At 70.9% G+C, this 55322-nt stretch carries 56 protein-coding genes (1 of these 56 only partly in view); 34 read left to right on the plus strand and 22 right to left on the minus strand.

The genetic code is table 11. The annotated features are described in order from the left end of the window. From ACWF7A_RS29650 to ACWF7A_RS29670, 5 genes are all read left to right on the plus strand, one after another. Positions 1-255: the final stretch of a sensor histidine kinase gene (locus ACWF7A_RS29650; RefSeq protein WP_452253779.1), read on the plus strand. 801 nt of this gene lie to the left of the window's left edge; only the last 255 of its 1056 coding nucleotides appear in the window; its start codon lies off the left edge, out of view; its stop codon occupies positions 253-255. 167 nt (positions 256-422) lie between these two features. Next, positions 423-1475, plus strand: coding sequence for a hypothetical protein (locus tag ACWF7A_RS29655; protein ID WP_452253780.1), 1053 nt, complete (start codon positions 423-425; stop codon positions 1473-1475). Beyond that, positions 1460-2104 carry a response regulator gene (locus ACWF7A_RS29660; RefSeq protein ID WP_452253781.1) on the plus strand — a complete coding sequence of 215 codons (645 nt, stop codon included), beginning with the start codon at positions 1460-1462 and terminating at the stop codon, positions 2102-2104. Before ACWF7A_RS29655 ends, ACWF7A_RS29660 begins: the two co-directional genes overlap by 16 nt. A gap of 92 nt (positions 2105-2196) precedes the next feature. After that, the gene (locus tag ACWF7A_RS29665; RefSeq protein ID WP_452253782.1) at positions 2197-2829 is read left to right on the plus strand and encodes a hypothetical protein; all 633 of its coding nucleotides are present in this window, start codon (positions 2197-2199) and stop codon (positions 2827-2829) included. Between the two features lie 73 nt (positions 2830-2902). Further along, on the plus strand, positions 2903-3253 hold the full coding sequence (locus ACWF7A_RS29670; protein ID WP_452253783.1) for an EthD domain-containing protein: 351 nt from the start codon (positions 2903-2905) through the stop codon (positions 3251-3253). Here the strand turns inward: ACWF7A_RS29670 and ACWF7A_RS29675 are convergent. Next, positions 3225-3884 (minus strand): response regulator, encoded by a 660-nt coding sequence (locus ACWF7A_RS29675; protein ID WP_452253784.1) that lies wholly within the window; start codon positions 3882-3884, stop codon positions 3225-3227. The genes ACWF7A_RS29670 and ACWF7A_RS29675 overlap by 29 nt on opposite strands. Then, positions 3881-5014: a sensor histidine kinase gene (locus ACWF7A_RS29680; protein WP_452253785.1), complete on the minus strand. Its 1134-nt coding sequence runs from the start codon at positions 5012-5014 to the stop codon at positions 3881-3883. The genes ACWF7A_RS29675 and ACWF7A_RS29680 overlap by 4 nt, the downstream gene beginning before the upstream one ends. Positions 5015-5149: 135 nt before the next feature. Here ACWF7A_RS29680 and ACWF7A_RS29685 point away from each other — a divergent pair, with 135 nt between their 5' ends. From ACWF7A_RS29685 to ACWF7A_RS29715, 7 genes are all read left to right on the plus strand, one after another. Continuing rightward, complete coding sequence (locus tag ACWF7A_RS29685) at positions 5150-6484, plus strand: hypothetical protein (protein WP_452253786.1); 1335 nt, start codon at positions 5150-5152, stop codon at positions 6482-6484. Next, complete coding sequence (locus ACWF7A_RS29690; protein WP_452253787.1) at positions 6481-6867, plus strand: FixH family protein; 387 nt, start codon at positions 6481-6483, stop codon at positions 6865-6867. The genes ACWF7A_RS29685 and ACWF7A_RS29690 overlap by 4 nt, the downstream gene beginning before the upstream one ends. A gap of 98 nt (positions 6868-6965) precedes the next feature. Beyond that, complete coding sequence (locus ACWF7A_RS29695) at positions 6966-8069, plus strand: hypothetical protein (protein ID WP_452253788.1); 1104 nt, start codon at positions 6966-6968, stop codon at positions 8067-8069. Then, positions 8062-8580 carry a hypothetical protein gene (locus ACWF7A_RS29700; RefSeq protein WP_452253789.1) on the plus strand — a complete coding sequence of 173 codons (519 nt, stop codon included), beginning with the start codon at positions 8062-8064 and terminating at the stop codon, positions 8578-8580. Before ACWF7A_RS29695 ends, ACWF7A_RS29700 begins: the two co-directional genes overlap by 8 nt. A gap of 267 nt (positions 8581-8847) precedes the next feature. Then, positions 8848-9813 (plus strand): hypothetical protein, encoded by a 966-nt coding sequence (locus ACWF7A_RS29705; protein WP_452253790.1) that lies wholly within the window; start codon positions 8848-8850, stop codon positions 9811-9813. Positions 9814-9822: 9 nt separating this feature from the next. After that, the gene (locus ACWF7A_RS29710) at positions 9823-10182 is read left to right on the plus strand and encodes a sunset domain-containing protein (protein WP_452253791.1); all 360 of its coding nucleotides are present in this window, start codon (positions 9823-9825) and stop codon (positions 10180-10182) included. Positions 10183-10204: 22 nt separating this feature from the next. Beyond that, positions 10205-10648 carry a hypothetical protein gene (locus tag ACWF7A_RS29715; RefSeq protein ID WP_452253792.1) on the plus strand — a complete coding sequence of 148 codons (444 nt, stop codon included), beginning with the start codon at positions 10205-10207 and terminating at the stop codon, positions 10646-10648. A 49-nt stretch (positions 10649-10697) separates the two neighbouring features. On the opposite strand, the gene ACWF7A_RS29720 is transcribed toward ACWF7A_RS29715, so the two are convergent. Continuing rightward, positions 10698-11561, minus strand: coding sequence for an alpha/beta fold hydrolase (locus ACWF7A_RS29720; protein WP_452253793.1), 864 nt, complete (start codon positions 11559-11561; stop codon positions 10698-10700). A 53-nt stretch (positions 11562-11614) separates the two neighbouring features. Here ACWF7A_RS29720 and ACWF7A_RS29725 point away from each other — a divergent pair, with 53 nt between their 5' ends. Beyond that, a complete protein-coding gene (locus ACWF7A_RS29725) occupies positions 11615-14419 on the plus strand; it encodes a BTAD domain-containing putative transcriptional regulator (RefSeq protein WP_452253794.1) in 2805 nt (934 codons plus the stop codon). On the opposite strand, the gene ACWF7A_RS29730 is transcribed toward ACWF7A_RS29725, so the two are convergent. Further along, on the minus strand, positions 14408-15178 hold the full coding sequence (locus ACWF7A_RS29730; RefSeq protein ID WP_452253795.1) for an SDR family NAD(P)-dependent oxidoreductase: 771 nt from the start codon (positions 15176-15178) through the stop codon (positions 14408-14410). The two genes, ACWF7A_RS29725 and ACWF7A_RS29730, sit on opposite strands and share 12 nt — an antisense overlap. 96 nt (positions 15179-15274) lie before the next feature. Between ACWF7A_RS29730 and ACWF7A_RS29735 the strand changes: the two genes are divergently transcribed. Then, complete coding sequence (locus tag ACWF7A_RS29735) at positions 15275-15907, plus strand: TetR/AcrR family transcriptional regulator (RefSeq protein ID WP_452253796.1); 633 nt, start codon at positions 15275-15277, stop codon at positions 15905-15907. On the opposite strand, the gene ACWF7A_RS29740 is transcribed toward ACWF7A_RS29735, so the two are convergent. From ACWF7A_RS29740 to ACWF7A_RS29760, 5 genes are read right to left on the minus strand one after another with little or no spacing between them, the layout of a single operon-like run. Beyond that, positions 15876-17267 (minus strand): acyl-CoA synthetase, encoded by a 1392-nt coding sequence (locus ACWF7A_RS29740; protein ID WP_452253797.1) that lies wholly within the window; start codon positions 17265-17267, stop codon positions 15876-15878. The two genes, ACWF7A_RS29735 and ACWF7A_RS29740, sit on opposite strands and share 32 nt — an antisense overlap. Next, the gene (locus ACWF7A_RS29745) at positions 17251-18567 is read right to left on the minus strand and encodes an MFS transporter (RefSeq protein WP_452253798.1); all 1317 of its coding nucleotides are present in this window, start codon (positions 18565-18567) and stop codon (positions 17251-17253) included. The genes ACWF7A_RS29740 and ACWF7A_RS29745 overlap by 17 nt, the downstream gene beginning before the upstream one ends. A 9-nt stretch (positions 18568-18576) precedes the next feature. Then, the gene (locus tag ACWF7A_RS29750) at positions 18577-19035 is read right to left on the minus strand and encodes a MaoC family dehydratase (RefSeq protein ID WP_452253799.1); all 459 of its coding nucleotides are present in this window, start codon (positions 19033-19035) and stop codon (positions 18577-18579) included. Continuing rightward, positions 19032-19907 carry an amidohydrolase family protein gene (locus ACWF7A_RS29755; protein WP_452253928.1) on the minus strand — a complete coding sequence of 292 codons (876 nt, stop codon included), beginning with the start codon at positions 19905-19907 and terminating at the stop codon, positions 19032-19034. Before ACWF7A_RS29755 ends, ACWF7A_RS29750 begins: the two co-directional genes overlap by 4 nt. Positions 19908-19918: 11 nt before the next feature. Further along, positions 19919-20797 (minus strand): SDR family NAD(P)-dependent oxidoreductase, encoded by an 879-nt coding sequence (locus ACWF7A_RS29760; RefSeq protein ID WP_452253800.1) that lies wholly within the window; start codon positions 20795-20797, stop codon positions 19919-19921. A gap of 89 nt (positions 20798-20886) precedes the next feature. On the opposite strand from ACWF7A_RS29760, the gene ACWF7A_RS29765 reads away from it, so the two are divergent. From ACWF7A_RS29765 to ACWF7A_RS29785, 5 genes are all read left to right on the plus strand, one after another. Continuing rightward, complete coding sequence (locus ACWF7A_RS29765) at positions 20887-21675, plus strand: PaaX family transcriptional regulator (protein WP_452253801.1); 789 nt, start codon at positions 20887-20889, stop codon at positions 21673-21675. 81 nt (positions 21676-21756) lie between these two features. After that, entirely contained in the window at positions 21757-22371 is a 615-nt protein-coding gene (locus ACWF7A_RS29770; protein ID WP_452253802.1) for an ester cyclase, read from the plus strand. A gap of 102 nt (positions 22372-22473) precedes the next feature. Next, positions 22474-22875, plus strand: a complete 402-nt coding sequence (locus ACWF7A_RS29775) for a hypothetical protein (RefSeq protein ID WP_452253803.1) — start codon at positions 22474-22476, stop codon at positions 22873-22875. After that, entirely contained in the window at positions 22872-23675 is an 804-nt protein-coding gene (locus ACWF7A_RS29780; RefSeq protein ID WP_452253804.1) for a hypothetical protein, read from the plus strand. Before ACWF7A_RS29775 ends, ACWF7A_RS29780 begins: the two co-directional genes overlap by 4 nt. After that, entirely contained in the window at positions 23672-24469 is a 798-nt protein-coding gene (locus ACWF7A_RS29785; protein WP_452253805.1) for a heavy metal-binding domain-containing protein, read from the plus strand. The genes ACWF7A_RS29780 and ACWF7A_RS29785 overlap by 4 nt, the downstream gene beginning before the upstream one ends. Before the next feature lie 160 nt (positions 24470-24629). Here ACWF7A_RS29785 and ACWF7A_RS29790 read toward each other — a convergent pair whose 3' ends face one another. Then, a complete protein-coding gene (locus ACWF7A_RS29790; protein ID WP_452253929.1) occupies positions 24630-25025 on the minus strand; it encodes a RidA family protein in 396 nt (131 codons plus the stop codon). A 96-nt stretch (positions 25026-25121) separates the two neighbouring features. Here ACWF7A_RS29790 and ACWF7A_RS29795 point away from each other — a divergent pair, with 96 nt between their 5' ends. Beyond that, on the plus strand, positions 25122-26099 hold the full coding sequence (locus ACWF7A_RS29795; protein WP_452253806.1) for a helix-turn-helix transcriptional regulator: 978 nt from the start codon (positions 25122-25124) through the stop codon (positions 26097-26099). 27 nt (positions 26100-26126) lie between these two features. Beyond that, entirely contained in the window at positions 26127-27371 is a 1245-nt protein-coding gene (locus tag ACWF7A_RS29800; protein ID WP_452253807.1) for an MFS transporter, read from the plus strand. Here the strand turns inward: ACWF7A_RS29800 and ACWF7A_RS29805 are convergent. The 3 genes from ACWF7A_RS29805 to ACWF7A_RS29815 all read right to left on the minus strand — a co-directional run bounded on the left by ACWF7A_RS29805 (position 27347) and on the right by ACWF7A_RS29815 (position 29485). Continuing rightward, positions 27347-28630 carry an SLC13 family permease gene (locus ACWF7A_RS29805; RefSeq protein WP_452253808.1) on the minus strand — a complete coding sequence of 428 codons (1284 nt, stop codon included), beginning with the start codon at positions 28628-28630 and terminating at the stop codon, positions 27347-27349. The two genes, ACWF7A_RS29800 and ACWF7A_RS29805, sit on opposite strands and share 25 nt — an antisense overlap. Positions 28631-28711: 81 nt before the next feature. Then, a complete protein-coding gene (locus ACWF7A_RS29810) occupies positions 28712-29218 on the minus strand; it encodes a CBS domain-containing protein (protein WP_452253809.1) in 507 nt (168 codons plus the stop codon). Between the two features lie 102 nt (positions 29219-29320). Further along, positions 29321-29485 carry a hypothetical protein gene (locus ACWF7A_RS29815; protein WP_452253810.1) on the minus strand — a complete coding sequence of 55 codons (165 nt, stop codon included), beginning with the start codon at positions 29483-29485 and terminating at the stop codon, positions 29321-29323. Positions 29486-29685: 200 nt separating this feature from the next. Between ACWF7A_RS29815 and ACWF7A_RS29820 the strand changes: the two genes are divergently transcribed. Beyond that, positions 29686-31551, plus strand: coding sequence for an acyltransferase family protein (locus ACWF7A_RS29820; RefSeq protein WP_452253811.1), 1866 nt, complete (start codon positions 29686-29688; stop codon positions 31549-31551). 26 nt (positions 31552-31577) lie between these two features. Here ACWF7A_RS29820 and ACWF7A_RS29825 read toward each other — a convergent pair whose 3' ends face one another. Then, the gene (locus ACWF7A_RS29825; protein ID WP_452253812.1) at positions 31578-32147 is read right to left on the minus strand and encodes a TetR/AcrR family transcriptional regulator C-terminal domain-containing protein; all 570 of its coding nucleotides are present in this window, start codon (positions 32145-32147) and stop codon (positions 31578-31580) included. 54 nt (positions 32148-32201) lie between these two features. Between ACWF7A_RS29825 and ACWF7A_RS29830 the strand changes: the two genes are divergently transcribed. Next, complete coding sequence (locus tag ACWF7A_RS29830) at positions 32202-33446, plus strand: FAD-dependent monooxygenase (protein WP_452253813.1); 1245 nt, start codon at positions 32202-32204, stop codon at positions 33444-33446. Here the strand turns inward: ACWF7A_RS29830 and ACWF7A_RS29835 are convergent. Next, on the minus strand, positions 33439-35235 hold the full coding sequence (locus tag ACWF7A_RS29835; RefSeq protein WP_452253814.1) for an NAD(P)-binding domain-containing protein: 1797 nt from the start codon (positions 35233-35235) through the stop codon (positions 33439-33441). The genes ACWF7A_RS29830 and ACWF7A_RS29835 overlap by 8 nt on opposite strands. 95 nt (positions 35236-35330) lie before the next feature. Between ACWF7A_RS29835 and ACWF7A_RS29840 the strand changes: the two genes are divergently transcribed. Continuing rightward, positions 35331-36500: a transcriptional regulator gene (locus ACWF7A_RS29840; protein WP_452253815.1), complete on the plus strand. Its 1170-nt coding sequence runs from the start codon at positions 35331-35333 to the stop codon at positions 36498-36500. Between the two features lie 59 nt (positions 36501-36559). On the opposite strand, the gene bdeA is transcribed toward ACWF7A_RS29840, so the two are convergent. Next, positions 36560-37411: a bis(hydroxyethyl) terephthalate hydrolase gene (bdeA, locus tag ACWF7A_RS29845; protein ID WP_452253816.1), complete on the minus strand. Its 852-nt coding sequence runs from the start codon at positions 37409-37411 to the stop codon at positions 36560-36562. A 186-nt stretch (positions 37412-37597) separates the two neighbouring features. Between bdeA and ACWF7A_RS29850 the strand changes: the two genes are divergently transcribed. The 4 genes from ACWF7A_RS29850 (at position 37598) to ACWF7A_RS29865 (ending at position 42798) form a co-directional block, all read left to right on the plus strand. Then, on the plus strand, positions 37598-39967 hold the full coding sequence (locus ACWF7A_RS29850; protein WP_452253817.1) for a LuxR C-terminal-related transcriptional regulator: 2370 nt from the start codon (positions 37598-37600) through the stop codon (positions 39965-39967). Between the two features lie 29 nt (positions 39968-39996). Next, positions 39997-40410, plus strand: a complete 414-nt coding sequence (locus tag ACWF7A_RS29855) for an acyl-CoA thioesterase (protein ID WP_452253818.1) — start codon at positions 39997-39999, stop codon at positions 40408-40410. Continuing rightward, positions 40407-41507, plus strand: coding sequence for a zinc-binding dehydrogenase (locus ACWF7A_RS29860; protein ID WP_452253819.1), 1101 nt, complete (start codon positions 40407-40409; stop codon positions 41505-41507). Before ACWF7A_RS29855 ends, ACWF7A_RS29860 begins: the two co-directional genes overlap by 4 nt. Positions 41508-41664: 157 nt before the next feature. Further along, complete coding sequence (locus tag ACWF7A_RS29865; RefSeq protein WP_452253820.1) at positions 41665-42798, plus strand: S1 family peptidase; 1134 nt, start codon at positions 41665-41667, stop codon at positions 42796-42798. 48 nt (positions 42799-42846) lie between these two features. Here ACWF7A_RS29865 and ACWF7A_RS29870 read toward each other — a convergent pair whose 3' ends face one another. Together ACWF7A_RS29870 and ACWF7A_RS29875 are read right to left on the minus strand one after the other, a co-directional pair. Further along, positions 42847-44175, minus strand: coding sequence for an alpha-amylase (locus ACWF7A_RS29870; protein WP_452253821.1), 1329 nt, complete (start codon positions 44173-44175; stop codon positions 42847-42849). Between the two features lie 125 nt (positions 44176-44300). Next, entirely contained in the window at positions 44301-45716 is a 1416-nt protein-coding gene (locus ACWF7A_RS29875; protein ID WP_452253822.1) for an MFS transporter, read from the minus strand. 53 nt (positions 45717-45769) lie between these two features. On the opposite strand from ACWF7A_RS29875, the gene ACWF7A_RS29880 reads away from it, so the two are divergent. Further along, positions 45770-46453: a TetR/AcrR family transcriptional regulator gene (locus ACWF7A_RS29880; protein ID WP_452253823.1), complete on the plus strand. Its 684-nt coding sequence runs from the start codon at positions 45770-45772 to the stop codon at positions 46451-46453. Here the strand turns inward: ACWF7A_RS29880 and ACWF7A_RS29885 are convergent. After that, the gene (locus ACWF7A_RS29885) at positions 46440-47024 is read right to left on the minus strand and encodes a class I SAM-dependent methyltransferase (protein ID WP_452253824.1); all 585 of its coding nucleotides are present in this window, start codon (positions 47022-47024) and stop codon (positions 46440-46442) included. The genes ACWF7A_RS29880 and ACWF7A_RS29885 overlap by 14 nt on opposite strands. A gap of 234 nt (positions 47025-47258) precedes the next feature. On the opposite strand from ACWF7A_RS29885, the gene cmtR reads away from it, so the two are divergent. Together cmtR and ACWF7A_RS29895 are read left to right on the plus strand one after the other, a co-directional pair. Next, a complete protein-coding gene (gene cmtR / locus ACWF7A_RS29890) occupies positions 47259-47576 on the plus strand; it encodes a Cd(II)/Pb(II)-sensing metalloregulatory transcriptional regulator CmtR (RefSeq protein WP_452253825.1) in 318 nt (105 codons plus the stop codon). Beyond that, complete coding sequence (locus ACWF7A_RS29895; protein WP_452253826.1) at positions 47569-48192, plus strand: cation diffusion facilitator family transporter; 624 nt, start codon at positions 47569-47571, stop codon at positions 48190-48192. Before cmtR ends, ACWF7A_RS29895 begins: the two co-directional genes overlap by 8 nt. On the opposite strand, the gene ACWF7A_RS29900 is transcribed toward ACWF7A_RS29895, so the two are convergent. Further along, positions 48149-48802: a methyltransferase domain-containing protein gene (locus ACWF7A_RS29900; protein ID WP_452253827.1), complete on the minus strand. Its 654-nt coding sequence runs from the start codon at positions 48800-48802 to the stop codon at positions 48149-48151. The two genes, ACWF7A_RS29895 and ACWF7A_RS29900, sit on opposite strands and share 44 nt — an antisense overlap. A 45-nt stretch (positions 48803-48847) precedes the next feature. On the opposite strand from ACWF7A_RS29900, the gene ACWF7A_RS29905 reads away from it, so the two are divergent. Both ACWF7A_RS29905 and ACWF7A_RS29910 read left to right on the plus strand, forming a co-directional pair. Then, positions 48848-50002: a glycosyltransferase gene (locus ACWF7A_RS29905; RefSeq protein WP_452253828.1), complete on the plus strand. Its 1155-nt coding sequence runs from the start codon at positions 48848-48850 to the stop codon at positions 50000-50002. Positions 50003-50026: 24 nt separating this feature from the next. Then, a complete protein-coding gene (locus tag ACWF7A_RS29910) occupies positions 50027-53098 on the plus strand; it encodes an MGH1-like glycoside hydrolase domain-containing protein (RefSeq protein ID WP_452253829.1) in 3072 nt (1023 codons plus the stop codon). Here the strand turns inward: ACWF7A_RS29910 and ACWF7A_RS29915 are convergent. Both ACWF7A_RS29915 and ACWF7A_RS29920 read right to left on the minus strand, forming a co-directional pair. Further along, positions 53095-53703: a TetR/AcrR family transcriptional regulator gene (locus ACWF7A_RS29915; RefSeq protein WP_452253830.1), complete on the minus strand. Its 609-nt coding sequence runs from the start codon at positions 53701-53703 to the stop codon at positions 53095-53097. The two genes, ACWF7A_RS29910 and ACWF7A_RS29915, sit on opposite strands and share 4 nt — an antisense overlap. Before the next feature lie 28 nt (positions 53704-53731). After that, entirely contained in the window at positions 53732-54568 is an 837-nt protein-coding gene (locus ACWF7A_RS29920) for an alpha/beta hydrolase (protein ID WP_452253831.1), read from the minus strand. A 217-nt stretch (positions 54569-54785) separates the two neighbouring features. Here ACWF7A_RS29920 and ACWF7A_RS29925 point away from each other — a divergent pair, with 217 nt between their 5' ends. Further along, positions 54786-55211, plus strand: coding sequence for a hypothetical protein (locus ACWF7A_RS29925; RefSeq protein WP_452253832.1), 426 nt, complete (start codon positions 54786-54788; stop codon positions 55209-55211). Positions 55212-55322: the final 111 nt, after the last annotated feature.

The following is a 55322-nucleotide window of genomic DNA, read 5'->3' on the forward strand; positions in this document are numbered from 1 at the left end:
CGGCATGCCGGGACGGGCGCGGCTGACCTGACGGTGACGAGGGAGCTGGGGGCGGTGGTCGTCGTCCGGGACGCCGGCCGTGGGTTCGTGCCCGCTGACGTGCCGGAGCACCGGCGCGGGTTGCGCGGGTCGGTGGTCGAACGGCTCGAGGCGGCCGGTGGTGTCGTGGTGATCGAGTCGGGGGAGGCGGGGACCTCGGTGCGGCTGGAGTGGACCGCCGGGGACCGGACTGCGGGCGGGGTGGGTCGCGGGTGACTTACGAGGAAGCCTCCGCCGGACAGGACCGCGGTGTGGCGAGTGGACCGACCCAGCGGGTCGTGAGTGGACCGGCCACGCCGTCTCCCACGTCGACCCGGCGCGGCGCGAGTGGACCGGCCACGCCGTCTCCCACGTCGACCCGGCGCGGCGCGAGTGAGCCACCGATGACCGACCACGCCGTCTCCGCCATCACCCGGCAGGTCCTGCTGGTCGTCGTCACCGCCGTCCAGCTCGTCCTCACCCTGCCCTCCCTGGTCGGTCACCCCCACGCTCCGGCGGCGTGGTTCGCCTACGGCCTCCTCACCACCGTGCTGGGGATCGTGGCCGCACAGGTCGCGGCCGGCAGACCGACACCGGCGTACCTGGCCGTCGCACCCCTGACGGCATCGGTCCTGGCGACCACCGCCCTCCCCACCGGCACGTCGTTCGCCCCCGCGGACTGGGCGTTCGGACTGGTCGGCTGGTACCTGCTGCTGGTCCTGGTCGAACGACCGGCAGCGCTGGTGGCGGCACTGAGCGCGCACATCTGCTTCAGCATCGCGTGGTTCGCGCACGACGGCAGCGGCGACGCCGGCACGGCCGGGGTCGTGATCCTCAGCGGCACGAGCTTCCAGCTCGGCGTCCTGGTGATCACGCGCGTCCTGCACCGCGACGCCCGTCTCGCCGCCGAGGCCGCGGCCGAGCACGACGCCGCACGCACCCGCGAAGAGCTGGCCCGCCAGCGGGAACAGGACCTGCGAGCCGGGTTCGAAGGACAGCTCGGCGCGTTGCTGCCGTTGCTCGCGGACCTCGCCGACGAACGAACGACCGTGGCCGACCAGACGACGAGGCTGCGGTGCTCGGTGGCGTCGGTGCAGCTGCGCAGGTTGTTCGCGGAGAACGACGACGTGCCCGACCCGTTGCTGCACGAGCTGACCGCGTGTGTGGACGCCGCCGAACGGCGTGGTGTCGTCGTCTCGCTCGCCGTCAGCGGCATGGCGACACCGGTGCCGACGGAGGTGCGGCGTGAACTGGTCGCGCCGATGGCCCAGGCGCTCGCCGTCGCGAACGGACGTGCGAAGGTGAGCCTGTTGCGCACCCCCACGGAGGTGCGCGTGGCGGTGGTGGCGGACGCCGCGGAGACGCTGCCGGCGCCGGGCAGACCGGTGACGACCACGGTCGAGACGAGTGTCCACAGCGGACTGGTGAGAAGTGAGGCGAGATGGCGGACGACGTGACGGCGGTCGTGGTCGACGACCATCCCGTCGTGCGCGCCGGGGTCGCGCACTGGCTGTCCACAGCGGACGTCGAGCTCGTGGCGAGCGGCGAGGACCCCGAGGTCGCGTGGACCGGTCCCGGCGCCCAGGCGCAGGTCGTGGTGCTGGACCTGCACCTCGGCGGCGTCGCGCCCGCCATGTCCGAACTGCGCAAGCTCGTCGAGGACGGGCGCAGGGTCGTCGTCTACTCGATGCGCGCGGACGACGAGATCGTGCTGCAGTGCCTGGAGATCGGCGCGCTCAGCTACCTGACCAAGGCAGAAGGCGCCGACCACCTGGTGCAGGCCGTGAAGGCGGCGGCCCAGGGCCAGTCGTACACGCCGCCCGCACTCGCGGGGGCGCTGGCGGGCGACCGGTCGGAGACGCGGCCCGCGCTGTCACCGCGCGAGACCGAGGTGCTGGTCGAGTGGTTCCAGTCGGAGTCGAAGGAGTTCGTGGCGCAACGCCTGAACATCACGCTCAGCACGGTGAACTCCCACCTGGAGCGGATCAGGGTCAAGTACGCCGCGATCGGCAGGCAGGCGCCGACCAAGGCCGCGCTCGTCGCGAGGGCGATCCAGGACGGGCTGATCGGCCTCGACGACCTCTGAGCCCGCGTGTGGTGCGAACGACCGATACCGCCGCTCCTGCATCCGGCCTAACGTCCTGGGCGCCCAGGTTCCGCAGTCCGAGGAGTCCCGCAGTGACGCACGCCCGTGGCCCCCTGTTCATCGCCTCCGTCGCGACGGCGGGCCTGCTCCTGTCGGCCTGCGGCTCGGAGACCACCGGTACGGCGACCCCCGCCACCGACACGACGACGACCACCACCGCCACGAGCACCGAGAAGACCAGCGCGTCCAAGGCTGCTCCGGTCGTCCCCGCCGGCGGGGACGTCACCGCTCCCGGCTCGAAGCTCAAGGTCGGCGCCCGCGCGGTGATCCCGTACGTGCTGAGCGACAAGAGCGGCACGATGGCCGTCACGCTCACCGCCATCGAGGCGGGGGCGAAGGAGGACCTGGCGAAGTTCGGCGACAAGGCCAAGAACATCACGCCGTTCTACCTGCGGGTCAAGGTCGAGAACCTGAGCGGCACGGACCTGAGCTTCACCTCGGTGTCCCTGCGCGGCCTGGGCGAGGACGGCAAGGGCACCGGTGTGATCATCAGCGGTGACACGCCGAAGTGCGACTCCACCAGCGCGCCCAGGACGTTCAAGACGACCGGCGAGACCTACGAGACCTGCGTGCTCACCGCGGCACCGGACGGCTCGAAGGTCACGGGCGGCGAGTACAACCGCGGCGACGACTACGTGAAGTCGCCGATCGTCTGGCAGAGCTGAGCCTCTGCGTCGCTGGTCCGCGGGGTCGACGAGGGGGCCTCGCGGATCAGCGCCGGGTCTAGGGTGGGGATCCGTGATCACCACCATGGCGTTCTTGAAAGCTCGTGCGGGCATGAGCAGGGACGAGTTCGTCGACTACTACGAGAACCACCACGTCCCGCTGATCCTGGGCATCCCGTCCGGTCCGCTCCACTACGTGCGAAATTACCTGCCTCCGCACGACGAGCAGGGTTTTCCCGCGGAGTTCGACGTGGTCACGCACATGAAGTTCGCCGACGCGGCGACCCGCCGGACCTGGCTGTCGCTCGTGCTCGCTCCCGGTTCCGGTGTCGCCGAGGACGAGGAGCGCTTCCTCGACCGCTCCCGGACGCGGTCCTGGATCGTCGACGAGCAGGTCAGCGCCTGGTCTGCACCAGGCCGTTGACGTGCGCGTACGCCACGGCGTGCACCCGGTCGCGCAGTCCCAGCTTGGCCAGCACGCGGGAGACGTGCGTCTTCACCGTCTCCTCCCCGACGTGCAGCCGCGCGGCGATCTCGGCGTTGCTGCAGGCCGCCGCCACGAGCTGCAGCACCTCCCGTTCGCGCGCGGTCAGCAGCGCGAGCTCCGGCGGCGTCGGGGGAGGCGCGAGGCTGACGGCGAACCGCGCGATCAGCCGTTGCGTGACGGACGGGTCTATCAACGCGTCCCCGCGCGCCGCCACCCGGACCGCGGAGATCAGCTCCTCGGGCGGCAGTGACTTCAGCAGGAACCCGCTGGCACCGGCCTTCAACGCGCGGTAGACGTACTCGTCGCTGTCGTAGGTCGTGAGCAGCAGGACCTTCGTGCGGTTCGCCGGGTCCGCCAGGATCATCTCCGTCGCGCCGAGCCCGTCGAGTTTCGGCATCCGGATGTCCAGCACCGCCACGTCCGGGCGCAGCCGCGCGACCTCGGCCACGGCGGCCCGCCCGTCCGCGACCTCCGCGACGCAGGTCAGGTCCTCCTGCGTGTCGAAGATCGCGCGCATGCCGGAGCGCAGCATCGCGTGGTCGTCGGCCAGCAGCACCGTCAGCGTCATGAGCACTCCAGGGGGAACGTGACGACGGTGCGCCAGGTGCGGCCGTCCGGTTCGAACCCGGACCGGGTGGTGCCCGCGAACATGCCCGCGCGGTTGCGGATGCCGACGAGACCGCGCCGCACCGACCCGGAGTCGTCACCGGGACCCGCGATGTTGCACGACGCGACGGTCAGCGAGTCCGGCGCGTACTCCAGCGTCACCGTCACACCGGACGCGTCGCCGTGCCGCAGGGCGTTGGTCAGCATCTCCTGGATGATCCGGTAGACCGTGATGTCCAACGACTCCGGCACGTCACGCCGTTGCCCGCGCACCTCCAGCCGGGCCGGTCTGCCCGCCTCGCGCACGCCGTCGAGGAGCTCGTCGAGGTTGTCGAGACCCGGTTGTCGCGCGCCCTCGGGCTTCTCGCCGTGCAGCAGGTCGAGCAGGTGCCGCAGGTCGACCATGGCCGCGCGGCTGGACGTCTCGACCGCGCGCAACGACTTCGTGAGCTTCGGATTGCCTTCCGGCAGGCCGAGTCGCGCGGCTCCGGCGTGCAGGTTGATCGCGCTGACGTGGTGGATGATCACGTCGTGCAGGTCGCGGGCGATCGCGCCGCGTTCCTCCGTGACCGCCTTGGTGACCGCCGCCTTCGCGTCCTTCTCGGCCATCGCCGACTGCTTCTCCAGCTCGGCCAGGTACGCGCGCCGCGCCGTCGTGTAGCGGCCGACGAGCCACGGCAGCAGTGCGCCCTTGGCCGCCACCAGCACCGCGGTCAGCAGCGTGAAGCCGTTGAGGACCATGCACATCATCAGGCTGGCCGAGAGCAACCCGAGCGCCGAGTACGCGGGTCGGCCGCGCAGCCACGCGCCCGCCCGGTAGCCCGCGATCAGCAGGCCGGCGTCGTTGGCGTCGACCCCGTTGCGCATCGACACGAGGATGATCACCGGGACGGCCGCCTGCGCCGCCGCGACCCAGAGGGACAGCCGGGCGGGACCGGCGAGCATCGCGTCCACGGCCAGCGTCAGGACGAGCACGATCACCGTCTGCGGCAACGGTTCGCGGTCGAGCAGCACGAACCCGCCGTCCACGACCATGCACACGGCCGCGACCAGCCACGACTGGTGCTTGAGGGGCAGCTTGATCAGATCCATCGACCACGATCCTGCCGCATGGCGCCCCTGAGAACCTCCCGCTTCGCAGGGGTCGGAGATCCCCCGTGCGGGGGATGCGGTTTCCGACTCGGCAGTGACGCGGCGGGCCCACGATGATCGCTACGTTCGGTCGCGATGAAACGACGTGTTGTGACCTTGCTGCTCGTGCTGGGGGCGATCCTGGGGATCGCGGCCCCCGCACTGGCCGACGGTGCCCAGTCCGGCGCCGACATCCACGTCGCGCAGAGCCTCGGCGGCCGCGACCTCACGGTGATCATCCGGAGGGTCGCGGAGGTGCCGGGGCCGGTGCACGTCGACGTGGTGACGCACGCCGGAACGGCCGCCGGTGAGCTGTCGCTGACCCTGCGCGCGGCGGGTGCCGCGAGCAGCACGACCAAGGTGGTTCTCGGTGCCACGCCCGGGTTCTACCCCGGTCGGCTGCACGTGGACCGGCCCGGGCCGTGGGAGCTCGCGGTCGACGAGGCGACCATCCCGTTCGTCGTGCCCGCGCAGGTGCCGTCGCCGTGGGAGAACGCGACCTACGGCGGGTTCATCGCGGCCGGAGTGCTGCTGCTGGTGGCGTTGTCGCTGGCGGTGTTCGGCAAGGTCTGGCTCGCCCTGGTGCCCACGGCGGGCATGGTCGCGGCGATCGCGGCCGGGGTGACGGCGGCGTTGCTGTCGCCGAGCATCCCGCCGATCGCGGCACCCGGCACGGAGCTGGATCCCACGTACGACAACGTGATGAACCCCTACGAGCGAACGTCCATCATGGACTTCTCGCGCCCGCCGGTGAACCTGGTGCCGCGCATGGACGACAGGGACCTCGTGCTCAGCCTCACCGACGGCTCGTCGGGACGGCCGGTCGACGACCTGCTCGTGCACGACAGCGCGTTCGTCCACCTCGTCGTGGTGTCGCCGTCGGGACATCTCCGCCACCTGCACCCCGTCCGCACGGCGCCCGGTGAGTTCCGCGCCCGGCTGATCGACCCCGAACAGGGCACGCACGCCGTCGCCGCCGAGATCGCCCGGCGCGGCGGGGGAGTGCAGCTGCTGCGGTCGAGCGTCGAGGTTTCCGGTGCGGCACAGGCGGTCCAGCACGACGGCGAGGCCGAGACGGCGATGGAGATCCGCGAGGCAGGCCGGCCGAGCACGATCACCGCGAAGTTCGGCGAGCGCGACCTCCAGCCGTGGCTGGGGATGCTCGGGCACATGATCGTCGTCGGCCCGGTCACCGACACCCCTGTCGACGCGCCGATCTGGGCGCACGTGCACTCGATGATCCCGCTGGTCCCGGGCATGCCCGACAAACCCGACGAGAGCGTCGCCGCGTACGGGCCGGACGTGCCGTTCACCTACTCGTTCCCGCTGCCGGGCCGCTACCTCGTGTGGATCCAGGTCGAACGCGACTACTCGGTCGTCACCGTGCCGAAGGTCGTCGACGTCCCGGCGGCGAAGGGGGTCTCGAAGTGAAGCGATCGGTGATCGCCGTCGTGGCCGGGGCGATCGCGGTGCTGGCCGCCGTCGTCGTGGTGTGGCCGCGGGACGTCGAGGCCCAGCCGCACCTCGCGGAGAGCGCGCGGCTCCGGTTCGAGCTCACACCCACCAGCACGAAGACCGGCAGCAACTCGTTCGACCTGCGGATCACCGACCGCACCGGCAACGCCGCCGACGGCGACGTGACGGTCGAACCGGCGATGCCGCAGATGGGCCACGCGCTCGCCCCGATCACCGCGGCGCCGCAGGCCCCCGGCCGGTACCGGGTCGCGGGCGTCGACCTGTTCATGGCCGGGCAATGGGAGATCACCGTGTCCCTGCGCAGCGAGCGGGTCGTGATCCCGCTCCTGCTGACCTAGTGGTGTGCCGGCGGCGTGTCCGCGCCCAGCACGACACACCCGCCTGAACACGAACACACCGGCAACGTCTTGAACCACACCTTGGAGAAGGGGGAGGAATGACCGCACACATCACGGCGACGGCGGCGTCGTCGGCGACGAGGACGGTCCCGAGGGGGCTGGTCCCGGCGAGCGTCGTGCTCGGCGGCACGCTCATCTCGCTGATCGGCCTGACCTGGGACATCCAGTGGCACTCGGACGTGGGTCCGGACACGTTCTTCACGCTGCCGCACCTGTTCCTGTACGCGGGCAGCGCGATCTCGGGTCTCGCGAGCCTCGCCGTCGTGCTGCTGACGACGGCGAACTCCAAGCGCGACAAGGAGGTCGACCCCGTGGTCGGCGGCCGCGCGGTCGGCGTCTTCGGCCGCACGTTCGCCGCTCCCGTCGGGTACCTGGTCTCCGGCATCGGCGCGGCGCTGTTCCTGGTCTACGGACTCTGGGACCAGTGGTGGCACGGTCTGTACGGCTTCGACGCCGTGATCGACTCGCCTCCGCACATCGGTCTGCTGCTGTCGATCTCGATCACGATGGTCGGCGCCGTCATGATCTTCGCGGTCGCCCGGGACCAGAACTGGGGCACCTACGGCGTCGCCGGGGCCGCGGCCACGTTGCTCGCGTTCAGCATGGTCACCGTGCTCGGCCTGCGCGCGTTGCCCGGCGGGCCCGTCAACACCGTGAACGCCGGCAGCGCGTTCTTCTCGGTGATGATCCTGTTCATGGGCGCCTACGTGCTCAAGCGGCGTGGCGGCGCGTTGGCCGTCGGAGTCGTCGTCGCGGCACTGCAGGCCCTGTTCTGGTGGTTCTCGCCGTGGGCCACCGAGGTCTACGCCGACGCCACCGGCCTGCCCTTGCGCGACTACGCCGACGGCATCCCCGGCCTGCCCAACATGATCCCGATGAGCCTGATCCTCGTCGCGGTCGCCGTCGAGCTGCTGCACAAGCTGCCCGCGTGGCTGGTCGGCGCGGTCGGCGGCGTGATCATCACGGGCTGCGCGCCGTTGCAGCGGATGTTCGTGTACGGCGGCAACTTCCCCGCCCTCGACCGCTACCTCGCCACCGTCGTGGCGGGCGTGGTGCTCGGCGCTCTCGCCGGGATGCTCGGCCGGCGGTTCGGCCACATGCTCCGCCACCTCGCACCTGCGAAGGAGAACAGCCATGCGTAAGACCTTGCTGGGACTCGCGGGCACGGTGGCGCTGCTGCTCGGCCTGACCGCTCCGGCTCTCGCGTTCGAGCCGGTGAACGTCGTGCACACCGAGAAGGTGCAGGCCGGACCGTACGACCTCACCATCGGCTTCAGCACGTGGCCGGTGAAGGCCATGCAGTCGCTGGACTTCACCTTCGCGCCCGAGGACGGCATCACGGGCAAGAAGGGCACGCTGACGATGCTCCACGACGGCGTGGAGAACGAGGACGACCCGCTGGCCCGTCACCCCCGCAAGCGGGAGGTCTGGGGTCTCGACATCCACGCCATGCCCGCGCCGGGGACGTGGACCATGCGGTTCGACATCGAGGGACCGGCGGGCGCGGGTACGGGTGAGCTGACGAACCTCCAGGTGATGGAGCAGCCGGGGCCGCCGATGGGGCTGTCCTGGGCGATCAGCACCATCCCGCTGTTCGGCCTGATCGCCTTGATCGTGATCGCCTGGCGGCGGACGCGCGCCACGGTCGACTAGGCGCTGTCCTGCAAGTTCGTTCGGTGAGAGGCGCGGGCGAGAGACCCGGAGGCGGTGCTGCCGCGATGCCCTCATACCGGGCGTATTCGGGCGTTGCGGCGGTGCCGCCTCCGGGTCCCTCGGCCGCTACTGTCGCCTAACGAGACTTGCAGGACAGCGCCTAGCACGCCGGTGCCGAGCTTCACCCGGCCACCTGACCGGGTGAAGTTCGGTCCTAAAGACTGGACCAGCTGGATTTTCGGCCGCGATGTCCGATACCCCTGCGCCGTGCGTTTGCCTCACGCGGTTTGGATCGGCGGGCTCTTGGTGCCCGCGTTGCTCGCCGCCACCGGCGTGTTCGTCTACGGCGGTGGCATGGAACGGGCGTTGGACTCCGACGTCCGCACAGCGCTGGGCAAGGCCGGGTACCACGGCGTTGTCGCGGTGCAGGGCCGTTCGGTGGTGGTCAGCGAGGTCGCCCCGCGGTCCGTCGACGCGGTGCGCGCCGTGGTGTCCGACGTGTCCGGCGTCGACGGCGCCGAGGTGCGCGCGGCCGAGCCCGAGCAGCTGCTCGTGGCGGTGCGCGGCGGCGAGATCCTCGTCTCCGGCGCGGTCGCCGACGACGCGGAACGCCGTGCGCTGCTCGAAGCCGTGCAGACCGAGGGCCACAGCGTCACGGCCGCACTGCGCCTCGGCGGCCTGCTGCCGATCCCGCCGGCCGTGATCGGCCGCGTGCTCGACGCCGCGCTGTCGGCCAAGGTGTCCGACGTGACCACGACCGTCCACAACGGACAGGTCGTGGTCGCCGCCCGTGTGCCCGACGAGACGCGCGCGACCGCGGTCCGCGACGCCGTCAAGGATGCGGCGAACGGCCTGCAGGTCACCGACCGCATCGAGATCGGCCCGTCGACCGTCGTCAGCGACCTGAACGTGGAGGCGCTGCACGACTCGATCTCCCGGCTGGTCAACGGCAACGGCGCGATCCGGTTCGTGCAGGGCACCACCGCGTACGAAGGCCACGGCACGGTGCTCATCCAGCGCGTCGGCCGCATGCTGCTCGTCGCACCGCGCGCCTCGATCACGTTGGTGGCGCACGGCACGGACCAGGCGATGGCGACGACGCGCGGCGAGATGGTCCGCGACGTCCTCGTCGGCCAGGGCGTGTCACCCGCGTTGATCGCCATCGAGACCCGTCCCGCCCCCGGCGGCGAGTACGACCCGGCCACCCGCCAGGTCGACGTCGTCGTCCGTTAGGAGTCCGCTGTGCTCTGGTTGTTCTCGCAGATGTTCCTGCTGTGCCTGGTGTCTTTCGGCGTCGGCTCGCTCGTGACGTGGCTGTCGGTGCGCGGCCGCCTGCAGCCCGAACGTCCGAAGACGCGCCTCGCCCTGCCCGCGCCGCGCCCGGCGGCGGAGCAGGTGGTGATCTCCGAGCAGCCGGTCGTTGCGGCGCCGAAGAAGCCGGAACCGTTGCCGGTCAAGGGGAACTCGAAGACGATGGTCTACCACACGCCCGACTCGCCGTACTACCGGCGGATGAAGGGCGACATGACGTTCCGGTCGGAGGCGGACGCGGTGTCCGCCGGGTACCGGAGGTGGACGACCAAGGGTCGCGTCAAAGCCTAGGACCCCAGTTCAAAGTGCTGCCGTGAACGACTTCGTGGAACGTCCGGAGGATTTCCGCGACTCGCGGAACTTCATCCTGCAGGGCTACCGGCACGGGCACTCGCACGCGGTGTTCCGGGGGTTCCCTCCGGCGGACCTGCCCGGCCCGTACACCCGGCCCAGGGTGATGGACGTCGTGTTCGTGGGTCTGCGCAGGTTGTGCTGCTGGAAGGACGTCGGCGACATCGACCTGCGGGTCGCGGACGAGGCCGAGCAGGCGTTGTTGCTGAAGCGGTTCGGGGGCGTGGAGCCGTACGGCAAGATCTTCCTGCTGAACACGGGCTCCATCGAGGAGTACGTGGTCGCCGCCGCCGTCCACTGGGCCGAGTTCGATCTCCGGTCCCGTGAGGAGTCTCCTCTGGTCTCCAGGGATCCGGAGTACAGGGCTGCGAATCCGCCTGTCGGTCCGGTTTGCGCGATCCGTTGACGGGTCACGGGGCAAAGCCGTTCCATGAATTTCCTCGCCGGCGCAGGAATCAGCGCTTCAGCAGGTCGCGAATCGCACCCGCGACGACGTCCGGCGCCTCCTCGGCCATGAAGTGTCCACAAGAGACCGTCCGGTGGTCGAGATCGGGTGCCCAGGCCTGCCACAACGCCTTCGCGTCGAACCCGAGCGCGGCGCCCCAGTCCTGCTGCAGCACGGTGACCGGCATCGTGAACTGGTTGCCCGCCTGCTTGTCCGCGGTGTCGTGCTCGACGTCGACGGTGGCCGACGCGCGGTAGTCCGCGACGATCGAAGTGACGGCCTCACGACTCGCGCGCAGGTACTCGGCGCGCACGTCCTCGGGGAACGGCTTCTGGCTCCAGATGTCGAGGAAGTGGCCGAAGAACGCGTCGGGCGTCGCGCCGATCATCTGCTCGGCGAGCCCCGGCGGCTGGGCCATCAGGAACAGGTGGAACCCGACGGCGGCGGACGTGCCGCGCATGACGTCCCACATGTCCAGCGTCGGCAGCACGTCGAGCGAGGCGAGGTGCGTGACGTGCCGCGGGTGGTCGAGCCCGGTCCGGAACGCCACGAGTGCGCCCCGGTCGTGCCCTGCCAGGGCGAACGTCTCGTGCCCGAGTGCCCGGGCCACCTCCACGACGTCGGCGGCCATCGTGCGCTTCGAGTAGGTGAGGCCCGTGTCGGCGGGCTTGTCGCTGTCGCCGTACCCGCGCAGGTCGGGCATGATCACGGTGTGGTCGGCGGCCAAGTCGGCGGCGACGTGCCGCCACATGAGGTGGGTCTGCGGGAAGCCGTGCAGCAGCACGACCGGGCTTCCGCTGCCGGTCGTCGCCACGGTGAGCTCGACGCCGCCGGAGACCTGAACGCGCTGGTGGTCGAATGCCGTGTTGTTCATGGCGCCACTGTGCCGAGGCCCGATCAGCAACGAATCAGCGTTAGGGTCAGCGCGTGGTGACGTTCGGGGTGCTGGGCCCGCTGACCGCGGGATCCGCCCGCCTCGGCGGCCCGAAGCAACGCGCCGTGCTGGCCCGTCTGCTGATCGCCCGGCGCCGCGTCGTCCCGGTGCGCACCCTGGTCGACGACCTGTGGGAGGACCCGCCGGACGGAGCCGTGGGCACGGTGCAGACGTTCGTCGGCGCCCTGCGCAAGGCACTGGAGCCCGACCGTCCACCTCGGACACCCTCGTCGCTGCTGGTCACCGAGGGCACCGGTTACGCGCTGCTGACGGACGACGTGGACTCGTGGCGGTTCGAGGAGATGCTGGGTGGTGACCTGTCCGTCCTGGACAGTGCGCTGGCGCTGTGGCGAGGCCCCGCCTACGCCGAGTTCGCCGACTTCCACTGGGCACGGGCCGAGATCGACCGCCTGGAGGAGTTGCGGCTCGTGGCGGTCGAACGCCGGGCCGAAGCCGCGCTGGCACTGGGACGAGCGGCGGGTGTGGTCGCGGATCTGCGTGCTCACCTGGCCGAACACCCGTGGCGCGAGAAGGCCTGGAGCCTGCTCGCGCTGGCGTTGTACCGCGAGGGACGTCAAGGCGACGCGCTGCGAGCCGTGCGCGACGCCAAGGACGCGCTGGTGACGAACCTGGGGGTGGATCCCGGCGACGAGCTTCGCGCGCTGGAGTCGGACATCCTGACCCAGTCGCCCCGCCTGCGGCCCACGTCCGAGTCGTCGCTGGTCGGACGCGATGCCGAACTGGCCGCGCTCGACACCGCCGTGCCGGCCGCGGGACTGGGCGTCGCACTGGTGACGGGGGAGGCGGGCGCGGGCAAGACCGCCCTGGCCGCGGCGTTCGCCGAGAACCTGGCCGGTCGCGGCTGGAGGACGGCCTGGGCGCGCTGCCAGGAGGACGCCCCGGTGGCGTGGCCGTGGCAGCAGGTCGTGGAGGAGCTGGGGTCGGGGCTCGCCGCCGCGGACCGGTTCCGGCTCCGGCTGGCGGTCGTGTCGACCGTGGAGTCGGCCGCGCCGGTGCTGGTCGTGCTCGACGACCTGCACCAGGCCGACGACGAGACGCTGGCCGTGCTGACCGCGTTCACCCGCAGGCGTCTTTCAGGCCGCGTGCTGATCGTCGCGACGTCGCGCACGGCGGTGCCGCTGGAGGCGCTGGCCCGGGCCGAACCGGTCCGCGTCGAGCTCGGCGGCCTCGACGAGGACGCCGTCGCCGCACTGGTCGGGGCGAGGGACGCGGTCGCGATCCGCGAACGCAGCGGTGGCAATCCCTTCTACGTCAGGGAGCTCGGCCGGCTGGTCGCGTCCGGCGGTGATCTCGGCTCGGTTCCGGCGGGTGTGCGCGACGTGCTCCGCCACCGCCTCGCCGGGCTGCCCGCGCAGGCGCGGACCGTGCTGCACCAGGCCTCCGTGCTGGGCCGGGACGTCGAGGTGGACCTGCTGGCAGCGCTGGCCGGTCACGACGTGCTCGACGCGCTGGACCTCGCGATCGAGGCCGGGTTCGTCGTGGAGGTGGCACCCGGCCGCGCCCGGTTCACGCACGCGTTGGTGCGCGACACCCTGTACGAGGACGTGTCACTGACCAGGCGCGCCCGCTGGCACGCCGCGGTGGCGGAGGCGCTGCCCGCTGGTGACGTGCAGACGCTCGCGCACCACTACGCCCTCGCCGGCACGAGGAGCGCGGCGGCGGCGGGAGCACTGGCCGCGGCCGCGGAGCAGACGCGGTCCCCGCGGGAGGCGGTGCGGTTGTGGCGTGCCGCGATCGAGGCCGGTTCGGAGCGGTTGACGGGACTGGTCAGGGCGCTGGCGGTGAGCGGAGACCTGGCGGGGGCACGAGAGCAGAGGTCGGCGGCGTTGCGGCTCGCCGGCGGTCCGCAGGAGTCGGCCGAGGTGATCGGCTCGTTCGACGTGCCCGGCATCTGGACCACGAACGACGATCCGGCCCACTCCCGCGAACTGATCTCCGCCGCCGAACGCGCCCTGCCCGCGTTCCCCGGCCCCACCGCGACCCGCGCCCGTCTGCTCGCCACCATCGCGATGGAGGACAGGGGGACCGGCGCCCGCCTGAGCGAGGCACGGGAGGCCGAGGCCATCGCCCACGACCTCGGCGACCCCGGACTGCGGGCGTTCGCGCTGAACGCCCGCTTCATGCACACCTTCCACCGCACGGGCCTCGCGCCCGAACGTGCCGCGATCGGCCGCGAGCTCCTCGACGTCGCCACCGACGTCACCTACGAGGTGCTCGGCCACCTGATCCTGGTGCAGGCCTGCTCCGCGCTGGCCGAGTTCGGCACGGCCGACGCGCACGCGGCCGCCGCCGACGACCTCGCCCGGCGCCACGACCTGCCGCTGGTCGGTGTCTTCACCGACTGGTACGCGGCACTGAAACTCGCGGCCGCCGACGAGAAGACCGAGGCTGACCGCGCCTACCGGGCCGCGGCCGAGCGGATCAGGGGCACCGGGATGTGGGGAATGGAACGCGGGCTCCTGCCGCTCGCCCTGCTCAGCCTGCACGGACCGTCCACGGTGGACCTGTCCGACGACTGGGGGCCCCACCTCGAGTGGGTGCGCCCGCTCGCGTTGCCGCGTGACGAGGCGGTGAAGGCCGCGCACGCACTTCCCGCCGGGCCGGCCGACCTGCTGACCGAGACCAGGGCCTGCCTGCTGGCCATGGCGGCCGAGCGGCTGGACGACGACGGGCTTCGAGAGCGCGCCCACGAGCTGCTGCGTCCTGCCGCTGACGAACTGGTGGCGGGGACCGGGCTGTTCACGTTCGGCCCGGTAGCCGGTTATCTACGCCGCTAGCGCCGGGCCGAGCAGCAGGCCGCCGTCCAGTACGAACTCCGCACCGGTCGCGAACGCGCCGTCCTCGGACGCCAGGTGCAGCACGAGCGCGGTGACCTCCTCGGGTGTGCCGAGGCGCGGCACGGCGAACGGGGCGGGGGAGTAGAGGTCGCCGATCGCGGGCTGGCCGTCGGCGACCGGTTCGGTGATCAGCGGCGTCGACACCACGCCGGGGTGGATCGAGTTCACGCGGATGCCGTCCCGGCCGAGCTCCAGCGCCGCCGTGCGCGTGAGGCCCCGCAGCGCCCACTTGCTGGCGACGTAAGGCGCGTAGTAGGCCTGCCCGACGTTGCCCATGGTCGAGGCGATGTTCACGATCGACCCGCCGCCGGCCTTCCGCAACGACGGCGCGGCGTGCTTGATGCCGAGGAACTGCCCGGTCAGATTGACCGCGAGCGTCCGCTGCCACACGTCGAGGGGCGTGTCCTCGATCAACGCCGCCGGGTGCTGGGCGCCCGCGTTGTTGACCAGCACCGACACCGGCCCGAACCTCTCGGCGGCCGCGTCCACCGCCGCGATCCAGTCGTCCTCGGACGTCACGTCGAGCCGCACGGCGAACGCCCGTGAGCCCAGTTCCGCGGCGAACGCGGCACCCGCGTCGAGGTTCCGCGCGGCGATCACGACCCGTGCACCCGCGGCGTGGAAGCCCCGCACGTGGCTCGCGCCCATCCCGCTCGTCGCGCCGGTGACCAGCACCGTGCCGCCGTCGAAGCGTCCCATCATGTCCTCCAGTGGTGAGTTGAGTGACTCACCTCGGAACGGTAGACGTGACGTCGATGGTGAGTCAAGCGACTCACCTCATGGCATACTGGTGGCGTGCCGACCTACCACGAGCGCATGGCGGAGCAGAAGCGGACGGCGATCGTCGACGCGGCGACCGGGCTGTTCCTGGAGTCCGGCTACGACAAGACCTCGCTGGCGCGCATCGCCGACGCGGCCGGGGTGTCGAAGGCGACGCTGTTCAAGCAGTTCCCGACGAAGGCGGAGCTGTTCGACGCGATCGTCACGGACTACTGGCGCACGGACGAGGGCGCGCTCACGCCGAAGCCGGGTGATCCGCGCAGGGGCCTGACCGCGCTCGGCACCCGGTACGTGGCGCTGCTGACGCGGCCGGGCATGGTCGCGTTGTTCCGCATCGTGATCGCCGAGGCGCCGCGCTTCCCCGAGCTCGGGCAGACGCAGTTCAAGCTGGGCAAACAGCCGTTCTTCGACGCGGTGCGCGACTACCTCGCCGCCGAGCACGAAGAAGGCACGGTGAAGGTCGAGGACCCGATCCTCACCGCCACGCAGTTCCTCGGCATGATCTCGAACTTCGCGTTCTGGCCCCGGATGCTGCTGATGAACTGGGCGCCCACCGAGAAGGCGATGGCCCACTCGGTGGACGAGGCGGTCCAGACGGTGCTGGCCCGTCACGCGCTCACAGCGGCACCCGGCGCAGAGCGGGCTTGAGGACCTTCCCGGACCCGGTGCGCGGCAGCTCGGCGACCAGCTCGACGTGGACCGGGATCTTGTACTTGGCGAGCCGCGACTCCAGGAACTCCCGCAACCCGGCGGCGTCCACCACCGCCCCGTCCCGCGGCCGCACGAACGCCCGCCCGACCTCACCCCATCTCTGGTCCGGCACCCCGACCACGGCGACCTCGACCACGTCCGGGTGCGAGGTGATCGCGTTCTCGACCTCGGCCGGGTACACGTTCTCGCCGCCGGAGATGTACATGTCCTTCAACCGGTCGAGGACGTACAGGTGCCTGGAGTCGAGCCGCCCGAGATCCCCGGTCCGGAACCAGCCGTCCCCGGTGAACGCCGCGGCGGACGCGACCGGGTCGTTCCAGTAGCCGGGGGTGACGTTCGGGCCCTGCACCTCGATCTCACCGCTGTCGCCGAGACGCAGATCGCCGAAGAACACGCACGTCCCGGCCGAACCGGCCCGCTCCACGCTGTCCGCGGCCTCCAGGAACGTGGCGCCGGGCGCGGTCTCGGTGAGCCCGTACCCCTGGCAGAACACCAGTCCCCGGTCCTGGTAGGTGCGGATCAGCGAGTCCGGCACCGCCGCCCCGCCGCACAGCAGCACCCGCAACGACGACAGGTCCGCGCCGGCCCACCGCGGGGAGGCGGCCAGATCGGCGAACATCGTGGACACCCCGAACATCCACGTGATCCGGTGCTCCTCGATCAACGACACGCACTCCGCGACGTCCCACCGCGAGGTGATCACGCTGTGCCCACCCTTGATGAAGGTGGGCAGCAACGTCTGGGCGAGCGCGGCGACGTGGAACAGGGGAGCCGTGACGAGGGCGACCTCGTCGGAGGCGATGTCGACGCCGATCATCAGGTTGAAGGTGTTCCACAGCAGGTTGGCGTGGCTGAGCATCGCGCCCTTGGGCCTGCCGGTGGTGCCGGACGTGTAGAGGATCAGGGCGATGTCGTCGACGTCGACCGGTTCGTCCAGGGCTTCGGGCGACCCGGCGAGGAGCCAGTCCTCGTACTCGTCCAACGACACCGCCCGCGGGTGCTCCACCACGTGCGAGGCGGCGTGCACCAGCACGTGCGCGCCGCAGTCGGCGAGCTGGTAGTTGATCTCCGCGGGCGTGAGGCGGAAGTTCAGCGGCACGAAGATCGCACCCAGCTGGTGCGCCGCGAACATCGTCTCGGCGAACGACGGGTGGTTCGGGCCGAGGTACGCGACCCGGTCACCGTGCCCGACCCCGAGCTCCCGCAGGCGCCACGCCAGCCGGGTCGTGCGCAGGGCGACCTCCGCGTACGAGGTGGACACCCCGTTGCAGGTGAACGCCTTACGCGTCGGCGCCATGCGTGCTCGGCGGTGTGGCCAGCTGCCCAGTCCCGCGTTCCGCATTCCTGTCTCCCGTCAGACTGGTCCGGCTGGTCTCGTGCAACGTCACCGTGCAGATGACGGTGAGCAGGCAGAAGGCCGCGAGGATGAACGGAATGGCGCCGGTGCCGGACGTCTTCTGCACCTGCGCGAACAGCAACGGCGCAAGCCCCGCACCCAGCCCGGCCAGCTGGTAGCCGAGCGACGCGCCCGTGTAGCGGCTGCCGGTGCTGAACAGCTCGCTGTAGAGCGCGGCCAGCGGCCCGTACATCATCGGATGGATCACGGCTTGGCCGAGCACCAGCGCCACGACCACGAACCCGTTGTCCACCAGCGGGAACAGCGCGAACCCGAACGCTGCCATGAGCACCGCGCCCGCGAGCACCACGGGCCTGCGCCCGAACCTGTCCGAGGCGGCCGACCAGCCGATGATCCCCAGGACCGCGAGAGCGGAGGACAACGTCAGCGCGTTGAGGATGGTCTGCCTGCTCTCGCCCGCCTGCACCCCGTACGCCAGGATGAAGGTCGTCAGGGTCGACTGCGCCACGAACGCCGAAAGGCCGACTCCGACACCGAGCGCCAGCGTGCGCGGGTGGTTGCGCAGCACGTCGAACAGGGGCAGTGAGCGCGGCTTCTCGGCGGCCTTGAAGACCGGTGTCTCCTCGACCTTCATGCGCACGAACAGGCCGATGCCCAGCAGCACCACGCTCAGCAGGAACGGCACCCGCCAGCCCCAGTCGAGGAACGCCTGCTCGCCGACCAGTGCGGCGGTGCCGGTGAGGGCGGCCGTCGAGAGCACCATGCCGCACGGCGCGCCCGCGTTCGTGAAGCTCGCCCACAGGCCGCGTCGCGAGGTGGCGTGCTCGGCGGACATCAGCACCGCGCCGCCCCACTCGCCGCCGACGGAGATGCCCTGCACGACCCGCAGCAGGATCAGCCCGGCCGGCGCGAACCAGCCGACCTGGGCGTAGGTGGGCAGCAGGCCGATCAGGAAGCTCGCCACACCCATGAGGCCCATGGTCAGCACGAGCATCTTCTTGCGTCCCAGCAGATCACCGAAGTGTCCGAAGAGGACTCCGCCGATCGGGCGGGCGAGGTAGCCGGTGGCGAACGTGCCGAAGCTCGCGATCGTGCCGACGAGCGGGTCCAGCGAGGAGAAGAAGACCTTGTTGAACACGACCGCGGAAGCGGTGGCGTAGAGCAGGAAGTCGTAGTACTCGATCACACTGCCGAGGAAGCTGGACGTAACGGCACGGCGTAACTGCGTTGTTGGCGCCATGACTTCACCTCATGTGTAGTGGCGGTAGACGGCACGGGCGACACAAGCGGGCTTCGGGGAGCCCTCGATCTCGACGGTGAAGTCGACGGTGAGCTGGACGCCGTCGTTCGGCACGTCCTCGACGGACGCGACCTGCCCGAGCAACCGGATCTTGGCGCCGACCGGCACGGGTGCGGGGAACCGCACCTTGTCGAGGCCGTAGTTGAGGCTCATCCGCACGCCCGAGACGTCGAGGAGCTCGGTCATCAACGGGATGAGCAGCGCCAGCGTGAGGTAGCCGTGCGCGATCGTGCCGCCGAACGGGCCGGTGGCGGCGCGCTCCGGGTCGACGTGGATCCACTGATGGTCGTCGGTGGCGGAGGCGAACGTGTCGACGCGGTCCTGGTCGATCTGCAACCAGTCGGTGTGACCGAGACTCCTGCCCGCGAGGGCCCTGAGCTCGGCGGTTCCCTGGACGGAGATGGTCACGCGTCCTCCTTCACGAGTCCCAGCAGGCGAGCGGCGTTGTGCTTGAGGATCTTGGGCCGGACCTCGTCGGAGATCTCCAGCTTCGCGAAGTCGGCGAGCCAGCGGTCCGGGGTGATCACGGGGTGGTCCGAGCCGAACAGGACCTTGTCCTGCAGCAGGGTGTTGGCGTAGCGGACGAGCTGCGGCGGGAAGTACTTCGGCGACCAGCCGGACAGGTCGATGTGGACGAACGGCTTGTGCGTGGCCACCGCCAAGGCCTCGTCCTGCCAGGGGAACGACGGGTGCGCGAGCACGATCCGCAGGTGCGGGAAGTCCACGGCGACGTCGTCCACGAGCATGGGGTTGGAGTGCTTGAGCCTGATGCCCCCGCCGCCGGGCACGCCGGCGCCGATCCCGGTCTGTCCACTGTGGAACAGCGCGGGCACGCCGAGCTCCTCGATCACCTCGTACAGCGGGTACGCCATCCGGTCGTCCGGCGAGAAGTCCTGGAGGCTGGGGTGGAACTTGAAGCCCCGCACGCCGTGCTCCTCGACGAGCCTGCGGGCCTCCCTGACGGCGGCGCGGCCCTTCCAGGGGTCGACGCTCGCGAACGGGATCAGCACGTCGGCGTGCTCGGCGCAGGACGCGGCCACCTCCTCGTTGGAGATCCGCGGGTGGCCCGTGGCGTGCTCCGTGTCGACCGTGAAGATCACCGCGGCCATCCTGCGCTCGCGGTAGATCCCGGCCGTCTCGGCGATCGTCGGCTGGCGGTGGGCCGACTTGAAGTACTTGGCGGACGCCTCGAGCAGAGCGGGGCTCAGCGAGCTGTGGCCGTCGCGCGAGATCTCTGCGTGAGTGTGGACGTCGATGGCGACGATCTCGTCGAGGTTCATCCTGGGGCTGTTCACGGCGCCACCGGTGCCGGGATCCCGTAGGTCTCCGGCTCGAACTCGCCGAAGCGGTCGGCGATCGCGTCCGCGTGCCACCCGCCGTCGGCGAACAGGACCTGCTTCTCGGCGGGGTGCGACCAGAGCGCGAGCTTGTCTCCGCCGATCCCGATCGCCTGTCCCGTCACGCCTTTCGCGGCGTCCGAGGCGAGGTAGACGATCAGCGAGGCGACGTCCTGCACCGTGCCCAGGCCCTCGTCGCGGCGCACCCACGCCGGCAGTGGCGCGCCCGTCCGTTCCGACTCCTCGATCAACGGCGCGAACGCCGGGATCGTGCGGGTCATCTCGGTGGCGGCGACGGGGACGACGGCGTTGACGGCGATGTCGGAGCGGGCCAGCTCCAGGGCCCAGGTCCGTGCCATGGCGGCGATCCCGGCCTTGGCGGCGGAGTAGTTGGTCTGCCCGAAGTTGCCGCGCTGCCCGGCGGGGGAGGAGACCAGCACGAGGCTGCCGCCGGTGCCCTGCTCGCGCATCCGCACCGCCGCCGCGCGGGCGCAGGTGAAGGTGCCGCGCAGGTGAACGTTGACCACCGCGTCGAAGTCGTCGTCCGTCATCTTCCAGAGCACGCGGTCACGCAGGATGCCCGCGTTGGTGACCAGCACGTCGAGCCGTCCGAACTCCTCGACGGCCGCGGCGACGAGCGACTCGGCGGTGTCCGTCGACCCGACCGGAGCGATGACCGCCCGGCCCCCGATGCTCGCGGCGACCTCGTTCGCGCTCTCGTCCACGTCGTTGACGACGACGTTGGCACCGTTGCGCGCCAACGCTTCCGCGTAAGCCCGGCCCAGCCCGCGGCCCGCGCCGGTGACGATCGCGACCTTCCCCGACAGCTCCATCAAGCGAGTCCTCTCCGTGGCGTCGGGACCAAAGTAGGGCATATTCCTGACGCTCGTCTAGATGCTGCCCAACATGTATCGTGAGCAGCGTGACGCCCCAGTCCTTGATGCTCAACTTCCTGGGTCTGTACGTGTTCGGCCGCGGCATCGCGGTCTACTCGGGCAGCGTGATCGACGTGTTCGGACGTGTGGACGTCTCGGAGGAGGCGGTGCGCTCGACGCTGACGCGCATGGCCTCCCGAGGCCTGCTCACCAAGCACCGCAGCGGTCGCAAGGTCTACTTCGGACTGACCCAGCGCGCGACGGACGTCCTGCGTGACGGCGAGCGCCGGATCTGGCACCGCGGCGCCGTCAACCGCGACTGGGACGGCACCTGGACGCTGGTGGGGTTCTCCCTGCCGGAGGGGCGCCGCGGCGAACGGCACGACCTGCGCTCGCAGCTGCAGTGGGCGGGCTTCGGTCCGGTGCAGAACGGCCTGTGGATCGCCCCCGGCGCGCACGACGTGACCGGGCTGGTCGAAGGGCTCGCGGAGAACGTCACGGTCTTCACCGCTCAGCACGCCAAGCCGACCGAGGCGGCGGACCTGGCACGCCGCGCGTTCGACACGGACGCGATCGGCGCCCGCTACCAGGACTTCCTCGCGAAGTGGCGCGAGCCGGACGCCTCGCTGCCCGACGACCTGGCCCGTCAGCTGCTGCTGCACGGCGACTGGCTCGACCTCGTGCGCCAGGACCCCCACCTGCCGGCCGAGCTGCTGGCGTGCGACTGGCCCGCGATCGAGGCCGAGCGGCTGTTCCAGTCCCTGGCCACGCGCTACGCCGAGACGGCGCCCCCGCTCGCGGCCGCCGCCATCGAGTCGATCGAGGTTGCTAGCTAGATCACAGCGCTATCCAAGGGATGGCGCTATCGAAAAGTTAGTGCTTAGCTCTCGTGCACACCCGAGTGGAAGGTGCACGAGATGCTCAACCGTCGTTCGCTCATCACCAAGGGCAGCACGGCCGCGTTCGGCGCGATGGCGCTGGCCGCCGTGACCGGTGGCGTCGCCGAGGCAGCCGCCCCGGCCGGGTACTCGCCGTGGACGCCGCTGCCCGACCCGGCCACCACGCCCGTGCCGAACCCGCCGTTCGCCCAGGACCTCACCAGGGAGGAGAAGCAGAACCTCAGGACGTTCGACGAGCTCGACTTCGACGTCTTCAGCCACCAGAAGTGGGCGCGGCTGGGGGAGAGCCACGCGCGCACCATCCGCGTGCACTGGCCCGACGGCCACTACACCGACGGCATCGACAGGCACGTCGAGGACCTCAAGGCGTTGTTCGTCTGGGCTCCCGACACCCGCATCGAGTCGCACTACCTGCGGGTCGCGAACGGCGGGCTGAGCGCGGTCGCGGGCGTCATGAAGGGCACCTTCACGCGGCCGATGCCGGACGGGAAGGGCGGGTTCATCGCGCCTACCGGGCTGAAGTACGCCATCAACATGGCCACGGTCGGGTTGTGGAACCGGCGCGGCACCATGGACGAGGAGTTCCTCTTCTGGGACAACCAGGCGTTCTTCGCGCAGATCGGTCTCGGCTGATCGGGACGGCGTCCGGCATCGAGCTTCCGGCAACTGGGTGAGTTCTTCGGCGGTGTGGTGACGGATAGGATCTGCAGTCATCGATCCGCGCTTGGGGGCAGGTTGCCGGACTGGGATGTGGAAACGCTCGCCGCGAGTCTGCGGACGCACAGCGCCGACCTGGCGCTGTACGCGGGGTTCCTGGTGAACACGCTGGCCGAGGCGCTGCCGCCGGACATGGTCGAGGTGCGGCGGAAGACCGGAGTGCTGCGCAGGGGCGACGGCCCGGTGCTCGTCGTGACCGTGCGGGTGGGTGACCGCCGGTTCACGTTGCGCAGGAAGTCGGTCGGTGCCGAGGTGGGAGCGCTGATCGTCCACGAGTCGCGCGGCATCGTGCTCAGCACCGCGGAGCCTGGCATCCACGCGTGGTCCTGTGCGCTCGCAGGCGCGTTGGCGTCGTATGCGGCGCACCACGCCGAGGCCGCGGAACTGTTGCGCCGCATGACGTTGCCGGACCAGCCGTGAAGCTGAGCGCGGCGGACCACCAGGCGTTGCGGTCCGCCGGCTTCACCCCGCTCGGCCCGGTGTTCGGCAACCACGTGCGCCGCGCGGCCGTCGGACGACTGGACTGCGGGGTGACCGTGAGTCCCGCGGAGCCGCAGGAGGAGGCGCTGACGTCCGCGGTGGACGACGCGCTCATCCGGCTGAGGCACATGGCGCCGGACGCGGACGGCGTCATCGGGGTCCGGATGATGGAGAAAGAACTGTTCGGGCGTGCCACAGAGGTGAGCGTGACCGGTGTCGCCGTGCGGGCGGACGGCGACGTGCGGCCGCGAGTGCCGTTTCTGACGGACCTCGACGGCCGCGACTTCGCCAAGTTGCTGCACAGCGGATGGGTCCCCTGTGGTCTCGCGGTCGGGATCGCCGCGGTCGTCGTGCACCACCTCGAACTGCCACTCACGATCGGGACCTCGCTGGCCAACCGGCAGCTACCGCTGCACAGCGCGCTCATACGTGATGTCCAACAACGTGCGCGAGCACATCTGCGCGTCGACTGTCTGCGAATGCACGGCGAAGGCGTGCTGCTGGGACAGACGACCGTGCGCGTGCGTGAACCGCACTGCTGGCTGAACAGGCTGGTGCCCAAGGACAAGACGTGGAGAGTGGAGTGGCCGTGGTCACCCCCGGCGCAGGGCGAGAGGGAGCTGCACGGACGTGATCTCTACGCGGAGGCGGTGTTCACCGCGACCGTGATCGCGCGGTTCGGCGCTCCGGCCGTCGCCCCGTTGACCGTCATGCCGTTGAACGAAGGGGGAACCGGATGAGCGTCGAGCTGTCCACCGAGGCGATGCAGAGACTCCGCCAGCTCCATCCGACGGGTAAGGGGATCTTCACGTCCGACCTGTCCGTCAACGAGTTCCTGCTGGTGCGGCAAGCGGGTTTCCGGCCTCTGGGGCTGGTGCTCGGTGTGTCGATCTACCACGTGGGCACGCAGTTCCGGCGCTGGAACGCCAACCAGGAGCTCGACGTGCTCTCGCAGGCGATGTACCGCGCGCGGGAGCTCGCGATGAGCCGAATGCAGGCCGAGGCGGCGGTGCTCGGTGCGGACGGCATCGTCGGCGTGCGGCTCAAGGTGGAGCTCAAGGAGTGGGGGACGCACGTCGCCGAGTTCAGCGCGATCGGTACCGCGGTGAAGGCGGAGGACGGCGGGAACTGGCGCAACCACGTGGGAAAGCCGTTCACCTCGGACCTGTCCGGACAGGACTTCTGGACGTTGTTGCAGGCCGGGTACGCGCCGTCCGGCATGGTGATGGGCACGTGCGTCTACCACGTCGCGCATCAGAGCGTCGGCGCCGTCATGAAGAACCTGGGCCGCAACGCCGAACTGCCCGCGTTCACCCAAGGCCTCTACACCGCGAGAGAACTCGCCATGGAACGGATGCAGGCGGAGGCGGCGGCGCTGGAGGCGGAAGGTATCGTCGGAGTGCAGTTGTTGCAGCACAACCACAGCTGGTCCAGCCACGTCACGGAGTTCTTCGCGGTGGGGACCGCGGTGCGACCGATCCGCGACGACCACACGATCCCGACCCCGCAGCTCGTGCTCGGCCTGGACTCCTAGCGCTCGTCCCGCAGCTCGTCGTAGCCAGGGCACAACGGCGGCGGTGGTGAGTTCGGGCCGGCGGTGGCAACACACTCTTCGGGTGGATCGGCCTCGGCTGATCGGGGCCGGCCGGCCCTGGTGGGCGCCGGCCTGACCGGAGCCAGGCCGGCGCCTCGCGTCACGCCACCGCGGTCCCCTCCAGCTCGACCATCAGCTCCGGCAGAGCCAGCCGCGTCACCCCGAGCATCGTGGTCGGCGGAGCCACCCGCGCCGCCCCGAGTCGCGCCGCCAGCAAGCCGTAGTGCTGGAACAGCAGGTCGACGTCGGTCGTGCAGACGGTGAGCCGCACCAGGTCGGCGAGCGTCATCCCCGCCTCGGCCAGCACCGCCTCCAGGTTGTCGAGGCTCAGCGCGAGCTGCGCCCCCATGTCCCCGGCGTGCTCCGGCTTGCCGTCACCGTTCATCGACGTCTGCCCGGCGCAGTACAGCGTCCGGGACTGCCCGGTGACGACCTCACCCTGGTGGTAGCCCAGCTCCGCCGACCACGTCCACGGGTTGACCGGGGTTCGTTCCACAGCCACGACAGCTCCATTCGATCTTCTTCGACAGTGCCGTCAGCCTCGCAAGCGATACACGACATCCTGTGTCACGTATTCCCGTACGGTGTCCGCATGCGCGCCGACCGGTTGGTCTCGCTGGTCCTGCTGCTGCGACGGCACGGCCGGTTGTCGGCGGCCACCCTCGCCCGTGAGCTCGAGGTCTCCACCCGGACGGTCCTGCGCGACATCGAGGCACTCTCCGCGGCCGGCGTCCCGGTCTACGCCGAACGCGGACGGCTCGGCGGGTTCGCGCTGCTGCCCGGTTTCCAGACCGAGCTCACCGGCCTGAACCACGACGAGGCGCTCGCCCTGCTGGTCGCCGGCTCGCGGCGGGGCGCGCAGGTGTTCGGGCTCGGCTCGTCGCTCGCCTCGGCGATGCTCAAGGTGGTCGACGCGCTGCCCGAGAGCTACCGCAGGACGGCGGCGGGCGCGGCGGAACGGCTGCTCATCGACCCCGAGATCGACCTGCTCGCGCGGCGGACGGTCGAGGAGGAGCTGCCGGACGCGGTGGTCGCCGAGGTGCGGCGCGCGGTGTTCGCGGGGCACCGCTTGCGGATCCACTACGAGGCCCGGGGGAACGCGCCGGAGTGGCGCACGGTCGACCCGATCGGCCTGGTCACCGTGCGGGAGCAGGGATATCTGCTGGCCCAGAGGTCGGGGGAGGACCGGACCTACCGGCTGTCGCGCATCCTCGCCGCCGAGGAGCTGGACGAACCGGCGCAGCGGCCGGAGCGGGTCGACCTCGACCGGGCCTGGCAGGAGCGCAGCACGCGGTTCCGGACGGGCGGTGACCAGGTCACGGCGGTGCTCAGGGTGCATCCCGCCAAACGAGAGGTACTCGTCGGCACCGCGCTGGCCGTGCTCGCGGAGGAACCCGACGACGACTGGCTGCGGATGGAGGTCACCTTCCAGGACTCGCGACACGCCGAGTGGGCGGTGTGGCAGCTCTCCACGGGTGCGGAAGCCCTTGAGCCGCAATGGCTGCGGGACTCGCTGCGGGACCGCGCGACCGCCATCGCGGCCCGGTACGGCGCCGCTCGCCTTCCATAGGGTCACGAAGTTTCCTACGCTGACGCGATGGGGGACACAGCGAGCATCAGCACTTCCGAGCGCGACTTCAGCCGCTACCTGAACGCACGCGTGCTGTCCGTCGTCGGCGCCGTCGTGTCCGCGGTGGCGCTGCCCGTCCTCGTCTACCAGCTCACCGGCTCGGCAGGCTGGACGTCGGCCGTCACGGCGGCGGAAGCGTTGCCGTACCTGGTGTTCGGGCTGCTGGCCGGGGCGCTCGCGGACCGGCTCGACCGCAAGCTGATGATGGTGGTGATGGACTTCGCGGTCGCCGCCGTCCTGCTCAGCGTGCCTCTCGCGTGGCTGGCCGGCGGACTCACGGCGCCGCACGTCGTGGTGGTCGCGTTCGTGACGCAGACGGCGTTCGTGTTCTTCGACGCGGCGAACTTCGGCGCACTGCCCGCGTTGGTGGGCAAGGAGAAGATCACCACCGCCTACTCGACCCTCTTCGGGCGCACCACCGTGGTGGAGCTGGTGGTGCCGGGTCTGACGGGGCTCGTCGTGGCGGTCGTCGCGCCGGCGTCCCTGCTCGCCGTGAACGCGCTGACGGCTGTGGGGTCGGCGTTGTTGTTGCGCTCCATCACCAGCAGTTTGGCGACTCCACGTCCGGTGCAAGGCGCCGGTCAGCTCGTCGCGGACGTCAAGGAAGGGCTGCGGTTCGTGTGGAACGAGCCGACCATCCGGATCCTCACGATCGTCGGCACCACGCACTCGGTGACAGGGGGCGCGTGGACGGCGTTGCTCGTGCCGTTCGCCGACCAGGTGCTCGGCGTCGCGCCGAGGAACGACGCGCGGCTCGCCGCCCTGTTCAGCTGCTGGGGCCTGGGCGCGATCGTCGCCTCCCGGTTGCTGCCGCGGCTCACCGCCCGGTGGGGCAACGCGCGCGTGGCGCTCGGGGCGCTGCCGCTCTCGCTGCTCACCGGGGTGTTCGTGCTCCTGAGCGGGCACTGGCTGCTCACGTGCGCGCTGGCGATCTGCTGGGGCGTCGCCGGTGCCGTCGTCGTGATCAACGGGATCACCTATCGCCAGCAGGTGTGCCCGGAGGACCTGCAGTCGCGCGTCAACACGACCGCGAGGATGGTCGCCTGGGGCCTCGGTCACCCGCTCGGTGCCGTGCTCGGAGGCGCGATCGCGGTCACGTCGGGTGGTCCGCGCGCCGGCATCGCCGGCGGGCTCGCGGTGCTGCTCGTAGGTGTGCTGATCGCGTGGGTGTCGCCGGTGCTGCGGGGTCAGAAGTACCGCAGCCAGACGTAACCCCACGCCATCGCGGTGCTGACCAGCGTCACGACGATGCCGTAGCGGGTGAACTGCCAGAAGCTGATCCGGTGCCCGGCGCGGGCGGCGATGCCGAGCGCGACGACGTTGGCGCTGGCGGCGACGGCCGTGCCGTTCCCGCCGAAGTCGGCGCCGAGCGCGAACGCCCACCACAGCGACTGGCCCGTCGCGGCGTCGGGGATCTCCGCCACCATGCCCTCGACGACCGGGGTCATCGTGGCGACGTACGGGATGTTGTCGAAGAACGCGCCGAGCACGCTCGACCCGAACAGCAGGGCGGTGGCGGCGGCGAAGTAGTTGTCGCCGAACGCGGTGACCGCCCACGTGCCGACGGTCTCGATCACTCCCGTGTGGACGAGTCCCGCCACCATCACGAACAGGCCCATGAAGAACGTCAGCGTCGGCCACTCGACCTCGGCCAGCACGTCGTTCACGTCGGCCCGCGTCACGAGCAGCATCACGCCCGCGCCCACCAGGGCCACGATCGCGGGATCGACGTGCACCACCGCGTGCAGGCCGAAGCCGATCACGACGCCGGTGAACACGATCAGGCAGCGCTTCAGCATCGCCGGGTCGGTGATCGCCCGCCGTTCCTGCAGCGACATCACGGCCTCGACGTGCTCGGCGTTGTACTGGAACGACTTGCGGAACAGGACTTTGGTGAGCAGTACGAACACCACGAACACGACCACGACGATCGGCGCCATGTGCACCAGGAAGTCCATGAAGGTCAGCCCGGCCCGGCTGCCGATGATGATGTTCGGCGGATCACCGATCAACGTCGCCGCGCCACCGATGTTGGACGCCAGCACCTCGGCGATCAGGTACGGCTGGGCGGAGATCCGCAGCCGGTTGCACACCACGATCGTCACCGGCGCGACGAGCATGATCGTGGTGACGTTGTCCAGGAACGGCGACGCGATCGCGGTGATGATCATCAACATGACCATCAACCGGTACGGGCGTCCGCGCGCCTTCTTGGCGGCCCAGATGGCGAGGTAGTCGAACACGCCGGTCTGCTTGACGATCCCGACGATGATCATCATGCCGAACAGCAGGAAGATGACGTTCCAGTCGATGCCCGCGTGTTCGGAGAAGAACACCTCCGAGCCCGGGACCAGGCCGAGCACGGCCATCAGGCCGGCGGCGACGAGGACGACCTTGACCTTGTTCGCCTTCTCGGTGGCGATGAAGAAGAACGCGATCAGGAAGATCGTCAGGGCGAGTGCGGCGCTCACGGATCTCCCAACCCGATGGCTGTCACCGCCGGCGCGAGTTCAGCACGCCGGCGGTGACGGGGGGACAGATGGTCTTCGGGTTCAGTCCTCGGCGGCGTAGACCGCGAGAGAGGTGATGAGCCGGTCGAGGGTGATCGCCCCGACGAGTGCGCCGACTTCGTCGACGACGGCGACGAGCGGGCTGTGCTGGCGTGCCATCAGCGCCGCGACCTCCAGCAGGGTCGCGTCGGCGCGGACGGTCGCGGGTTTGGCACGCTGGTTCGGCGCCACGTCGCCTACGGTGCGGTCGCTCAGTTCCACCCAGAACAGGTCCGCGGACACCTCGTCCACGACTCGGCAGAGCGCCGGATCCTCCTGAAAGGACTGAGGCACCGCGAGACGCAGCACCTGCGTGCCGGGCAACACCGTCCACGGCCGGGAGCGGTCGTCCACGACGATCAGCCCCGGCAACCTGTTGACCGCCATCACCTTCACCGCCTTGGTGATCGGGTCGTCGACCGTCACGGTCGGTACGTGGATGGCGATGTCGCGTGCCTGCATGGCATCAGCCCGTTCGGTGCGTCCGGCCAGTTGTCCCGCTGTGGACATGGTCGCCTCCCGTCTCCAGCCAGGTGATGGTGGAAGTCTGTGCGGGACGGCCGTCCGGAACCATCGGGTGCAACACCCATTTCGGATCTGTCGGACATGTAGTCAGGGCTTGTTCCCGAGCCCGATCAGGCCCGCGAGGATGAGTCCGGCGGCGATCAGGAGTGCGTGCGGAGCGGTGATCCCGGCGATCAGCAGGGCCAGCGCGACCCCGAGCAGAACCCAGTTCAGCGGCCGTCGAGTGCGGGCGGGTCGGTCGGTGTGGACCATGGCGCCTCCCAGGCGGTCGGAGGGGTTGTGTCCTCCACGATGCCCTGGTCAGATGGTGTGGCGCGATCCGTTCGCCCACTCAACTTCCCGCCGCCCGCAGGGGCGGTCCCCGGTGTGATTGGGTGTTGCCACGGATTTACTGGAGCGCGGCCGGACGTCAGCCTCGCAGGGTGTTGGGCAGTGATCACAGTGCGGCGGCCGTGCGCGCGCCATCCCCGGATCGGACATACCGTGCGGAACTGCAGGGCCTGCGTGCGGTCGCCGCTCTGCTCGTGGTCGTCTACCACGTGTGGCTGGGCCGCGTCTCCGGTGGCGTCGACGTCTTCTTCCTGATCTCCGGGTTCCTGGTGACGGGCCAGCTCGTGCGCGCGACCGCGCGTGGCCGCCTCGACCTGCGGGCGTTGTGGAGCAGGATGGCCAAGCGGCTGCTGCCCGCCGCGTTCGTCGTGCTCGGCGCGACGCTGGTCGCGGGGGCGGTGCTGTTACCGGAGAACCGGTGGCCGCAGACCGTGCGCGAGGTGATCGCGTCGGCGTTGTTCCTGGAGAACTGGCAGCTGGCGTCGGACTCGACGGACTACTACGCCCAGCACGCCCAGGCCAGTGTCGTGCAGCACTTCTGGTCGCTGTCGATCCAGGGCCAGTTCTACCTCCTGTGGCCCCTGCTGATCCTGGTCGTCACGCTGTCGCGCCGCTCGCTCTTCCGCGTGCTGCTCACGGTTTTCGCGACTTCCCTCGGCTATTCGGTGTGGCTCACCGCCGTGGACCAGCCGCTGGCCTACTTCCACACGGCGACGAGGATCTGGGAGTTCGCGTTCGGTGGCCTGCTGGCGCTGGGCGTCTCGCGCGTCGACCTCTCCGGTCCTCTCAGGACGGTGCTCGGCTGGGCGGGCCTGCTGGGGCTCCTGGTCTGCGGGATGGTCCTGGACGTGGGCGCGGGGTTCCCGGGCTACCTGGCGTTGTGGCCGACCACGTGCGCCGCCGCGGTGATCCTCGCAGGGACGAGCGGCAGCCGTTTCGGCGCGGACCGCCTGCTCGCCGGCGAACCGTTGCGCTACCTGGGAGATCTCAGCTACGCGCTCTACCTGTGGCACTGGCCGGTGCTCGTGGGCTGGCTCGTGCTGCACGGCCGCGACGAGGTCGGCCTGCTCGGCGGGATCGTGATCATCGGTGCGTCGCTCGTGCTCGCCGCCGCCACGCACCTCCTGGTCGAGGAACCCGTCCGCCGCTCGCGCTGGAGGGCGCGCACGCTGGTCGCGGCCCTGCTCGTCCCGCTCCTGGTGGCGACCGCGTTCCTGCGCCCCACCGGCCCGCGCGAGGTGGTGGCCGCTCAACTCCCCGCAGCCGCAACGGACTTCGCGCCGTTCGACGGTCAGGAGTGCCGGAAGTCCGTGCACAGCCAGGAGCTCGACGTCTGCTACGGCCCGACCGAGGGGCCGCCGACCAAACGGGTCGTGCTCGTCGGCGACTCGCACGTCCAGCAGTACCTCGCCGCGCTCGCCCCGATCGCGGAACGCCGCGGCTGGCAGCTGATCGGCATGCTCAAGGGCGCGTGCCCGTTCTCCACGCGGTCGGAGAAGGTCCCCGGAGACCAGTCCTGCGTGCGGTGGAACGACAACGCGGCGGCCGAGATAATCGACCTGCGCCCGGACTTCGTCTTCACCCTCGCCACCCGCGACGTGCAGGTGGGGCTCACCGAGGTGACGCCGCCGGGGTTCGTCGAGCGCTGGCGTCAGCTCGACGCCGAGCAGATCCCCGTGGTCGCGGTGCGCGACAACCCCCGCTACGGCTTCTCGGTGCTCGACTGTGTGCAGGTGCACGGTCCCGCGCCCCGGTGTGGAGCGCCCCGTGCGGAGCTGCTCGCCCCCGTCCCGCCCTACGCCCACCTCGACGTGCCGGGCAACGTGTCGTTCCTCGACTTCAGCGACCACCTCTGCACCGAGGACCAGTGCCCGCCTGTCATGGGCGACCTGCTGGTCAACTTCGACGACAACCACGTGAGCGCCACGTTCATGCGCTCGCTGTCGGAGGTGGTCGAGAGAGCGCTCGACGACGTGACCGAGGCATGACCGTCGGAGTTCACCGGCGGCTGGCGTCACCGCGCGAGCAGCTTGGCGACCCCGAACTCGAACCGCTCGTCGAACGACTCCTCGGCCAGGAAGGGGAGAACGCGCCGCAGTGACGGCCGTTCGCCCACGTCGAGGCCTTCCGGACCGTTCGGCAGCGCCTGCTCCTCCTGGGCGAGGCCGAGGACGAAGTAGATGACGCTCCAGCACGTCCACGCGGCGTCGCGCGGTGGGAGACCGCCCGCGAGCAACGCGCCGACGAGTGCTTCGGCAGTGTCCAAAGTGGCCGGTTCGGCGGCGTACGTGCCCGCGACGACCGCGGCGCCGTCGCGATGGGCCAGCAGGGCCCCGCGGTAGCGGCGGGCTATCTCGGCGGCCCGGTCGCGCCAGCCGGACGGCAGGCCGTCGAGGGAGACGCCGGCGACGATCGCGTCGGCCATCAGCTCCTCCAGCCGCGCCTTGGTCTTGACGTGCCACAGGACGGTGTTCATCCGCACGCCGAGCTTCTGCGCGATGGCCCGCATCGACACGGCCGCGGCGCCGTGCTCGTCGAGGATCTCCAACGCGGTCCGCACCACGTCCGCTTGACTCTTGGTCACTGACCTAGTCTACTCCGGGTGTCGAGTATTGGTCAGTGACCAAGAGGAGTGGTGATGTACGACGTCGTCATCGTGGGTGCGGGACCTGTCGGACTGTGGCTGGCGGGGGAGTTGCGGCTGGGCGGGGCCTCGGTCGTGGTGCTGGAGACGCGGCGGGAGCGGGACCCGAACTCGAAGGCGCTCACGATCCACCCGCGCACGATCGAGATCCTCGACTGCCGGGGCGTCGTGGAGCCGTTCCTCGCCGAGGGCCTGCGGATCCCGAACGGGCACTTCGGCGGCCTGCCCGACCGGATGGACTTCTCGGTGCTGGACACGCCGTACCCGTTCACGCTGGCGTTGCCCCAGGCCCGCACCGAAGAGCTGCTGGAGGAGCGGGCGCGGGAGACGGGCGCTGTGGTGAGGCGGGGCCGGCAGGTGACCGGTCTGGTGCCCGAAGGCGTCACGCTGGCTAGCGGCGAGGTGGTGGCCGCGCGGTACGTGGTGGGCTGCGACGGTGTGCGCAGCACCGTGCGGCAGGCGGCCGGCATCGACTTCGCCGGCACCGACGTGACGACGTGGGGCTGGCTCGGTGATGTGATCCTCGACGAGCCGCCCGCGCGGGGGTTCGCGAGCGTCGCCGGACCGTCCGGCGGGTTGATGGTCGTGCCGTTGCCCGGTGGTGTGCACCGGATCGTCGGCGGTGATCCCGCCACGAACCAGGCCGAGTGGCCCGGTGAGCTGACCGTCGGCGAGCTGCGCGCAGCGGTGCGTGCGATCGCGGGCACCGACTTCGGCCTGCGCGACCCGAAGTGGTTGTCGCGTTTCGGGAACGCCACCCGCCAGGCCGTGACGTACCGGTCCGGCACCGTGTTCCTCGCGGGCGACGCCGCGCACATGCACTTCCCGACCGGGGGAGTCGGCATGAACGTGGGCATCCAGGACGCGCACAACCTCGGCTGGAAGCTCGCCGCCGTCGCCACCGGACGCGCCGACGACGCCTTGCTCGACACCTATCACTCGGAACGCCACCCGGTGGGCGCCGATCTGCTGCGGCACACGCGCGCCCAGACGGCGTTGATGACGGGCTACTCGGCCGAGGGGCAGGCGTTGCGCGCGGTGGTGAGCGAACTGATCGCGTCCGCTCCGGACATGTCGAAGGTGCTCGCCGAACGGCTCTCCGGCCTCGACGTCGACCACGGCACGGGCCGGCGGGTCCCCGACGACGGCACGCTCTTCGCGCGGCTGCGCTCCGGCCGTCCCGTGGAGACGCCCGCCGGGCTCGTGCGGCCCGACGGGCACCTCGCCGCCGTCAGCTGAGGTGGTGCACCTCCTGCATGCCGTAGACCGGTGTCGGCACGCCCTCGAACCGCGCTTTGAGCTGCAGCGCCAGGAAGAGCGAGTAGTAGCGCGACTGGTGCAGGTTGCCGCCGTGGAACCACAGCCCGGGCTGCCGGGTCGGCTTCCACATGTTGCGCTGCTCGCCCTCCCACGGGCCGGGATCCTTGGTCGTGCCGGAGCCGAGGCCCCAGCACTTGCCGACGCGGTCGGCCATCTCCCGGCCCGCGAGATCGGCGACCCAGCCGTTCATCGAGCCGTAGCCGGTGGCGTAGACGACGACGTCGGCCTCCAGTTCGGTGCCGTCGGACAGCACGACGGCGTTCGTCGTCAGGTGGTCGACCTGGCCGCGGACCAGCTTGATCCTGCCGTCCGCCACCAGCTCGGAGGCGCCCACGTCGATGTAGTAACCGGAACCGCGGCGCAAGTACTTGAGGAACAGGCCGGAGTCGTCGTCGCCCCAGTCGAGGTCGAAGCCCGCCTTCTCCAGCCGTGCGTAGAAGTCCGCGTCGCGTTCCCTGATCCGCTGGTACACCGGGATCTGGAACTGCGGCAGGATCCGGTAGGGCAGGGAGGCGAAGATTGTGTCCGCGCGGTCGGTCGTGACGCCGGCGGCGACGGCCCGTTCCGAGTAGAGGTCGCCCAAGGCGATGTCCATCAACGAGTCGGAGCGCACGATGTGCGTCGACGAGCGCTGGACCATCGTGACGTCGGCGTCGTGCTCCCACAACGCCGCGCAGATGTCGTGGGCGGAGTTGTTCGAGCCGATGACGACGGCCTTCCTGCCCGCGTACGCCTCCGGTCCGGGGTGCTGTGAGGAGTGGTGCTGGTCGCCCTCGAACTCGTCGGCGCCGGGGAACTTCGGCACGTTCGCCTTGCCGGACATGCCGGTCGCGAACACGAGCTGTTTCGGTGTGAGGGTGACTTCCTCGCCGTCCCGGTCGACCTTGACCGTCCACTGTGTCCCGTCGTAGGTCGCTTCCTTGACCTCCGAACGGGTCCAGTAGGGCACCTCCATCACGCGGGTGTACATCTCCAGCCAGTCCGCGATCTTGTCCTTGGGCGCGAACACCGGCCAGTTGTCCGGGAACGGCAGGTAGGGCAGGTGGTCGTACCAGACCGGGTCGTGCAGGCAGAGGCTCTTGTACCGCTTGCGCCACGAGTCGCCGGGCCGGTCGTTGCGCTCCAGCACCAGCGCGGGCACACCGAGCTGCCGCAGTCGTGCGCCGAGCGCGATGCCGCCCTGCCCGCCGCCGATGACCACGACGTACGGCTGCTGCTCGTACCCGAGCTCCTTCTGCTCGCGCTCGCGTTCCTGGGCCCAGGACAGCCGATCCTTCTGCACTCCGTGCCGCACACCCCTGGGCCGCGTGTCCTTCTTGCCCTCCTCGAACCCCTTCAGCTCGTGCAGGCTCGTCAGGAGGGTGTAGGCGCCCTCGTCGTTGAGCCGCAGGTGTCCTCTGCATCGGCCGGAGGTGGTCTCGAACTCGAGCCACGCCTCCACGATCCCGTCCGCCTCCACCGGCGTCTCGGTGGTGCGGAAGTTCTCCGGGCCGGTGCCGTCGAGACACGCGCTGAGCAGGTCGGCGATGGCCTCGCGGCCTTCGACGGTCTTGATGTTCCAGGTGAACGAGACGAGATCGCGCCAGTAGCTGTCGGTGGCGAACAGCCCGGCGGCGGCGTCGACGTCCCGTGCCCCGAGCGCGGCCTCGAACTCGGCGAGCCAGGCGTCCACCCGCGCCTGTGCCGTGCGATCCATGGTCTGCGTCATCGCCGCTCCTCACTCGTCGTGGTGTCGATTGACCTCCTCACCGCGCTTCGGGGAAACCGTTGCACCGGATTGCACGCCTGGTCCATGCTCGACCGGTGAGCGTGCCCAGGGCAGTGCCGCCCGGACAGCACCTGCCCACGTACGCCCGCGAACTGGTGCGCATGCACGACGCGGTCATCGCGGGCAGTCGCTCCGCGCTGCGCCCGCGAGCCCTGGTCTCCCGCTCCTGGAACCGGGTTCTGCGTTTGGGTCTGCGGGCCGATGACGTCAACACCCGCGACTGGCTGAACCCCGCCGAGACGGGCCGCCGCCAGGAGACCTCACCGTTGCGCTCGGTGGTCCCGGACCTGCGCGCCGTGGTCGGGGCGCTGGCCGACGCCTCGCAGCTGCTCCTGGTGGTGACCGACGACGAGGGCGTCATCCTGTGGCGCTCCGGCACCCCGGCCGTCCGTCGCCGGGCCGACTCGCTGGGCTTCTTCGAGGGCGCGGACTGGACCGAGCGCCGCGTCGGCACCAACGCCATCGGCACCGCCCTGGCCGAGGCAGCACCCGTGGAGCTGCTGGCGGGTGAGCACTTCGAGCAGGGCCAGCACCCCTGGTACTGCACGGCCACACCCGTCCACGACCCGCGCACCGGCTCGTTGCTCGGGGTGATCGACGTGAGCGGGCCGGCTCTGACGTTGCACCCGGCGATCGGCGCGTTGGTCGAGACGGGGCGGATGCTGGCCGAGTCGCGGTTGTGGCGCTACCACCAGGAACGTCTCGAACGGCTGCGTTCCGCCGCTGTGCTGACCGGGCCGTCGCTCGTCGTGGACGACGACGGCTGGGTGGCGGCCTCGCACGGGGTGGCGGTGGGGTCGCGGATCGCCGCTCCCGTCGCCGGGCAGCCTGTCGCGGTTCCCGGGCTGGGGGCCTGCACGCCGGAACGTCTGGCCGGTGGGTGGCTGATCCGGCCGTCCTCGGTGGATCGGACGGTGGCGCTCGAACTGGATCTGACGCGGACGCCGCAGGTGCGGCTTTCCGGCGGGGACGCGGACTGGCGCCGCACTGTCACGCGGCGCCACGCGGAGATCCTCGTGCTGCTGCACCGGGCAGGCCGGGCCGGGATGTCGGCCGAGGCGCTGAGCCTGGCGTTGTACGGGGACGCCGAGCACGTGGTGACGGTGCGGGCGGAGGTGTCGCGGTTGCGGCGGTTGCTGGGGGCGTTGGTCCAGACGCGGCCTTATCGGCTTTCCGGCGACGTGAGGATGAGCGTGCTGGGCTGAACCTGGTCGGGTCGCGGCGCCCCGCGCTCGGGTTGGCGCCGCGACCCGTGCTCAGACGATCAGGAGTGCGGGCACGTGTCCCGGTACTCCTCGATCAGCGTGCTGCGTCCCGGTGCCGGGCACAGGAACTGCTCGTAGCGGGTGTCGTTGTCGATGAACCGCTTGAGCCACGAGATGCTGTACTTCGCGATCGTCGTGTTGTTCGAGTTCGGCGCGAAGTGCGAGGCGTTGTTGAGCTCGAGGTACGCCTTGTCCAAAGTGGACGGCAGTGACGTGTAGAACGGTTCGGAGTGCGACGAGACCGGGGCGACGGAGTCGCTCTCGGCGCCCACGACCAGGGTCGGGACGCGGACGGACGACCAGTTCTTCGTGGTGTGCCAGCCGGTGAGCGGGATCGCCGCCTGCAGGGCCGGGCGCTGGCTGGCGGCGCGGAGGGTGCCGCCGCCGCCCATCGAGTGGCCCATGACGCCGAGGCGCGAGGAGTCGATGCGCGAGCGCACGCTGCTCTGGCCGGTGAGGTAGTCGAGGGCCGCGAGCAGCTGGGACGCTCGGCTGTCGGGCTGGTCGTAGATCGTGTTCGTGTCGATCGTGAAGATCACGAAGCCCTGGGACGCGAGGCGCGGGCCGAGCCACGAGATGCTCGACTGGGTGCCGGTGTAGCCGGGGGAGATGACCACCGCGCCGAACGTGCCGGCGGAGGTGCTGGTCGGGTAGTAGATCGTGCCGCCGCCGAAGCCGCCCACGAGCGACGACACCGAGGTCTCCGACACGGCGAACGAGCCGCGCAGGGCCTCGATGCTCGAGTTGGTGGGGGCGGGTCCTCGTTCGTAGGGGTTGGCGGCGGCCTGGGCGACGGTGCCGCCCAGCAGCACCAGGGACATCACGACGGGGAGCAGGGTGCGGAGTTGCACGGCGTTGTACACCTCATTCGACAGGGGAACGGGGGAACGTTCTCGACCCTGCAACCCCGGCGTGAGGGTCCGCATCGGTGCAACCACCGGTCTCGGCGAACAGCTTCGATGGCAAAACTAACGGTGGTAGGTGAATTTGGCGCCTACCCCTTCCGGTGGAGCGGTTACCGCCGTAAGACTGGTCCGATGCTGCGTGGCCGAGAGCGGCAACGCGTCGCCGTGGACGCGTTGGTGGACCGTGCGCGCGTTGGGTGCGGCGGGGTGTTGGTGCTGCGCGGCGAAGCCGGTTCGGGCAAGACCGCGCTGCTCAACGCCGTGAAGGACACCTACGACGCGTTGCTGCGCGTGGATGTGCCCGAGGTTGACGACGACCTGATGAAGCTCGCGCACGATGTCGCCGGGACGAGGGCTGTGCTGCTGATCGCGACCGAGGGCGAACCACGGGGGTTGCCCTGCGTCACGCTGGACCCGCTCGACGCGGCGACGAGCGTGCGGGTGCTGCACGACCTGGTGCCCGGCCTGCCGTCCACCCTCGCCGCCGACCTCGCGGACCTGGCCTGCGGGAACCCGCTGGCGCTGGTCGAGCTGGCCACCGCGCTCACGTCCGCGCAGCTCGGAGGTATCGCGCCCGCGCCGGAGGTGCTGCCCGCGAACAGTTCGCTGCGGCAGCGGTGGCGGGCCCGGTTCGAGGCCCTGTCACCCGAGGCGCAGCACGTCGTCGCGCTCGCGGCGGTCGACGAGGAGATCGACGCCGAGACGCTCGACCTGCAGGCGGTGATCGAGGCGGGGCCGTTGTTCGACTCGCGCCGGCTGGTCCGGTCCGCTCTTCGCGTGGACGTCCCGCTGGCCCTGCGGCGCCTGGCCCACGCCGAACTGGCGCAGAGCCTGCCGCCCGGCGCCCGCCGCACGTGGCACCAGGCCGTGACGACGCAGGACGCCACGCTCGCCGACACCCTCACCGTCCACGCCGAGCACGCCCGCCGGTGTGGCGATTTCGAGAGGGCCGCCCGCGACCACGACCGCGCGGCCCGCCTCACGACCGACCCCGAGCAGAAGGCGCACCACCTGCTCAAGGCCGCGGCCGACCACTGGGCGCACGGGGCGCCGCACCGCTCACGGGCTGTGCTGCGCACGGCGACGAAGATGACCTGTACGCCGGAGCTCAGGGCCCTGATGGACCTGGTCGTCGGCGGCATCGACCTCGGCGAGAGCCTGCCGGACGTGGCGGCGGATCGGCTCATCCGTGCGGCGAAGGGCCTGGTCGGCACGCGGCGGGAGCTGGCGGTGGCGGCGCTGGGGTTCGCGGGCGAGGCGGCGAGCATCGCGGGGGACCACCGCCGCTACACGGCGGTCGCCGAGTTCGCCGGGGAGATCCGGAGCCCGGACGAACCGCCCGCCACGCGGCTCACGCTCGACCACCTCACCGGGATGCTCGCGACGTTCGACGGCAGGCACGACGAGGCGTTGCCCGCGCTGCGCACCGTCGTGGAGCTCGCGGACCAGGTCCCCGGACCGCAGGCCCGCATCTGGGCGAGCCAGGCCGCCTACGTGCTCGGCGACGCCACCCGGTCGCACGAGATGGCGACGAGCGCGGTCACGGCGGCGCGGGAGAGCGGGTTCACCGCGCTGGTGCCGTGGGCGCTGGTGTACCGGGCGTTGTCGGCGCTGCTGCTCGACCAGCACGCGGCCGCCCTCAACGCCGCAACGGAGGGCGTGCACGCGGCCACGGCGATCGGCCAGCACAACGCCGTCGTCGACCACCTGACGATCCTCGCGCTGCTGGCGGCGCTCCGGGGCGACACCGACACGGCGCTGGACCGCATCGACACTGCCACCGAGCAGATCACCCAGCGCGGGCTCACCCGGCCCGGCACGTTCGGAGCCTGGGCGTTCGCGTGCGTCGACCTCGCCCGCGACCGGCCCGCCGACGCGCTGGAACGGCTGCGGCTGAACCCCGGCCACGCCGGCATCAAGGTGATGGCCGCGCCCCACGTCGTCGAGGCCGCGGTGGCGTGCGGCAGACCGTCCACAGGGGACAGAGCGCTGGAGCCGTTCGCCAGGTGGGCGGGGAGCACGGGCAGCACGGCCCGGCTCGCGCTCTCGCACCGCTGCCACGGCCTGCTGGAGAGCGGGACGGCGGACGAGCACTTCGAGGAGGCGATCCGGCTGCACCGGGCCAGCGGCACCGCCCTGGAGCTCGCGAAGACCGAGCTGCTGTACGGGAACCGGCTGCGGCGCGGGCGCAAACCCAAGGCAGCGCGCGAACACCTGCGCGACGCCGTGCACATCTTCCAGTCCTACCAGGCAGACCACTGGGTCGACCGGGCCCGCGCCGAACTGCGCGCGGCCGGCGACTCCACCAGCGAACCGAAGGACCACCCCGGCCTCACGCCGCAGCAGGCGCAGATCGCCAGGCTGGTCGCCGAGGGAGCCACGAACCGCGAGGTCGCCGCGCGGTTGTTCCTGAGCCACCGCACCGTCGAGCACCACCTGCGCAACATCTTCGCGCGGCTCGGCGTGCGGTCGAGGGTCGAGCTCACCAGGAGACTCGACTGACCACGAACCGATCAGCAGGAGATGGGTCCTTGCGCGAGAACTACCGGCACTGGCAGCGGATTCCGACCCGATGGGCGGACAACGACGTCTACGGCCACGTGAACAACGTCGTCCACTACGCGTTCATGGACACGGTGATCAACACGTGGTTGATCGGCGCCGGGCTGGACATCCAGGCCGGGCAGCAGATCGGGCTCTGCGTGGAGTCCCACTGCAACTACCGCGCCTCCATCTCGTTCCCGGAGGCGGTGGACGCCGGGCTGCGCGTCGGGCACCTCGGCCGGTCGAGCGTCCGCTACGAGGTCGGGTTCTTCTTCGAGGGACGCGAGGACGTCGTGGCGGAGGGCCACTTCGTGCACGTCTTCGTGGACCGGGAGACGCGCAAGCCCGTGGAGATCCCCGCGACCCTGCGCACGGCGATGGAAGGTCTGGTGGTGGCGTGAAGACGCGAGGCGCGGTGCTGACCGGGGTCGGTGGTCCGCTCGAGATCGTGGACCTCGAGCTCGACCCGCCCGGTCCCGGCGAACTGCTGGTGCGCGTGCACGCCACCGGCCTGTGCCACTCCGACCTGTCCGTGATCGACGGCTCCCGCATCCGGCCGCTGCCCATGGTCCTCGGCCACGAGGCGGCGGGCGAGGTCGTGGAGGCCGGCCCGAACGCGGAGTTCGAGGCGGGCGACCACGTCGTGCTGTCGTTCGTGCCCGCGTGCGGTGCCTGCCGCCGGTGCGCGTCGGGCCGTCAGGCGTTGTGCGAACCGGGAGCCGCGGCCAATCGAGACGGCACGCTGCTCGGCGGCGGGCGCCGGTGGACCCTCCCCGACGGCACGCGCCCGCACCACCACCTCGGCGTGTCCGGGTTCGCCGAGTACACGGTGATCTCCGGCCGATCGGCGACCCGAGTGCCGAAGGACCTGCCCTTCGACGTCGCCGCGCTGTTCGGCTGCGCGGTGCTGACCGGGGCGGGCGCGGCGTTCTACAGCGCCCAGGTCGTGCCCGGAGAGAAGGTCGCGGTGTTCGGCCTGGGCGGGGTCGGCCTTGCGGCGGTGCTCGCCGCGGTCACGGCGGGTGCCACGCAGGTCGTCGCGGTGGACGTGGTGGAGCACAAGCGCAAGCTCGCCTTCACGCTCGGCGCGACGCACGAGGCCGCGGGCGGTCCGGACGTCGTCGCCCACGTCCGGGACCTGACCGGAGGAGGCGCGGACAAGGTCATCGACACGACCGGCGTCGCGGCGGTGCTCGAACAGGCGTACGCCGCGACGGCCGTCGGCGGTACGACGGTCACCGTCGGCCTGCCACACCCCGACCGCACGGTGTCGCTGCCCGCTTTGAACCTGGTCGCCGAGGAACGCACGCTCAAGGGCAGCTACCTCGGCTCGTGCGTGCCGCGCCGGGACGTGCCCAGGTTCGTCGACCTCTACCGCGCGGGACGGCTGCCGGTGGACGGCCTGCTCTCCGGGCGGCTGGGCCTGCACGAGATCAACGACGGGTTCGCCAAGCTGGCCTCCGGAGAGGCCGTCCGGCAGGTCGTCGTGATGGAGTAGCGCCCGATTTCGCCCATTCGGGCATTTGTCGGGCAGGACAGTTCCGGGATCAGCTGTTGACCACCGGGGCTGTCCTGCGCCACGGTGAGAGCGCTCTCATGTTCGTCGCTCCCGCAACGGGGCGGGTGGCGATCCCTGCACGGACAAGGAGAAGAGCATGCGCTTCACCATGCCCAGAGTCGTGCCCGCGCTGGCCCTCGTGCTGGTCGGGTCCACCTTCACCGTTCCGGCCCAGGCGTCGGAGAAGGCGATGTCACCCGGCCTGCTCACCGCGATGAGCTCGGCGTTCGGGCTGACCGAGGCCCAGGCGCGGTTGCGTCTGGAGAAGGAACAGAGCGCGTCGGTCCTCGCGCCGCGCGCCGAAGGCGAAGCCGGTGCGGCACTCGCCGGCAGCTGGTTCGACGAGTCGAAGAACCGTCTGGTCGTCGCTGTCACGGACAGGGCGGCGGCCCGCAAGGTCGAGGCCACCGGTGCCGAGACCGTGGTCGTCGGCCGTTCGGCGAACTCGATGGCGGCCCACAAGAACCGCCTCGACGCCCTGTCCGCGACCGGCTCCGTGCCGTCCGCGGTCGCGGGCTGGCGCCCCGACCCGCGCACCGGCACCGTCGTGGTGGACGTGGAGCCGGGCAAGCAGACCGCCGAGGTGGCCTCGTTCCTGGACAAGGCACGTCAGTTCGGCGCCATCACCGTGCGCACCGAGGGCGTGCAGCAGCCGCAGACGTACGCGGCCGGCACGGTCGGCGGCGATCCGTACTACACGGGCAACGTCCGCTGCTCCATCGGCTTCTCGGTGCACGGCGGCTACGTCACGGCGGGCCACTGCGGTGGCAACGGCGCGGCCGTCTACGGCTGGGACCGCTCCTTCCAGGGCAACTTCGCGGGTTCCTCGTTCCCCGGCAACGACTACGCCTGGGTCCGCACCGGCGGTGGCTGGTGGACCGTGCCGGTCGTGCTCGGCTGGGGCCGGGTGCCGGACGCGCTGGTGCGCGGTTCGTGGGAGGCGCCGGTCGGCACCTCGGTCTGCCGCTCGGGTTCGACGACGCAGTGGCACTGCGGCGTGATCCAGGGCCGCAACGAGACCGTGAACTACGCGCAGGGCGCGGTCTACCAGATGGTCGGCACCTCGGTGTGCGCCCAGGGTGGCGACTCCGGCGGCTCGTTCATCACCGGTGACCAGGCCCAGGGTGTCACGTCCGGCGGCTACGGCAACTGCACGAGCGGCGGTCGCACGTGGTTCCAGCCGATCAACGAGATCCTCAACGTCTACGGCCTGAGGTTGCACACCGCCTGATGAGCTCCCGGCTGTCCACCGCTTCTCGCGGTGGACAGCCGGTGATCTCTAGCGTGCGTTGACGTGCAGGGCGAGTGCCGTGCCCGCGCCGAGCGTCGTCGTGAACCGGCCCGAGGAGTCGACGGTCACGCGGACGCAGCCGTTCTCCTGGACGTTGCAGTAACTTCCGGCCGGCAGCGCGGTCTGGAACGTGCGGCTCACCGGGAACGTCTCGCGGTTGATCGCGACGAAGCCCTTGCTGCCGCGTCCGAACGCGATCATGTCGTACCCGTTGTCCTGCCAGTTGTTCACGTCCGTGCCCGCGACGGTGTTGCGGAAGGACACCATGTTCGCGATCTGCGTCCACGCGTGCTGGCACTTCCAGCCGCTGTAGCAGACCGAGTTCCCGGGCGGACCGGCGTCCTTGTCGCTGAACTCGTAGCCCGAGTACACCTGCGGTGCACCGTAGTTCCACGCCAGCATGAAGACGTTCGCAAGCGTGTAGGTCGATCCGTCCTTGTACGTCAACGTGGAACCGTTGCGCTCGGTGTCCCAGTTGTCGACGAACGGCCTTGCCTGACCGCTGGGCAGGAAGCCCCACGACTGGCCGAAGTTCCGCAGGTAGGCCAGGTTCTCGTTCTGGAAGACCCGCTTGACGTCGTAGGCGTAGCGGAACTCGTCGACGTCACCCGATCCCGTGTACTCGCCGGGCTGCACCGCCTCGCCCGCGCCGTAGATCACCTCGTGCACCCAGAACACGTTGGGGTTGCTCAGCTTGCCCTTGATCGCGGCGAGGTCGCCCGCCGCCATGTGCTTGGCCGCGTCGACCCGGAACCCGTCGACGCCCATCGAGATCAGCCGGTTCAGGTACCCGGCGATCGCGCCGCGCACGTAGTCGCTGCCGGTGTCCAGATCGGACAGGCCGACCAGCTCGCAGTTCTGGACGTTGTAGCGGTCCTGGTAGTTGGTGATCGGCGAGCGGCACGAGTGGAAGTCCCAGTCGCTGTACACGCCGGGGTAGTTGTACTTCGAGTAGCCGGTCCCGCCGGTGCCCGTGCCCGATCCGGCGCTCATGTGGTTGATCACCGCGTCCGCGATGACCTTCACGCCCGCGTTGTGGCACGTGGAGACCATGTTCCGGAAGGCGTTCTCGTCTCCGAGGCGCCCGGCGATCCTGTAGCTGACGGGCTGGTAGCTGGTCCACCACTGCGGACCCTGGACGTGCTCGGTCGCGGGCGACACCTCGACGTAGCCGTAGCCCTTGGGGCCGAGGACGTTCGTGCATTCCGTCGCCACGCGGGCGAACGGCCATTGGAACAGGGTGACGGTGACGTCCTTGGCGCCCGGTGGCGCTGCAAGACTTTGCACCGGTGTGGACAGTCCGACGATCAGCAGCACCGCTATAAGGGTGCGCGAAGCCGAGGAAACCACGTTGTCTCCTTGCTGCAGGGGTTCACCTCACGTCGTAGCACTCGCGGGCACACCGGGCAAAGCGTTGCAAGAACTTTCCGGAGTAATTCGGCCTAGTGCGCGCGCCGCGCTCGAAAGTACGCCCAGCCGACGAGCGCGGCGGCCATCACCGTCAGCGCGAGGCTGCCGATGGTCACGGCCGTCTCGAACCGCGCGGTCTGCTCCGCGCTCCAGCCGGGCTGCGCGATGCCCCCGGCGAACAGCACCGCCAGCACCGTGCCGCTGACGGCCACGCCGGCCGCCGACGTGACCTGGGACGCGGTGTCGACGAGCGCGGCGCCGATCGACGTCCGGTTCTCCGGCAGGCCTTTGAGGACGTTCACGCCCGCGACGGCGCCGACCACGCGGATGCCGATCGCGACGAGCACCAGCGCGACGGCGACCGGCGCGTAGCCGAAGCGGCCCAGCAGGGCGTAGACGGCGAGTCCGGCGACGACGCCGAGAGCGCCCAGTGCCACGGCGCGGTCGAGGCCCGCCCAGCGCACGAACCGGTTGACCACCGGGCCCGCGGCGATGAGCACCGCGACCTGGGGCAGCATCCCGGCGGCGGCGAGCGCGGGGGACCAGCCCCAGTCGAGCTGCAGCTGGAGCGTCACGAGGTAGGTGAGGCCGGCCGCCGCCAGCCCGGTCGCCGCCTTGTACGCGAGACCACTGGCGACCAGCGGGTGCGCGACGAGCTTCAGGTCGAGCAACGGATGGCTGGCCGTGCGCGCGCGAACCACGAAGAGGACACCCACGACAACGGTCAGTGCGGCGGCCGCCCACGCCGTCCAGGAGCCTTCGACGAACAGCGTCGGCACCACCAGGGCCAGCACGATCGCCGCCGTGCCGAGCACGCCGCCGAGGTAGTCGGCGGGCCCGCGGTGCAGGTCGGTGTCGGCCTGGATGCCGCGGCCGATGCCGACGAGCGCGAGCACCGCGATCGGCACGTTGACCAGGAGCAACGCCTGCCAGGGGGCGACGGCGAGCAGGAACCCGCCCAGCGGCGGGCCGACGGCCAGGCCGACCAGGCCCACGGTCGAGATGAGCGTCATCGCGCGCACCCGCAGGTCGTCGCTCTGGAACAGGCGGAACGCCAGCGCGATCGAGCCCGGCGTGGTCATGGCGGCGGCGACGCCCATCACCGAGCGCACGGCGATCAGCCCGCCGACGGACGTGACGAGCAGCGTCGCGAGGCTCGCGACGCCGAGCAGGGCGAGTCCGGCGAGCATCACGCGACGGCGGCCGAAGCGGTCCGCGACGGCGCCGAACACCAGCATCAGGCCGCCGAACACGACCGCGTAGGAGTTCGACACCCACTGCAGCGAGGTCGTCGAGGCGTGCAGGTCGCGGCCGATCGTGGGCAGCGCGACGTTCAGGATCGAGTTGTCGAGCATCTCGAACAGGAACACCGCGGAGAGGCCGGCGAGGGCGATCCACGCCTCCCGCAGCGAGCGCGGCGAACGCAGCCCGAGGTCGTAGGTAGTCACGAACACTGTTCTACTCACGAACACTGTTCGAGTCAACTGGTACGATCAGGCTCATGAACCGCAGGTCCCGCGAGGAATGGGCGACGCAGATCGCCGCGCTGGAGGAGTCACCCCCGGCGCGCAAGGAACCGATCACGGCCGCGCGCATCGTCACCACGGCGCTGGCGCTGGTGGAGGCCGAGGGGTTCGACGCGCTGACCATGCGCCGCGTCGCCGCCGCGCTGCGGACCGGGCCCGCCTCGCTCTACGCGCACGTGCGCAACAAGGCCGACCTGGACGACCTGCTGATCGGGACGCTGAGCAAGAACGTGGTGGTGCCCGCGCCGGACGCCGGGCGGTGGCGCGAGCAGGTGCTCGACGTCTGCGGCCAGTTGCGGGACGAGTTCCTGCGCTACCCGGGGATCGCGCGGGCCGCGCTGGCCGCCCCGCCCGCCAACCTCGACACGCTCCGGATCAGCGAGGGCCTGCTCGGGCTCTTCCTGGCCGGTGGTGTGCCGCCGCAGGCCGCCGCATGGGCGATCGACGCCGTGCTCCTGTACGTGAGCGCGTACACGTTCGAGTCGTCACTGCGCGGGGAGGCCGACGGCGCGGAGATGCTCGCACGGCTGAAGATGCTGCCGGTGAGCCGTTTCCCGCACACGGTCGAGCACGTGGACAAGCTCGGTGCGGGCGAGGGGCACGAGCGGTTCGAGTTCGCCCTCCGGTTGATGCTCGACGGGCTGCCTACCGGCGGCTGACGAGCAGGTAGCGCTCGTCGTCGATCTCCCTGCCCCACAGGGCCTCGTCGGTCAGCGGGGTGACCACGGCCTCCGCGCGCACCTCGCTGACCAGCGCGCGGGCTCCAGCCGAGGTGATCCCGGCACCGGTCGACCACCGGCCCTCGACGAGCAGCAGCACACCGTCCGGCTTCAGCAGCGACACCCATCTCGCCAGCGCCGCGGCCGGATCGGGCAGGGCCCACAGCACGTGCCGCGCCAGCACGACGTCGAAGGAAGCCTGCCGGTGCGGCGGGTGCGCGGCGTCGCCGGGGACGAAGTCGACGTCCACGCCCGCCGCCGACGCCTTGGCCCGCGCGGCCTTCACCATCTCCTCGGAGAAGTCGAGGCCGTGCACGTCGTGGCCGGCCTCGGCGAGCAGGACCGACAGGCTTCCGGTGCCGCACCCGAGATCGACCACAGCACTGCTCTCGGGCACCAGTGGAAGAAGGAGATCAGCCCAGGCGCGGCGCACCCGCGGGTCACGAAGTCCGTGGTCAGGCTCGTCGTCGAACGTCGCCGCGTGCTGGTCCCAGAACTCCTGAGGTGTCACGTTTCCATTTTTGCTTAAGGGACTATCAAGCCTTGCCCAAATGAGATGCGGAGGCCGTCGTACGGTCCCTAACCTCGCACTATGAGGCTTGTGCTCTGGCTCACACTTGCGGGCGTGTTCGCGCTCAGCGGTGACCACGCGCTCGCAGCCGTCCTGGTGATTCTCCTCGTCGGCTGCGCGACGGACCGCGTCCGTCCCTGAACACTGTTCAGCGTTGGCTGTACAGTTTGATTCATGCTGACCTGTGAGACGAGGGAGGCGGCACTCGCCCGGCTCGGCCGCGCCCTGGCCGACCCGACGCGGTGCCGCATCCTGATCGCCCTGCTCGACGGACCCGGCTATCCGGCCCAGCTGGCGGAGAAGCTGGAGCTGACCAGGTCGAACGTCTCCAACCACCTGTCGTGCCTGCGCGGCTGCGGCCTGGTCGTCGCGACCTACCAGGGGCGGCAGGTCCGCTACGAGATCGCCGACCCGAACCTCGAGCGGGCGATCAGCGCGCTCGTGGACGTCGTGCTGGCCGTCGAGCCCGGACCGGACTGCGTCGATGAGTGACGCCTGCTGCGCGCCCGTCGTGGACGAGCGCAGGCCCGTGCTCCAGCGGCGCGTGCGGATGCTCGTGGCGGCGACGATCACCTACAACGTCGTCGAGGCCGTCATAGCGCTCGCGGCGGGCACGGTGGCGGGGTCGACGGCCTTGATCGGGTTCGGGCTGGACTCGGTGATCGAGGTGGCGTCGGCGACGGCGGTGGCCTGGCAGTTCGCCGGACGGGACCCGGAGAAGCGGGAACGGGCCGCACTCAAGGTGATCGCGGTGTCGTTCTTCGCGCTGGCCGCGTACGTGTCGGTCGAGTCGGTGCTGTCGCTCGTGCAGGGCGAACGCGCCGAGCACTCGACGGTCGGCATCGTGCTCGCCGCGGTGTCGCTGCTGGTCATGCCGTGGCTGTCCTACGCCCAGCGCAGGGCGGGCCGAGAGCTCGGGTCGGCGAGCGCGGTGGCGGACTCGAAGCAGACGTTGCTGTGCACGTACCTGTCCGCGGTGCTGCTGGTCGGCCTCGTGGTCAACAGCCTGTTCGGCTGGTGGTGGGCGGATCCGCTGGCGGCGCTCGTGATCGCCGTGGTGGCGGTCAAGGAAGGTCGCGAGGCGTGGCGCGGTCAGCACTGCTGCTGACGGGTTTGCGGGCCACGAGCCGTTCCACCACACCGAGCTTGAAGCGCTGACGTTGCTCGACGACCAGACCTCGTGCCTCCACCAGGGGCAGCGGCCGGCGCAGGAAGTGTTCGCCCGCCATCGGCACGGTGACCCGTTCGAGCAGCCACTGCACTCCCCGCGTGAGCCGGGCCGTGCCGGCGACGTGGTCGAGGAGGACCACCCGGCCGCCCGGCCGCAGCACCCGGACCATCTCGGCCACCGCGGTCTCGTGATCGGGGATGGCGCACAGGCCCAGCGTGCAGACCACGGTGTCGAACGAGGCGTCGGCGAACGGCAGGGAGTGCGCGGTGCCTTGCAGCAGCGTCACCTCGCGGCCGAGCCCGGCGGCGCGGGACCGGGCGAGGTCGAGCATCTGCTCGCTCAGGTCGAGACCGGTGAGCGCCACCTCGGCCGGGTAGTGCGGCAGGTTGAGGCCGGTGCCGACGGCGACCTCGAGCACCTCGCCGACCGCCTGGGAGCACGCCCACCGGCGGGACTCACCGAAGACCCGGCGGTCCAGGGCGCCCATCTCCCGGTCGTAGGTCGCCGACTTGCGGTCCCAGTAGTTCTGCCAGCGCGCCTGATCCATGCCCTCACGATCGCCGAACCGGCGGCCAGGTGCTAGATCTGACCCGTGCGAGTCGTCGTGGTCTCCGGGGGCGATCCCGGTCATGTGGTGCCGGCCATCGCCCTGTGCCTGAGGTTCGCCGACGCCGGCGACACCCCGGTCCTGCTCACCGGTGACCGCTGGGTCGCCGCGGCGACCGCGGAGGGGATCACGGCGTCCCGGGTGACCGGCCTGTCGCTGGACGACCTGAAGGACGCGCCCGATCTCGGGGGTGCGCTCTGCGACCAGGCCGCCGTGCTGGCCACGACCCTCGCCCCTCAGCTCGCCGCGCTGCGACCGGACCTGGTGGTGTGCGACGTCCTGGCGCTGGGCGCGAGCATGGCCGCCGAGCTGATCGGCGTGCCGTGGGCGCAGCTGTCGCCGCACCCGTTGTACGAGCCGTCGAAGTGGTTGCCGCCCATGGGAAGCGGGCTCGCCGCCGGTGTCGGTGTGCGCGGCAGGCTGCGGGACTCCGTGCTGCGGGCGCTGACGGCCCGGTCGTTGCGGCAGGGAGAGCGGCAGCGAGCCGTTGTGCGGCAACGGATCGGGCTTCCCGCGGTGGGACCCGGCCCGGCGGCGCGGCTGATCGCGACGCTGCCCGCGCTGGAGGTGCCGCGCCCGGACTGGCCGCGCGACGCGCACGTGGTCGGGCCGTTGCTGTGGGAGGCGAGCCGCGAGACGCTCAGTCCGCCGCCGGGGGACGCCCCGCTGGTGATGATCGCGCCGTCGACGGCGTGGACCGGGGCGCGGGGCATGGCCGAGACGGCGCTGGAAGCCTTGGGGGACATGGGGGTTCGGGCCGTGGTGTCGACGTTCGCGCCCGTGCCGGACCTGCCCGGCTGGGCGCGGTCGGGACCCGGCGACCAGGACGCGTTGCTGCGCCAGGCCGCCGTGCTGGTGTGCGGCGGTGGGCACGGGATGCTCGTGAAGGCCCTGCGGGCGGCCGTTCCTGTCGTGGTGGTGCCGGGAGGCGGCGACCAGTGGGAGATGGCGTGCCGGGTCGCACGGCAGGGGAGCGGGCTCATCGTGCGGCCACCGACCGCGGAAGGGCTCCGGGACGCCGTGGCGCGGGTGCTGGGTGACCCCGCTTTCGCGGCCGCGGCGGCTCGGGCGGCGGGGACGATCGCCGATGTTCGAGATCCTGTGGATGTATGTCGGACTGCGTTGAGTCTTGCGCGTTGAGAGCGCTCCCACTTCAATGGGGCCATGCGCGTGTCAAAGACGATGCTCGTGGTGGCGGCGTTGACGATCTCGACCACCTGGCCGGCGGTGGCGCATCAGGAGCGCGCGGTGGCGGCGGAGACACCCCCGGCGGCAGTGCTGGGCCTCGATCCCGTGACGGAACGGGAGAGCCTCGCGGCCGTTCCCGGCCTGTACCCCTCCGTCGGAGCGGGCACGAACTTCCTCAACCACCCCGACCTGCTCGGGAACGTCCCGGAACCGGCCTGGTACGAGGCGAACATCCCGTTCGTAGACCTCCCCGACCGCGAGATCCGCGACACCTACTACTACCGCTGGCGGACCTACCGCGAGGCGCTCAAGTACACCGGCCCGAAGGACGGCTGGATCGTCTCCGAGTTCCTCGGCCCGGTCGGCTACTCGGCTCCGAACGGCGGCATCGTCGCCGCGGCGGGCCACCACGTCTACGAGGGACGCTGGCTGCGCGACCACCGCTACCTGGACGACTACGTCGACTACTGGCTGCGCGGGTCCGGCGCGGGCGCGAAGCCCGCGACCGACTTCCTCAACGAGAACACCACCGACTGGGCCCACCAGTACTCGTTCTGGGCCGCCGACGCCGTGGCCGCGCGTGCCGCCGTCGACGGACGTTCCCGGTTCGCCACGGACCGGCTGCCCGAGCTCGTGCGGCAGTGGGAGCGCTGGTCGCCGCAGTTCAACCAGGACATGGGGCTCTACTGGCAGACTCCGGTGTGGGACGCGATGGAGTACACCGCGAGCTCGTACCAGAGCCCCGATCCCTACCACGGCGGCGACGGCTTCCGGCCGACGCTCAACGCCTACCAGTACGGCGACGCGCGGGCGATCGCCGAGCTGCACCGGGCACGGGGCGACACCGCCGGGGCCACTCGGTTCGAGCAGGCCGCCGAAGCGCTCAAGACCAGCCAGGAGCGCTGGCTCTGGGACGACGCGGCCAAGTTCTACAAGCACGTCATGCGCGACGACAACCCCGGCCGCACGAAGCTCGCCGACCGCGAGCAGATCGGCTTCGTGCCGTGGTACTTCCACATGCCACCGGCGGCGAACAGCGCGGCGTGGGCGCAGCTGACCGACCCGCAGGGCTTCGCGTCCCAGTACGGACCGACCACCGCCGAGCGCCGCAGCCCGTGGTTCATGAAGGACGCGCTCAACGGGTGCTGCCGCTGGAACGGCCCGAGCTGGCCGTTCGCGACGAGCCAGACCCTGACCGCGATGGCGAACCTGCTGATCGACTACCCGGCGCAGTCCTACGTCGACCGCGACGACTACCTGTCGGTGTTGCGCGGGTACGCGTTGACACAGCGCAAGAACGGCCAGCCGTACGTCGCGGAGGCCCACCACCCGGACGAGAACCGCTGGCTCTACGACGGCAAGGGCCACAGCGAGGACTACAACCACTCGACGTTCAACGACAACGTGCTGTCCGGCCTGCTCGGCATCCGGCCGCAGCTCGGCAACGCGGTGTCGATCGCGCCGCTGGTGCCGGACTCCTGGAGCCACTTCGCCGTCGAGAACGTGCCGTACCACGGCCACAACCTGACCGTGCTGTGGGACAGGGACGGCAGCCGGTACGGCAAGGGCGCCGGCCTGCGCGTGTGGGTCGACGGCACGCTCGCCCACAGCCAGGCGGGTCTCGCGGCGGTGCGCCTGACGATGCCCGCGCGCACCTCGGCGGACATCACGGAGCCGGTCGACGACTTCGCGAACGTCAGCCGCACCGGGTTCCCCACCGCCCGCGCGTCGTACAGCTACAGCGCCGACCCGCCCACCAAGGCGATCGACGGTCAGGACTTCCACCTCGACGTGCCGGGCACGCGCTGGACGTCGTACGGCAGCCCGAACTCCGCAGACTGGCTGGAGGTCGACCTCGGGGTGCCGACGTCGATCTCGGACCTCCGCGTCGTGTTCTACGACGACGGCGGGGGAGTGCGCGTGCCGACGACGTTCGACCTGCAGCACTGGGACGGGCAGTGGCGTGACGTGCCCGGTCAGCAGAGAACGCCCGCGCAACCGGTGGCACGTCAGGTGAACCGCGTGCTGGTGCAACCGGCGCTCACCACGAGCCGGGTGCGCATCCTGCCCCGTCGGGCGGACGGCGGCGCTGTCGGCGTCACGTCGATCTCGTCGTGGCGGTCGCCCGTGCGCGGGCTGAGCGCCTCGGTTCCGGACGATCTCGCGGTCCGGTCCGGGACGGTCGAGACCACCACGACTCTGCAGGCGCAGCAACCGTTGCGCGGTGTCCAGGCGACGCTCGCGGTGCCGTCGGGGTGGAGTGCCGTGGCGTTGTCCTCGGCGTACGCCGCCCAGCTCGGGACGGGCCAGAGCCTCGTCACCCGGTGGCGCGTCACGGCTCCCGCCGGGCTGAAGCTGGGCGAACGGGCGCCGATCCGTTTGCTGGCAACGGCTTCCGGTGATGGTGGCGTCACCTCGGCGCTGAGCTCCGCCCAGACCGTCTTCGACCCGTCCGCCTACGCCAACGTCGTCTGGGACGACACGTTCGACACGAACCGGATCGGCTCGTACCGCGTCGACGGCCCGTTCGGGGAGTCACCACCGTCGCTGAGGGTCGCGGACGGCGTGCTGACGGCCAGTGCCGGGGCACGTGCCGGTTCGGTGCTCGCCGCGCCGGTGGCGGGCAGCGTCCGCGGGACGGCGGTGATCGTCGAACCGAGGTCGTTCGCGGGCTCGGCACCCGAGGACAGCCTGTTCCTCGGCCAGACCGCCGGGAACCGCGACTTCGCCCTGGCCTGGTTCAACAACGCGGGCAAGGCCTCGGGCGTCGACGTGACCGTGGCGGGATCCCGCAAGGGCGACGAGGCCACCGGCGGCTGCTGCGCGACGCTGAACTGGGCGTCGGGCGACCGGCTCGCCGTCGTGGTCGAGAACGGTCAGCTCACGAGCTGGCAGGAGCACGCGGGACGGTGGTCGCTGCTGCGGTCCGCGCCGATCGGGTCCGTCGTGGACCCGTCGGTGGTCGCGGGATGGGCACCGGGTCTCGGGCTGAGGCTGGACGCGGGCGCTCTCACGATCGACCGCTTCACCGTGCGCACCAGGGCCTAGCCGCAGACGCGCTCGACCAGGACCTGCCAGCTGGTGTTCAAGTCGTTCACCACGGTGCGCGGGTCGGGCGCGTCACCGCCCTGGTTCTGCAGGTAGAGCAGGATTGGCCCCTCCAGCGCCGCCACGAGCTGCAGCGCCAGGGTGCCGGTCACCGCGTCGCCGGGACAGGCCTCGGCCAGCAGCATCTGGACGTGGAAAAGGGAAGGGCTCTCGCTGGCGGGAACCGGCTGGCCCGGGTCGAGCGACGCGCGGGCGAGAACGGTGTGCCGGACGAGGAACTCGAGCCGCGCCCGCCCGAACGCGACCAGCCGCTCGACCGCGGGCGCGCCCGGCCCCAGCGGCGGCGGTCCGCTCATCACCTGCTGCTGGAACCGCGTCTCCTCCTCGTCCAGCAACGCGTGGAAGATGCCGGCACGGGTGCGGAACCGGCGGAACACCGTGCCCTTGCCGAGCCCGGCGCGTTCGGCGAGGCCGTCCATCGTGACCTTGTCCGCGCCCAGTTCCGCGACCATCTCCCGCGCGACCTCGATCAGGTGGGCACGGTTGCGCGCGGCGTCGGCCCGCTCTTCTCGGGGACGGCCCAGCGGCAGCGCGACAGGTTCCACGACCCGCACGGTACCCGTTGATCTCCGCTCAGCCCCGGAAGGCGGAGTCGACGAAGTCGCGCACGAGCCGGTGGAGCTTCTCGGCACCGGCCTCCCGCAGCACGTCCGTCCCGTGCGCCCCGCCCGGCACGATCTCCAGGTGCTTGCGGGCCGCCGCCGAGGCCTCGTACAGCCGCCGCGTCTCCTTGATCATGTTGCCGCTGTAGTCGATGGGCGAGACCGCGAAGAACGACGGCGCGGTGATCTTCCGCGCCGCCGCCTCCCCGTCGAGGACGAAGCACTGCGCGGGTGACGACAGGACCAGCAGGCCGGCCAGTTCCGGCTCGTCCGCCGCCGTCACCGCGCTCGCCGTGCCTCCGCACGAGGCGCCGCCCAGCAGCACCCTCTTCGCGCCGGACGAGTGCAGCGCTGCCAGCGCGGCTCTGGTGTCCCGGTCGAGGTTGTCGTTGTCCTGCGCCGTTTCCGACGCGCCGTGGTTGCGGTACTCCAGCAGCAAGACGTGATAACCCGCCGCGGCGAGCTCCTGGCCGAACGCCAGCCAGGAGCACATGTAGTAGCCCTGTTCGTGCGACAGCAGGATGCCGCGGTCACCGGTGCCCAGCTCCATTGCGGACAGTCGCACACCGTCCGAAGTGGTCAGCGTGAAGACGTTCTGGTCGAGGCTTTCCGGGACGCACGTGTTGACCTGGTGGCCGGCGGCGGTCTTGCGCGTCCGCTCGGGCACGGTCGGGGCGTACACGACCGCCGGTGGGTGTGGGGCCTTCGTCGTGGTGGTCACCGGCGGGGTCGTGGGGCTGCTGGTGGGAACCGCGGGGGCCGCGCCGCACGCGGTCAGGACGAGCAGGAGACAGACGAGCCGGAGCATGCGCCGATGCTGCCGAGCAGTTGTGCGGAAACTGTCAGGACGGCGTGCGCTTCGCGTCAGCATCGCAGGGAGTTCGTGGGCCTGGGCGGCCCCGAGGGCGGACCTTAGTCGGGCAGTCGAGGCGTTTCGCGTGCGCGATGACACAGGTGCCTTAACCTTGACATCAGATATCCAGGTTATCTACCTTCGTGTCCTTGCGCGAACAAAGGATTCTCAGGTGAAACTGCTGCTCGACCGGATCAGCCTGGCCTTCATCGGCCTCACGTCGGCCTACGTCGGGGTCTTCGCCTACTTCGCGTCACGGACCTGGTACGACACGTTCCCGGGCTTCGGCCTGCGCTGGCTGCCGCAGCTCGGTCCGTACAACGAGCACTTCGCGAAGGACGTCGGCGCGGCCTACCTCGCGTTCACCGCGATCTGCGTGGTCGCGCTGGTGCATGCGAAGAAGCAGGCCGTCGTGCTGCTGGCAGGCGCTGCGCTGCTCGTGTTCAACAGCCTGCACTTCGTCTACCACCTGACGATGCTGCACATGTACGAGCCGCTGGACCAGGCGCTGAACGTCGTCCTGCTGAGCCTGCTCGTGGTGCTCTCGGTGATCCTCGTGGTCCCGGCCCGGGATCAGGCGCGAGTGCCCACGCCCTGAGCCTGCGCCACTTCCGCGGTCACCCGCACGAGTGCGGCCACGGCGAGGCTGCGTGACCGTTCCGGCCTGGCGATGACACCACCTGGACGTGCCGGACGGCGGCACGCTCCT

The organism is Lentzea sp. NPDC055074, assembly GCF_053608005.1.

Bases quoted from the DNA above. Each gene is read 5' to 3' on its own strand.
- ACWF7A_RS29720 (WP_452253793.1), bottom strand. From the start codon at position 11,561: ATGAACAACACGGCATTCGACCACCAGCGCGTTCAGGTCTCCGGCGGC.
- ACWF7A_RS29655 (WP_452253780.1), top strand. From the start codon at position 423: ATGACCGACCACGCCGTCTCCGCCATCACCCGGCAGGTCCTGCTGGTC.
- ACWF7A_RS29900 (WP_452253827.1), bottom strand. From the start codon at position 48,802: ATGGATCAGGCGCGCTGGCAGAACTACTGGGACCGCAAGTCGGCGACC.
- cmtR (WP_452253825.1), top strand. From the start codon at position 47,259: ATGCTGACCTGTGAGACGAGGGAGGCGGCACTCGCCCGGCTCGGCCGC.
- ACWF7A_RS29755 (WP_452253928.1), bottom strand. From the start codon at position 19,907: ATGAACCTCGACGAGATCGTCGCCATCGACGTCCACACTCACGCAGAG.
- ACWF7A_RS29675 (WP_452253784.1), bottom strand. From the start codon at position 3,884: ATGACGCTGACGGTGCTGCTGGCCGACGACCACGCGATGCTGCGCTCC.
- ACWF7A_RS29680 (WP_452253785.1), bottom strand. From the start codon at position 5,014: ATGGATCTGATCAAGCTGCCCCTCAAGCACCAGTCGTGGCTGGTCGCG.
- ACWF7A_RS29740 (WP_452253797.1), bottom strand. From the start codon at position 17,267: ATGGCGCCGACGCGTAAGGCGTTCACCTGCAACGGGGTGTCCACCTCG.
- ACWF7A_RS29835 (WP_452253814.1), bottom strand. From the start codon at position 35,235: ATGACGCAGACCATGGATCGCACGGCACAGGCGCGGGTGGACGCCTGG.
- ACWF7A_RS29910 (WP_452253829.1), top strand. From the start codon at position 50,027: ATGCGCGTGTCAAAGACGATGCTCGTGGTGGCGGCGTTGACGATCTCG.
- ACWF7A_RS29800 (WP_452253807.1), top strand. From the start codon at position 26,127: ATGGGGGACACAGCGAGCATCAGCACTTCCGAGCGCGACTTCAGCCGC.
- ACWF7A_RS29850 (WP_452253817.1), top strand. From the start codon at position 37,598: ATGCTGCGTGGCCGAGAGCGGCAACGCGTCGCCGTGGACGCGTTGGTG.
- ACWF7A_RS29695 (WP_452253788.1), top strand. From the start codon at position 6,966: ATGACCGCACACATCACGGCGACGGCGGCGTCGTCGGCGACGAGGACG.
- ACWF7A_RS29920 (WP_452253831.1), bottom strand. From the start codon at position 54,568: ATGCTCCGGCTCGTCTGTCTCCTGCTCGTCCTGACCGCGTGCGGCGCG.
- ACWF7A_RS29815 (WP_452253810.1), bottom strand. From the start codon at position 29,485: ATGGTCCACACCGACCGACCCGCCCGCACTCGACGGCCGCTGAACTGG.
- ACWF7A_RS29770 (WP_452253802.1), top strand. From the start codon at position 21,757: ATGCTCAACCGTCGTTCGCTCATCACCAAGGGCAGCACGGCCGCGTTC.
- ACWF7A_RS29660 (WP_452253781.1), top strand. From the start codon at position 1,460: ATGGCGGACGACGTGACGGCGGTCGTGGTCGACGACCATCCCGTCGTG.
- ACWF7A_RS29685 (WP_452253786.1), top strand. From the start codon at position 5,150: ATGAAACGACGTGTTGTGACCTTGCTGCTCGTGCTGGGGGCGATCCTG.
- ACWF7A_RS29795 (WP_452253806.1), top strand. From the start codon at position 25,122: ATGCGCGCCGACCGGTTGGTCTCGCTGGTCCTGCTGCTGCGACGGCAC.
- ACWF7A_RS29730 (WP_452253795.1), bottom strand. From the start codon at position 15,178: ATGGGACGCTTCGACGGCGGCACGGTGCTGGTCACCGGCGCGACGAGC.
- ACWF7A_RS29785 (WP_452253805.1), top strand. From the start codon at position 23,672: ATGAGCGTCGAGCTGTCCACCGAGGCGATGCAGAGACTCCGCCAGCTC.
- ACWF7A_RS29830 (WP_452253813.1), top strand. From the start codon at position 32,202: ATGTACGACGTCGTCATCGTGGGTGCGGGACCTGTCGGACTGTGGCTG.
- ACWF7A_RS29810 (WP_452253809.1), bottom strand. From the start codon at position 29,218: ATGTCCACAGCGGGACAACTGGCCGGACGCACCGAACGGGCTGATGCC.
- ACWF7A_RS29700 (WP_452253789.1), top strand. From the start codon at position 8,062: ATGCGTAAGACCTTGCTGGGACTCGCGGGCACGGTGGCGCTGCTGCTC.
- ACWF7A_RS29895 (WP_452253826.1), top strand. From the start codon at position 47,569: ATGAGTGACGCCTGCTGCGCGCCCGTCGTGGACGAGCGCAGGCCCGTG.
- ACWF7A_RS29760 (WP_452253800.1), bottom strand. From the start codon at position 20,797: ATGGAGCTGTCGGGGAAGGTCGCGATCGTCACCGGCGCGGGCCGCGGG.
- ACWF7A_RS29865 (WP_452253820.1), top strand. From the start codon at position 41,665: ATGCGCTTCACCATGCCCAGAGTCGTGCCCGCGCTGGCCCTCGTGCTG.
- ACWF7A_RS29745 (WP_452253798.1), bottom strand. From the start codon at position 18,567: ATGGCGCCAACAACGCAGTTACGCCGTGCCGTTACGTCCAGCTTCCTC.
- ACWF7A_RS29880 (WP_452253823.1), top strand. From the start codon at position 45,770: ATGAACCGCAGGTCCCGCGAGGAATGGGCGACGCAGATCGCCGCGCTG.